This window comes from Dorea sp. MB18-49 (genome assembly GCF_023669465.1).
Classification (GTDB): Bacteria; Bacillota; Clostridia; order Lachnospirales; family Lachnospiraceae; genus Dorea_A; species Dorea_A longicatena.
On the sequence record NZ_JAMOYX010000004.1, the window covers coordinates 1 to 57,671 of the forward strand.

The window sequence follows — 57,671 nt, forward strand, 5'->3', positions numbered from 1 at the left end:
ATATTATACTGTTGTTGTAGAAAGAATACTTTCTACAACCCCTTATTAATTATTTATACTCCCCTCAAAAGACCGATGGCTCCCCCATCGGTCTTTTATTTTTGCATATATCAAATTTTCAAAAAATCAACGAGTCTTTCCGCCCTCTCACCTTCTGAAACCCTTCACCAGCTTTAAGATCAGACACAGGATCAACAGCGGAACAAATATCGGTGCCAGAATACTGATGATTCCTCCAATTACAGCCACAACTAATACGATAACACCAATGATTCCAAGAAGAAGCACCAGTTTCTTCCACCATGTATCAAGTCCGAAGACATGCACTCCTCTGTGTCCTGATTCCTCGTCATAGCCCTGTTCATACGTCCGGCTTCTCTGTCTTTCCGGCTCATAGCTGTCATATGTTTCCCCCGTATTTCCCTTGATTTCTTCCGAGGTAATGATATTCTTCGCAATTGCCCATGGATCGCCAAGCTCTTCTATTACTTCTGACTCTTTTCTGCCTTTTCGCACTTCTTCTGTAATATAATCATTATAATAATCCACATTATCCCGAATTACATTTCCCGAAAGGTCATTCGCAAGCGCTTTTTTTAATTTATCTAAAAATTCCCGTTTTGTCATGATTGCCCTCCTTACAGGATTTTACATACTTTGGTATAAAAAACCCTGAACTTAGAATAGCACAATCATGTGTCCATTCCAAGTCCAGGGTTCTTAAATTTTTCTAATGTATTTCTAAAATAATTTCTTCGTCTAACGAATGACCTGCTCTTTTTTGTTTATACTTCAAATATCAGATCTCCGTAAGAAGGCATCGGCCATGCTTCTTTATCAACAATCATTTCCAGTTTATCAACCGGTGCACGGAGTGCTTCCATAGCAGGTACTACATCGAAGTGATAGAATCTTGCCTGATCTTCTCCCTCTTCCATAGCTGCTGCCTGATCTGTTACAACCTTCAGTGCTTCCAACGCTTTCTTAGACTCTGCTAATAATCCGGATACTTCTGTCAGAAGTTCTGCCTGAACAGATGCATCTGCGCCGGCTTCTTTTACTGCAACTACTGTATCTGCAAGTTCTTTCGTATATTTAATAATTGCAGGAATAATCTGTTTGCTTGCCATATCGATCATAGTACGTGCTTCAATATTGATTGCCTTTGCATAGCTTTCAAATTTGATCTCTGCACGGGATTCCAGCTCAGCTTTTGTAAATACTTTGAATTTTTCAAACATATTGATAGCCTTGTCTGTAGTCAGGGCAGGTATTGCTTCTACCATAGATCTGATATTTGGAAGTCCACGTCTTTCAGCTTCCTCTACCCATGCATCTGAGTATCCATTACCGTCGAATACCACTCTCTGATGCTCTGTCGCATATTTCTTGATCAGGTCATGAACTGCTTCATCAAAGTTATCTGCTTTTTCAAGGACATCACAAGCCTCTGAGAATGCTTCTGCAACGATTGTATTCAGTACTACGTTTGGTCCTGCGATTGAATCACGGGAACCTACCATACGGAATTCGAATTTGTTACCTGTGAATGCAAATGGTGATGTTCTGTTACGGTCTGTTGCATCTTTTGCAAGATCCGGAAGTGTGTCAACTCCTGTCTGAAGTTTTCCACCTTTCAGACTGTGTGTAGCTTCTCCTGTACTGATCAGCTGTTCCAGCACATCCCCTAACTGTTCTCCAAGGAATACAGAAATGATTGCCGGTGGTGCCTCATTGGCTCCAAGTCTATGATCATTTCCCGGGTCTGCAGCAGATTCACGAAGAAGATCTGCATGTGTATCTACAGCTTTCAGGATACATGTAAGTACCAGTAAGAACTGAATATTTTCATGAGGAGTTTTTCCTGGCTCTAACAGATTCTTTCCGTCGTCTGTTGTAAGAGACCAGTTATCATGTTTACCAGAACCATTGACTCCTGCAAATGGTTTCTCATGAAGTAAGCACTTCATACCATGCTGGCATGCAACTCTCTTCAGAGTCTGCATTACGATATGGTTATGATCCAGTGCTACGTTACACTCTGCATAGATTGGTGCAAGTTCATGCTGAGCAGGTGCAACTTCGTTGTGCTGTGTCTTAGATGTTACACCAACTTTCCAGAGTTCTTCGTTAACATCTTTCATGAATCCTGCGATTCTCTGGCGGATGGTTCCGAAGTAGTGGTCATCTAATTCCTGTCCTTTTGGAGGCATTGCTCCGAACAGTGTACGTCCTGTATAGATCAAGTCTTTTCTCTGTAAGAATTTATCTGCATCTACAAGGAAATATTCCTGCTCTGGTCCTACAGAAGGAGTTACTTTCTTAGATGTTGTATTTCCAAACAATCTTAACAGTCTCAGCGACTGCTCATTGATTGCCTGCATAGAACGAAGAAGTGGAGTTTTCTGATCAAGTGCCTCTCCTTTGTATGAACAGAATGCTGTCGGGATACAAAGTGTTGCGCCTGCTGCATCATGTCTTACGAATGCTGGTGATGTACAATCCCATGCTGTATATCCTCTTGCTTCGAATGTTGCACGAAGTCCGCCTGATGGGAATGAAGATGCATCCGGCTCACCTTTGATCAGTTCTTTTCCTGAAAAGCTCATCAGTACTTTTCCATTTGGAAGTGGTGCTGAAATAAATGAATCATGTTTTTCAGCAGTTACACCTGTCAGAGGCTGAAACCAGTGAGTATAATGTGTAGCCCCTTTCTCAATTGCCCATTCTTTCATCTCATGTGCAATTACATCTGCTGTAGCAAGGTCTAATTCCTTACCTTCTTCAATTGTTTTCTTCAGATCCTTATAGACTTTCTTTGGAAGACGTTCCTGCATTACAGTATCATTGAATACGTCTTCGCCAAATATCTTGGCTACGTTAATTGCTTCACTCATGTCTCCTCGTTTCCTTTCTCATTGTTATTTATAGTATAAGTTTCACACTATGGTATACATAAAATCTGTTGTATGTACTTTCTGTGCATACCATGATATGAAAAAAGGCACTCCAACTTCCGTTGGAACGCCTTTGTTCTTCCTATGCCAGTTAGTATAACTCAACCAGTCAAAAAAGGCAAGTGAAAATTTTTAATTATTCAGCTTTTCCTACTGAACCAAATAATTCCATCTTCTCTTTAACTGTTGCCTGGATAGCTTCAGCACCTGGTTTCAGGAGTTTACGAGGATCGTATCCTTTTCCTTCCAGATCTTTTCCTGCTTCAATATATTTACGTGTAGCATCAGCGAATGACAGCTGGCACTCTGTATTAACATTAATCTTAGCAACTCCGAGACTGATTGCTTTCTTAATCATATCGTCCGGAATTCCTGTACCACCGTGAAGAACTAATGGCATTTTTCCTGTCAGCTGCTGAACAGCATCCAGAGTCTCAAAGCTTAATCCTTCCCAGTTAGCCGGGTATTTTCCATGAATATTACCGATACCAGCTGCAAGCATGTCAACACCGAGATCAGCAATCATCTTACACTCGTTAGGATCAGCACATTCACCTTTACCGATAACTCCGTCTTCTTCTCCACCAATAGATCCTACTTCGGCTTCGATAGACATTCCTTTTTCTCTGCAGATAGCGATAAGTTCTCTTGTCTTCTCTACGTTCTCTTCAATTGGATATTTAGATCCGTCGAACATGATTGAAGAAAATCCTGCATCAATACATTTTTTACATCCTTCGTATGTTCCGTGGTCAAGGTGTAATGCTACAGGAACTGTGATGTTAAGTTCTTCCATCATAGCTTTAACCATAGCTGCTACAGTCTTGAATCCTGTCATGTATTTTCCAGCCCCCTCAGATACACCTAAGATAACTGGTGACTTTAACTCTTCTGCTGTAAGGAGAATAGATTTTGTCCACTCTAAGTTGTTGATGTTAAACTGTCCTACTGCGTAATGACCTTCTACTGCCTTATCGAGCATTTCTTTTGCTGATACTAACATATGTTATTCCTCCAATTCTTGATGCCATAAGTATTACTACTTTCACTATGACAAATTTGTTTCACTTGCATTATATATCATAACTTCTAAAAAAACAAGAAACTTATCCGGCCAATTATGAAAACGGCAAGATATATCAAGATAACAATGTATCCTGCCCTGTCTTCTTTTTTATATGTCAACGGATACATTCTTGAAGTTTCTGTGCTTCCGGTATATCCCCGCGCTTCCATCGCCATAGCCAGATCCGATGATCTCCTGACCGTCATCAGAAACAGCGGAAACAATAACGTCATAACCCCTTTACATTTTTCGACAACATTTCCCTCTTCAAACCTTGCACCTCTTGCCGCCTGTGCATCCATCAACACATTTAACTCTTCCAGCATAATCGGGATAAAACGAAATGCTATCATCACGATCACTGCCATCTCATGTACCGGGACTCCAATCTTCCCCAATCCCGAAAAAGCCTTCTCCAGACCATCTGCCAGTTCTTTCGGCGTTGAAGTGTAAGAAAGCAGAGACGCACCTGTGATCATCAAAGCTATCCTTGCTGTCATCTGCACTGCTTTCCATATTCCCTGTTTTGTTATGGTAAATATCCAAACAGATGCGACCGCATCTCCCGGTGTATACAGCATACGGAACAGAAAAGTAAAGCAAAGCAGAACAAGAATTCCTCTTAATCCTTTTAACAAATATCCCACTGGAACTCTTGCAAGCCTATAAAGAACCAGCATTACAATCAGACATCCGAGATACCACCAGACATTTTTTACAAGAAATAAAGAAATAATATAAACCAGAACTCCCATCAGTTTTGTTCTCGGATCCATCCGGTGAATCACAGATTCCGAATCATAATATCTTCCAATCGTAATATCCCGAATCATCTTTCCTTCTCTCCTTTAAATATTCTCACCAGCATCTCTTCAGCATCCGCTACATTGATTGCCGGCCTCGGCAAAGGCAGACCTTCCTGTATCAGCGAATATGTCAAATGCGTAATCTGCGGGATTCCTATATGCATTTCTTCTAACTCTTCCACTCTTCCATATACTTCTTCCGGAGTGCCATCCATTGCGATCTTTCCTTCATGCATCACCCATACCCGATTAGCAAATTGAGCTACATCTTCCATATGGTGCGAAACCAATACAATTGCATTATTTCGTTCTTTCCTTATCCTGCACAACAACTCGAATATTTCATTTTTTGTTTCAGGATCAAGTCCTGCTGCCGGTTCATCTAACACCAATATCTCCGGCTGCATCGCCAGTACTCCCGCAATCGCAACGCATCGTTTCTGACCTCCCGAAAGTTCCATCGGACTCAAATGATAATACTCTTTTGAGATTCCGACAAGCTCCAGACTTTCTACTGCAGACTTTTCAGCCTCTTCTTCACTCATTCCAAGATTCAGCGGCCCATACATAACATCTTTCAGAATCGTCCTGCCAAATAATTGCTGCTCCGGATACTGAAATACAAGACCAACTTCTTTTCTTAATTTTGAAATCGGATATTTTTTACTATATATATTTTCCCCATTGAAAAAGATCTCTCCCGATTCCGCCTTCAGCAGACCATTCAGATGCTTGATCAATGTTGTCTTTCCCGACCCGGATGTACCAATCAGTCCTATAAAATCATGTTCTCTAATCTCAAATGAGACATCTTTCAAAACATCTATCTTCCCTTTTGCCGAATCTGAATAAGAAAATGTGATATGTTTACCTTGCAGCATCCTTTTTGCCTCCACATTTACTTCTGTATAATTTCACGATTTTTTCGATCATTTCCTGTTCCTGTAAAACCGGACCCTCTAATCCAATTTGCTGTTTTTCTAATCTCATTCCCAACTCTACAACCGGCGGAATATCCATTTTTGCCTTTTTTAACAATTCGTAATCCGCAAATATTTTCTTCGGAATGTCATCCCCGATGATTTTCCCATCCTTCATCAATACAATACGGTCTGCATCTACTACTTCATCCGTGTGATGCGTAATCAGAATAATCGTCATTCCTTCTTTTCGATTCAATTCTTTTACGATATTTATTACTTCTTTTCTTGAATCCGGATCAAGCATAGCTGTCGGTTCATCTAACACCAGACATGCCGGAAGTCCTGCCAGCGCATCGGCCGTTGCCAGTCTCTGTTTTTGTCCGCCGGATAATATGGAAGGTGACGCCTTTCTCCGATCCCACAGCTTCACTTTTCGCAAAACAGTTTCTACAATTTTTCTTATTTTTTCCGGTTCTATATTTTTGTTTTCCGGACCAAATGCAACATCTTCTTCTACACTCGTCCCAATGATCTGGTTATCCGGATTCTGAAATACCATGCCAACCTGACTTCTGATTTCCCAGAGCCTTTCTTTTGCATGTGTATCTTTCCCGTCAATCCATACCGTTCCTTCATTCGGAAGCAGCAGTACATTTAAATGCTTTGCCAATGTAGACTTTCCGGAACCATTCGGTCCTAAAATTGCCACAAACTGACCAGACGGAATATCTAATGATATTCCGTCCAATACTGTCTTCTCACTTTTTGTATTTTCATCTTTCCATATCGTATACTTATGTACCAGATTTTCAATCTTTATCATATGAGATTTATGCCTCTTTCTTAAAATTATCCATGAATCTCATCGGCATCGCCTTAATGAGCAGGCATCCAATAATACATGTTCCGATCTTATCGATTAAGTTTGATGCAACATTTCTAAGGAATGAAGCCTGGAAAATTGTTTTTCCGCCCTGTACCAGTGACATTACCAGCATATCAGATACAGATCCATTCAGACCACCATATACATAGATTCCGATTGGTGTTCCAATTGCCGGGCAGATAAAGCTAAGCGCAATACCTGTAATCACTGCAGGTACGATTCCAAATTTCCATTTTTTTGCCACAAGACCTACGATCAGACCGACTGCCATATTTACCAGACAGAATGGGATATCTGACACACTGTAGATCAGCCCCGTAATAATATTACTCAATGCTCCTACAATGATTCCCGGTACCGGACCAAGAATTGCTGCGGAAAGCACAGTTCCCAGTGTATCCAGATATAACGGGATTCCAAGTGCCGATGTGATAATTCCAAGCACGATGTTCATTGCTACTGCAACACCGCAAAAAGTTGTTACATAGACTTTTCTGTTTTTCATTTTGTTCTCCTCTTTTCTCTCTAACCTTTAGTTGTTCAGCAGTTGCACTGCTTCTTTCATCGTCACAATAGGAATTTCCATATTTCTTTTTTGAAGTTCTTTTTCCAGTACTTCCATATACACACCCGGATTTTCTGTCATTTTCAGAGATTTCTGAATGTCCTGTATTCTTTTTTCATCCGTACCAATCTCACCTTTCCATTCTCCTTCACAGGTTAGATGATATCCACAGTTCGGACTGCCCTCTACAGAAACAATCCCCAGAACATGGAATTTTTCCACATGTTGTGCGTATTCCTGCAACTGAAGCAGAACCGGTTCAAGAATTTTACGGCATTGTTCCATGTAAAATGGATGTTGAAACTGGTTCTTCACATGTCCCCATCTCTGAGATCCATACATAATAAATTCCGGACAAGGCAGTTGAAGCAGCTGTACATCTTTTTTCAAAATAAGCTGCATCAGTTCTTCACGGATTTTATATTCTTCAGCCAGCTCAGCTTCATCCTGTTCTACTTTTGCCGCATTATTCAAAATACAATGAGATACTACCAAAAGATTTTTCATAATTCCTATTCCTTTCTGACTGCTTCAATAGTAGCATTTATTGTCTGCTTGTTGAAATTGTTTTTCTTTATATAAAGGGTATATTATAGATTTCATCTATAATATTAACAAATAAATTTTATTAGATTTTGCTTCGAGTATTTTAGTGATATACCGAGAACTTATCCTCAGCCTTTTCTCTTACATACTTAGATTAAAAAGAAAAAAAGATCTACAGAACATTCTGCAGATCTTCATCAGTGACTCCGAGGGGAATCGAACCCCTGATTCCAGCGTGAGAGGCTAGCGTCTTGACCGCTTGACCACGGAGCCATTTGTTTGGTACTTACCTAGTATAGCAAGGATTTTGCAAAAAGGCAAGTACTTTTTTTAATTTTTTTAAATTTTTTGGATTTTTCTACAATTCATGGATTTTTAGTCTTCTTCATGCGTTCCCGGAACCATGATCTGAAGCTCTTTATTCAAGTTCTCAATCACAACCTCATCATGTTCACCGCCGAATTCCCCATCCAGTGTCCACGGAATCTCCTCAATCGATTCAAACATGATCCGTCCGCTCTTGAACGTATACATATATTTGGAATCCATCTGCTGAATCATCAGTGCAGCAATGATCTCCTGTAATTCGATCGGATTCTTTGGTGTCTTGATCAATGTTACTTCAAACACGCCATCATCAAACCCCACCTGTTTTCCGATCAGATTACGGAATCCGCCGACTGATCTGGAATTCGTAACCATACCATATACGAATTCATCTTCGATCACTTCATCATCATGTGTTACTTTCACTTTGTAAGAAGGAATGTTGAACAGACGCTTCGCCCCTTCCAGAACATACGCCAAATGTCCCAATACATTTTTCATTGACTGTTTGGTCTGGTACGATACATCCGTAAAAAGTCCAAATGCCGCAATATACACAAAAATATCATCATTAAATCTTCCTGCGTCGCAGGAAAATACCTCTCCATTCACAGCATTATCTGCCGCTTCCAGCAAACCTCTCGGGATGTGAAGACTGCTTGCGAAGTCATTCGTTGTTCCGGTCGGGATATAGCCGATCGGATCCCTCTTATCCCTGTCTCGCTTCATCATACCGGTCACAACTTCATCAAGCGTTCCGTCTCCTCCGCTGCACACGACCAGATCATATTCGTTTGAGTCATATTTTTTAATCTTTTTATAGGCATCACGGTATGCCTGCGTCGGATATGCTACAACCTCATATCCCGCTTTCACAAAGATATCAATAACATCTGCAAGTTTCGGTTTTAAAAGTTCTTTTCCTGCATGTGGATTATAGATAAAAAGCAAACGCTTCATAAACATGCCTCCTCCTTATCTTTCTTAATAACGAAGAGGCTATTGCAACTTCCATCACAACGGCCCCTTTATTTTACATATCGTTTCTATATTATTCTCCCGTATTACTTCTGTGCTCCAAGAAATGTTGCCACACCACTTACGGCTGCATCTTCATCCTGGCCATCTGCTACGATCGTAACATCCTCACCTTTCTGAAGTTTCAGGCTCATCATCCCCATAATACTTTTTGCGTTAATCTTTTTGCTTCCCATCAGAATGTATACCTGGCTCGCGTACTGGCTTGCTTCCTGTACAAGATGAGCCACCGGACGGTCTTCCATGTCCATATTGTTTTGAATGGTAACAGGCTTTCTAATCATAACGACTTGCTCCTCCTTGCTGTTCCCTTAACCCTTGTGCTATTTCACTTAACTTCCTGAGTCGATGATTAACCCCTGATTTACCAAGCGGGCTTGCCATCAGTTGACCCAGTTCTTTCAAAGCTGCTTCCGGATACGCCAGACGCGTAAGGGCAACGTCTCTTAATCCCTCCGGCAGCTTATCAAAACCGATCTGATCTCTGATATATGTAATATCCTCCATCTGCCTTACTGCAGCAGATACGGTTTTATTAATATTAGCCGTCTCACAATTTACTTTACGGTTCACTGAATTGCGCATCTCTTTCACAATACGTACATTCTCCAGTTCCATCAGAGCCACATGTGCTTCCATCACATTCAGCATATCTACAATCTGTGACCCTTCTTTCAGATATACCACATATGTTCTTTTACGCTGAACGATCTTGGCATCCACGCCAAAACTGTTCATCATCTCTTTCAGATGTTCTGCCTGATTCTCATCATTGCAGACAATTTCAAAATGATAGGACTTACTTGGATCACTCATAGACCCCGATGCAATAAATGCCCCTCTTATATATGCCCTTTTACAGCAGACTGCCTGCACGATCGTGTCACGTATCGCCAGCAATTCTTCACCTTTTGCGTAAATATAATAGCTGTAGTTATCCTTTCCCGTATTTCTGCGGACTACGACATCAGTTTTTATATTAAACGTTTTTACCAATAATGTAAAGCATTTTCTCGCAACTCCAAGATTTTCCGTATGCACCTTAAGGCAGCATACACCTCCGTGTCCCACCTTAAATTCTCCCGCCATGTGAACAATTGCCGATAATTCCGCAATATCACAATGTCTCGCACGGGCATAATGCTCTAACAATTCTTCTTTAACTTTTCCAGAAAATGACATCTGATCTTCTACCTCGCTTTGGTAATAGCATCCTTTCCTATATCTCGGTGTTCTATCCGGATACCATAATTATCATTCTTCTGAAGCGCCTCGTACAGCTCATTCGCGAGCGTAACCGAGCGGTGTTTTCCTCCCGTACATCCGATGCCGATCACAAGCTGTGTCTTTCCTTCCTGTACATAATTAGGAATCAGAAATTCTATCATATCCGTCAATTTTGCAAGGAACTCCCTTGCTTTGTCATTATTCATAACATATTCTCTGACTTCTCTGTCATTACCACTCTTTGGACGAAGTTCATCTATGTAATAAGGATTAGGAAGAAATCTTACATCAAATACCAGATCTGCATCTGCCGGGATTCCATATTTGAACCCAAACGACAGCACAGATATATACAGATTCTTATATTCCTTATTTTCCACAAAAATCTTCGACAGCTCTGCACGCAGTTCTCTGGTCAGCATATGACTGCTGTCAATCAGATAATCTGCCCGTTCTCTTAAGAACTTCAGGCGTTTTCTCTCTTCCCTGATTCCTTCTTCCACCCTGCCGCCTTTTCCGGACAACGGATGAAAACGTCTCGTTTCTTTATATCTTTTGATCAGAACATCATCACGGGATTCCAGATAAAGGATCTCAAATCTGGTTCCTGACTGGTCCAGATCTTTTAAAATCTTTTCAAGTTCAGAAAAATTCTGTCCGCTTCGAATGTCAACTCCAAGTGCCGCTTTATTAATCTCTGTGCCCGGAACACTTAACAGCTCCGCCATCTTCGGTATCAACGGCACCGGCAGATTATCTACACAGAAATATCCCATATCTTCCAGCATCTTAAGTGCTGTACTTTTTCCAGCTCCGGACATTCCGGTAACAATCACACATCTCATCTTAGAATTCTCCCAGTCTCTTTACTTCCGGCTGAAGCCGTACTCCAAACTCTTCATATACCTTATCAGACACCTGGTTCATCAGATTCATCACATCTGATGCTGTAGCCTGATCTTTATTGATCACAAATCCACAATGCTTTTCAGACACCTGTGCTCCTCCTACCTGGAAACCACGAAGCCCTGCATCCTGGATCAGTTTTCCTGCAAAATACCCTTCCGGACGCTTGAATGTACTTCCTGCACTTGGATACTCCAGTGGCTGCTTTGTCACACGTCTTTCCTTCAGATCATCCATCACTGCCTGGATCTTTTCTTTCTCGCCTTTTTGAAGTTCGAGCACTGCCTCTAATACGATATATCCTTTTTTCGCGATCACACTGGTACGGTATCCCAGTTCCAGTTCTTCTTTGGCAAGCGTCTTCACTTCTCCTTTACCTGTCAGTACTGTTACAGACTTAAGGACGTCTTTCATCTCTCCACCGTATGCTCCTGCATTCATTACACAGGCTCCGCCGAGCGTTCCTGGAATTCCTGCCGCGAATTCAAATCCGGTAAGTTCTGCATCCAACGCTCTCTTTGCGATCATCGAAAGCAGCGCACCAGCCTGTGCATGGATCTGTGCACCTTCCACTTTTACCTGATTCATCTGCTTATAGATCTGGATAATCACGCCCTCATATCCTTTATCCGATACCAGAAGATTGCTTCCATTTCCCACTATATAATAAGGAACTTTTTCCTGTGTACATGCTTCTATCACCTTCGCAACTTCTTCTGCTGTCTGCGGTGTCACAAAATAATCTGCCGGACCTCCCACACGAAATGTCGTGTGACTTTTCATCGGTTCGTCTTTTTTTACCTGTTCCTCTTTTAAAATACTTAATAATTTCTTTCCTAATTCCTGATTCATTCTCATCTCCACCCTTTTCATCAGCAGGTTGCTTTTTTCCAACCATTATTATATCATACAGAATTTTCAGTCCAAAAAATTCCCACCCTCAAACAATAACTACATCTTACACTAAACGTATCGCAAATTCAACGTACACTTGCAAATTTGGCGTAAATGCTGTATATTAATGCCAAGTATTTATTTTTTAAAGGAGTGGATTTTACAATTGGACACGAGTGTCGCGATACAGCTCATTATTCTATTGATTTTACTGATACTTTCAGGATTTTTTTCATCTGCGGAGACAGCTCTTACGACGGTCAACCGGATGCGTATCCGTGGTCTTGCCGACGAGGGAAATAAAAAAGCGAAGACTGTCATGCACATCACAGATGACACCAGTAAAATGTTAAGTGCGATCCTGATCGGTAATAATGTGGTGAATCTTTCCGCCGCTTCCCTTACCACAACCCTTGCTTACAACCTTGGCGGTTCTATGGTAGCAGTGGCAAGTGCTGTTTTATCTGTACTTATTATTATCTTTGGGGAGATCACACCAAAGACGATGGCTACACTGCATGCAGAGAAGATGTCTCTTCGTTATGCTCCGGTCATCAATCTGTACATCAAGGTCATGACACCATTTGTATTTATTATCAACAAGCTTTCTGATATCATTCTGCGTGTCCTCCACATTGATCCAAATGCGAAGAATAACCAGATGACAGAATCTGAGCTTCGTACGATCGTAGACGTCAGCCATGAAAGCGGTGTCATCGAATCCGATGAAAAAGAGATGATCTATAACGTGTTCGATCTCGGCGACGCAAAAGCGAAAGATGTCATGGTACCGAGAGTCCATGTTACATTCGCCGATGTAAATGCTACTTACGAAGAATTGATCGACATTTTCCGCGAGGACAAATTCACACGTCTTCCGATTTTTGAAGATACAACAGACAACGTTGTCGGTACGATCAATATGAAAGACCTTCTCTTATATGATAAGGAAAAAGAGTTTCATATCCGCGACTTTATGCGTGAGGCCTATTTCACTTACGAATACAAGAACATTTCCGAATTACTTGTGGAGATGCGTCAGGCTTCTTTTAACATTGCCATCGTTCTGGATGAATACGGTGAGACTTCCGGTCTGATCACACTGGAGGATATTCTGGAAGAGATTGTCGGAGAAATTCATGATGAATATGATGAGAATGAAGAAGACTTCATAAAGCAGATCGGAGAGCGGGAATACATCGTAGAAGGCTCCACGAATCTGGATGACTTAAACGACAGGCTCGATCTTGACCTGACCTCAGAAGAGTATGATTCCGTCGGTGGATTCATTATCGAGCATCTGGACCGTCTTCCTGAGATCGGCGACGGCGTCACCACCGAAGACGGCATCCATCTGGTTGTAGAAAAATTAGATAAAAACAGAATCGAAAGCGTACATTTATATCTGCCGGAACCGAAACCGGAAGATGAAGAAGGAGACGAGGATTAACCCCGTCTCCTTTTTCATATCTCATTATTCTTCGTCTTTTACCTCTTCTCCGGCAAGTTTCAGAATATCTTCGATCTCATCCTCACTGATTCCGAGACGTTCTGCCACTTCGTCTACACTGACTTTCCGTCCGTACTCTTCTTTCATACTCTTAATTGCTTCATCAAGTTCTGTCACTTTTTCAACCATCTTGTGATCTCTTCTTTTCACCTCTGTCTGCGACTCCAGGGAAGCCATCATTCCGGCACGCACCTGCTCCAGAATCTCTTCTTCGTCTTTTTCCTTCGGAATCTCTTTCAATGCGACCATCAATGCTATATTTCCCTCCTGGATCATGTCACCGATAAACACTTCCGGATGATGCAATCTGACCGCTTCTTCCACTACTTTCGGCAGATAATAAGCCATACGTACTTCTTCCTGTGTCTCTTCTTTCATATCCCCGAGTCCGCGCAGATATTCTTCCACGTATTTCTGTTCTTCTGCACTTAATGGCTGTTTTTCTTCTTTCTCAGCCTCTTTTACCGTCCCTCCGGTCTGTTTGTATCCGACTACCGCCATCTTCATCGATAACAGATAATCACAGACCAGATTCATCTGTTCCTGCGAAAGTCCGTCTTCTTCAAAGTATTTTTCCACTTCCTCTACTGTGATCTTTCCATTCTGTCCTTCTGCCAGCGCCAGAATTCCCGCCAGTTTTTCTTTAAATTCCAATCTATCCGCCATATTGATAATCCTCCGTCTCTCCTGATACTCTTATTTCTTCATCTTTTCTCAAAGTAATTCCATCATATTATGAAAATACTGCCATGTCAATCTGCTTTCCATTCCTCATCATACAGAAAACCTCTGTACACAAAAAGATCTACCCTACATTTTTTCTGTAAAGCAGATCTTTTTATTACATTATAATTATATATTTATTCTTATTATTCCATAGAATGATGTCTGTATAACTCATACAGATACAGGATTCCTCCGATTAATCCAACGATCAGACCGCCATAGATTCCCGCACACATAAGATTCGTCATGTTACCGCCAATCGAGAATCCAAGGAACTTACAAACCAGCATCCCTGCTCCCATTGTGATCAGCGTCCAGGCAATGATATTAATCACCAGAAATGCACTGACCGCTCCTTCTATTGTAAATTCTTTATTCAACATATTCCATAAACTTTTCATCTCAAAACGCCTCCCGTTTTCCTTGAATCTTCTCTCTATCTCATTTGCTGATTCAAGTATAAGAAGGCTATGTTAAATAGAATATCTCAGTAATGAAAAATCTATGTTAATTTTTTCATTGTACGATCAATGTCTGATATCCTGCCCGTTTCAGGCGCCGTTCCATCTGTACCGCATCATTCAGGTTGTCAAATTCACCCACATAGACTCTGTGATACGGACCGGACCGGTCAATGTACGCTGGATATTCCTGTTCCAGCAGCTCATTCAGCAGCCGGTTCGCATACCGCTGATTGCGAAACAGTCCCACCTGCACCCGGTACACCGGAACTTTTTCTTCCTGGATCAGGCCGTTACTTTCCAGTGTATCCAGAATTCCATCCGCGATTGCCTGTGCAATATCCTGGAAATTATCATCAAACAGCTGATTGTCTGTATCCGAATTGATGAATCCGACTTCTACCAGCACCGCCGGCATCTTTGTACGTTTCAAGACTACAAGATTCGGTCTTGCTTTCACCCCCAGATTCACAAACCCTACACCTTCCAGCTGCTCATTGATATTCTGTGCCATTTCATATTTTAACCCGGACAGATCATAGACCAGGCTTTCCACACCTTCCACTTCATTATCTACAGGAAACGAATTCCTGTGAATAGAAACAAAAAGATCAACTCCCGCATTATTTGCTTTCATCGCCTTCTCATAAGGTGTTTCATAGACATCTGTTGTCCGCGTATATTCTACATCCAGTCCTCTGTCCGACAGTATCTCTCCAATTGCCAGCACAAGTTTCAGGTTGTCATCTTTTTCCTGACGTCCTTCATAGACTGCTCCAGGATCTTTTGCACCGCCGTGTCCGGCATCCAACATGATCGAATACGCCATAGTTCCATTCCTTTCCTATTATAGATATGCAAAATAATAGCAGACAGGATATACTCCCATCTGCTATAAAATATGAAATTATATGTCAAAAGTTCTTCTATCTGACAGTAATTTATAACTGTGCAACTTTGTGTGGATTCAAAATATTCTTCGGATCAAACACCCTCTTAATTCCGTTCATCAATTCCAGGTTTTCTGTCGGAAGGGATTCTCTGAGATATGGCTTCTTGGCAAAGCCTCTTTCCTTTTATGCTCCCTATATTTTTCTATTTTCCCGCTCTTCCAGAATCTCATTGATCAGCATAAAGTGGCGTTTTAATGCTTCCTGACCTTTCTTTTCATCTTTCTCTTTCAGTGCTTCTATCAATTTTTTATGACATTCATTTAACAATTTTTTCCGTTCTTCCGTGCGCAGAATCGCTGCACGCATATCATGAATAAACGAATCTATAACGCCGGAACACGCTTCCAGAAAATCCAGTACCAGAATATTCCCCGAACTTTGTGCAAGCATAAAATGAAGCTTCTTATCCAGAGCCGCATTCTTTACATCATCGGTACTTTTATCCAGCTCTTTTACCAATGATTCCATTTCTTTTATCTGTTCGTCCGATGCATGTTCTATGGCAAGCGAAAATGCCAGGCATTCCAGTGCCTGACGAATCTGGCTGATCTGCTTATAATCGATCTGATCCATAGCGAACATCATTGTCATGGTCTCCGCAAGGCTCTTCTGGAACTCACATGTAATGTAATTTCCTGATCCCTGCTGTGAAGAGATCACTCCTGTCATATCCATGATACGAATTGCTTCCCGCACCGAATTACGACTCACATTCAGTCGTTCTGCAATGTCTCTCTCCGGCGGCAATTTTTCTCCCGGACGCAATTCTCCGTCCATGATCTTCTTTTTAAAATAATCTATGACACCTTTATAGGCTTTCTGCTGTCTTTCCATCCGTACCTCTCCTGTTACGCGATAACCAACGGTACATCCAGTTCTTTTGCCTTCTGGATATCCTCTTTTGATACTCCATCATCTGTAATAATCTTATCCACTTCATTCGTTGGACAGATTACAGACAAATAGCCTCCGCCAAACTTACTGCTGTCTGCCAGTACATATACTTTCTCTGCCGCCTTCATGATCGCCTTTTTCACTTCCATCTGTGGTGTGGCAATCGATAATTCCACATGTCCGACTCCCGCAAGTTCATTTCCCGCAATCAGAGAATTGGTTACAACTGCGATCCGCTTCTTCTGTGTAACATTCCGGTAGATCGTCTCTGCCGAATACTTCCGTTCCGTCTCTGTCTCGACCTTTACTGCTCCGCCATGGGTACGTTTCAACAACCCTTCTATATCCATCGCTTTGATGTCATTTCTTATCGTTACCTCTGAGCAGCCGAATTCTTTGCTCAGATCTGTAACTTTTACTCTTCCTTTTCTGTCAAGTTCTTTTAATATCTCATTTCTACGTTCTTCCATGGCAGCCTCCCCGCAACTATCCTCTTAATAAATCAGTTTACACTTTTTATATCAATTGTCAAGCATACAGACAGCTCCTTTTTGAGAACATTTGTTATCTCATTCTTACCTTACTCTGTCCTAACTGTGTTGCAATTGTTGTAAAAATCGGTACAAACTGATCTCCGAAATCTTCTTTTGGAAGTATCATCGCACATTCCGGTGCATAATAGATTCCAATTGTCTTTGGTGTAACTACCGCACGTTCGATCTGTTCCCACTCGTATGTCTTACTTTCTCCATTCTGCTCGAGTGTGATTCCTTTTTCGGAAAATGTATATTCTACCGGCGCGTTATATTCTCTGTTTACAACAACCTGTTTTTTTGCTCTCATCTTAAGCTGGAACGGTGTGCCGCCAAGGAATATTGCCGCTGCCACCAGATAAAGCACCGCTCCTATGCCACTCACTCTTCCGGTTGTATACGAGAAGATTCCCATAAATGCAACTGCAAGTCCCAGTATATTTACCAGAAATCCGCTGAATTTGGAATATGCGTGGAATAAAAGGAAGTCATACAATGCTTCTTTTGTCATATTCACCGTCATCTTATTCTCATTCACTACTTTTGTCTCTTTTTCTACCATGCTCATTTAACATTACCTCCTGTTGATTTTTATTTATCTCTTTTTTAGAAGCAGGTGTCATAGCTGAGTTCAACATCGCATGTATGGGAGCTTTCACAATCGGTAACAAATTAAGAGAAGAATTAACAGACGCTTTCCTGACAAACGAATTCGTTCCGGGATGCTCTTCTCAGCCAAAGGTAGATGCTTTCAGAGAGTACGAAGCAGCTCACCAGAAATAAGTTATAAAAGGTAATTTTAAAACAGATATTATCATTTTTTTCATTTCTCCAATATAATATGATATAAAAGGCGGCATGCAGATCACACAACCTCTGCGTGTCGTTTTTTGTCCTAAAAAAAGAGACCACCGTCAGCAGTCTCTTCCTCCATATCCATAATATATCTATATCTCAAAAATGTATTCTATAAATTATGATTTCTCTTTTCCACGTCCATGATCATGTCCACTCTTGTGGCATGTCTTCCGCCTTCAAACTTAGCATTCAGCCACTCATCCACGATGCATTTCGCAGTCTCGATACCGATCACACGTGCCCCGAATGCGATCACGTTCGCATCGTTGTGCTCTTTCGCCATTCTTGCTGTATATGGATCGCTGCACACTACTGCACGGATTCCATTTACTTTATTCGCTGCCAGTGAGATTCCGGCACCGGTTCCGCAGATTGCGATCCCCTGCTCTACTTCGCCGCTTGCCACTGCATTCCCGATCTTCTCACCGAATTCCGGATAATTACAGCTTTCATAAGAATCTGTTCCATAGTTCACGACTTCATGTCCCAGACTTTCCAGATATTCTACAATCTCATTTTTCATGTCTACTGCAGAATGATCATTTGCAATTCCAATCTTCATATTCCTGTTCCTACCTTTGTCTTTCATATTTTACTCATTTATATTATAATTAGTAGCGAAATAAATATCAATGTTTTCAGAAATGTTTTATATAAGGAGTTATTTATGGTTAAATTAATCGCCAGCGACCTTGATGGCACACTACTTCAAAATGGCGCACACGATGTCAATCCAATTGTGTTCGACCAGATCCGTACACTGAAAGAACATGGGATCATGTTCGCCGCTGCCAGCGGACGCCAGTACCTGAATCTTCGCAGACTGTTCACTCCGGTTCAGGACGATATTGCATACATCGCCGAAAACGGTTCTCTCTGTATATACAACGAAGAGACTATTTCCAAAGGAGTTATTGAGCAGGATCTTGCTTACCGTATCCTGGATGAAGTTGCAAAATATCCACAATACAACTGCATCATCTCCGGCGAACGTGTCTGCTACAGCACCTCGAAAAATCCGGAGTTCTATAATCACATGGTAAATGTCATCCAGAATAATATGAAATTCATCGATGACCCAAGAACTGAGATCCCGGAACCGATCCTTAAGATTGCAGTCTGCGATTACAGCGGAACCGATGCGTGTGAAAAACATCTAAAAGAAATGTTTTCATCTGACATCAAGGTTGTTACTTCCGGCAATCTCTGGGTAGACTTCATCTGCCCGACCGCCAACAAGGGAAGTGCATTAAAAGATCTGATCGATCATTTACATATTGAAGCAAAAGACTGTGTCGTATTCGGAGATCAGTATAACGATGTCGAAATGCTGCAGACCGCCGGTACAAGCTATGCCATGGCGAATGCTGCTCCCGGTATCGATAAATACGCAACCAATGTTACCGATTCTGTAGAAAAAATCCTGCAGCAGATTATTGACGAATTACCAGCCGTATAACACCACAGAACCGGACAGCTCTGCCGGAAGATTCGCAAGGAACCGCCCCTGACAGTTCCTGCAGGCGGCAACTTATCCTGCATACTTTGATCTCTGCAGAAAATGGGCAATATTACATACAAGCGGCAGCTTTGAATGAAGCAAATATAGCCGTATGTATATAATATTGCCCATTTTCCGTCCTCTTTCCGAGGATCTTATTGGAACACTACTAATACAATTTACTTTTCATATTTTTCAAAAATCCTGCACAGGAGAAACGCCTGTACATATGCCAGTACCGCAAATCCAAAGAACACCCATATAATACTTGCGATCACAAAGGATCTGGATGTGAACAATGTTAAGATGAGCGATCCGACACTTAAGCCTACGATCACGATCGTAGATGGAATATGCGCCGCCGCAAGAAGCAGTGCATTGCGCAGTGTTGCAAAGATTCCATTTTCAAATCTTGCAATATATGGAAACAGATACTGGAACATCAGCATCCACATTCCAAGGATCACTGCAAGTACAATACGCATAATACTGTACATACTTTCGCTGCCTCTTTTCAGAACTCCGATGATCCGGAAATCCACAAACAGCAGTATGGCAATGACAGCCATGACCAGCCAACAGATGGTTGCCGGTCTGAAGTTCCTCTTATAGGCTTTCCAGAATTCCTTCCACACCGACGGATCTTCACCTCTTGCCATCTTCATCGCCACCGCATACAGAGCACTTAAGGAAGTTCCGATGGTGATTACCGGAATACATCCGACCACAAAGATCATGTTCAGTATAATAATATCCCCCAGTCGTCCAAGCACTCTCATTACCGGACTGTCAATTGCCCAAAATTTCATATCTTAACCGCCTCTACTTACTTAATCTGATTACATTCCAAGATGCTTTTCCAAGAAGAGTTGTCATGATTCCACCATCCATCTTTGAACGATTTACTGTCTTTGGTACTACTTTTTCTTCGTAAGAACTATTTACCAGCTTCAGATCAGATTCTTCCATAACGATATGCTCTACCAGATGGAATCCTTCCATACCTCTTAAGTCTGTTGTCAGTTCAATATCATCTTCCAGTGTACGGTTAACAGCGAAGATTGTAAGCTCTTCTTTCTCTTCATTATACACTGCAACGCTTTCTACGTCAGTAACATTTTCATGTTTTGCTGTATCATGCTTTGTTGTCTGTACCAGAGGCATCAGTGCTACGCCACGGCCATACTTGGAAGCGTGAAGGAATGGATAGAAGATCGTCTGCTTCCATGCTGCTCCGCCGCCCTGATCTGTCATGATCGGTGCGATAACATTAACCAGCTGTGCCAGGCAGGCAATCTTTACTCTGTCTGCATGTTTTAACAATGTGATCAGCATCAGACCAACTGCCAGTGCATCCTCAAATGTGTAAATGTCTTCCAGCATCGGAGGTGCTACCTGCCATGGATGGTTCTGTGTGATGTCATCATCAGCTGCATTCGAATGGAACCATACATTCCACTCATCAAAACTGATATTGATATCTTTCTTACCACGTTTTTTCGCTTTTACATAATCACATGTTGCGACAACGGTACGGATGAATTCATCCATATCATCTGAGCATGCAAGGAAATCAGCAGTATCATTATCACGGTTTCCATAATACTGATGCATAGATACATAATCAACATAATCATATGTACTTTCCAGTGTTGTAGATTCCCATTTCGGGAATGTCGGCATATCAAGAGCAGAACTTCCGCAGGATACCAGCTCGATAGACGGATCGATCAGTTTCATTGCTTTTGCTGTCTCTTCTGCAAGACGTCCGTACTCTTCCATTGTCTTGTGTCCAAGCTGCCAAGGTCCATCCATCTCATTACCCAGGCACCATACTTTGATATTATGTGGATCTTTTACACCATGTTTGATACGAAGATCACTATATTTTGTTCCGCCCGGATGGTTGCAGTATTCCAGAAGATTGCAGGCATCTGCAATTCCTCTTGTACCAAGATTGACTGCCATCATCATGTTGGAATTTACTTTGTCTGTCCATTTTGCGAACTCATTTAATCCGATCTTATTCTCTTCCAGACTTCTCCATGCAAGTTCCAGACGTGCCGGACGCTCTTCTACAGGTCCAACACTGTCTTCCCAGAAGAAGTTAGATACAAAGTTTCCACCCGGATAACGGATGATCGGTACATCCAGTTCTTTTACCAAATCAATGACATCTTTACGGAATCCATCATCATCTGACAGAGGATTGCCCGGCTGATATAATCCATCATACACGGCACGTCCGAGATGCTCGATGAAAGAACCATAGATTCTTTCATCTACTTTGGAAATCTGGAAATCTTTATCAATAATCATCTTTGCTGTCTTACTCATTTTTCAACCTCCTATTATTACAATGATTACTCTTTTACCGCACCTGCTGTCATACCTTCGATGAAATACTGCTGGAAACATACAAACAGTATAAAGATAGGAATGATTGAGAAGAACGAACCTACAACCAGGAGTGAATAGTTATCTCCGTATGGGTTGATCAGGGTGTTCAGTCCAAGTGTCAGTGTGTATTTTTCTGAAGAACGGATTACCAGTAATGGCCACAGGTAGTTATTCCATGCATTCATACCATTTAAGATCGCCATAGCTGCAAATGCCGGTTTCATGATCGGCATGATCAGCTTGAAGAAGATACCATATTCTGTTGCTCCGTCGATTCGTCCTGCTTCCAGAAGTGACTTCGGAAGTCCCAGAAGATACTGTCTGAAGAAGAAGATTGTAGATGCATGTGCAACGAATGGTAATACAATTGCGATATAGTTATCCATCAGTCCCCATGTTGTCATCTGTTTGTACAGCGGAAGCATGATAACCTCCAGTGGAACAGATAAGATCAGGAGAACGATTACGAACATAAAGTTCTTCCCTTTGAATTCATAGGCTGCAAATCCGTATCCTACAAATGCACTTACAAGAAGTGTTGCCACTACTGTAACGACTGTAAGAGTGATACTGTTAAAGAACCATCTCCAGTAATCATGCTGGCCGGTAAACAGCAGTACATAGTTATCAAGACTCATACGGCTCCAGTCAATTCCAAGGTTCAGACCATACTGAAGAAGATCTCCGCCCGGTTTAAAGCTGGCAAGAAAGATTGTATAAATCGGAAGGATCACCAGGATAGCCAGGATCGAGAAGAAGACGATCATCAATATTGTACAAAGCCGGTCTTTATTTTTTCTCTTTTCGCCCATACTATCTTTCCTCCTTCTTGAATGTTCCTGTAGCTGCCAGCTGGATCATGTTGACGACCATAACGATGATCAGAAGTACAAGACCTACCGCGCAGGCATAACCCATCGCTCGTTTTTCAATTCCCTGCCTGTACAGATATCCGACGATCGTAAGTCCGATATTCTGCGGTGAGTTGTTACCTTTCCATAACATGTAACTTTCATTGAACATTGCAAGTCCTGCATAGATACTGATTGTTAACACATATACGGTTGTTGGTTTCAGAAGTGGAAGGGAAATCTTTGTAAACTGCTGCCACTTATTTGCTCCGTCGATAGAAGCCGCTTCATAAAGATCTGTTGAAATACTCTGTAATCCGGCAAGGAAGTACAGGATGTTAACACCTGTCCATCTCCAGCATGCCAGAAGTAACAGTGCAAAATAACCGGTCAGATCATTCTTTAACCATTTAATTGGTCCAAATCCGAACATTCCGATCACCTGGTTGGCAAGAGAAGTCTCCATCTCACCAAACATCAGACGGAAGATCGTACCTGCAACTACGACTGATGTAAGTGCCGGAAGGAAATAGATGGATTTGAAAAATCCAGGTTTCTTCATCAGCTTACTGTTCAGAAGTGTTGCAAAAAGCATCGGAAATGGGATCAGAAGTACCAGTGTTCCGATCATATAACGTGTACTGTTAAACAAAGCTTTTAAAAAGATCTTATCGGACAGAAGTCTCTTATAATTATCCAATCCAACCCATTTATCCTGTAATACATCCTGAAAACTTAAAAGGACTCCGTTCGCGATTGGAACTGCCCAGAAAAATATAACAGTGAGGACAAAAGGAAGGATAAACACATAAGGAGCTAATTTCTGAGAATAGAAAAATTTCTTCATGGTTTTATGTATCCTCCTTCTTAAAAAGAAGGGGATGCGGCAGTTTTTGCACGCAACCCCCTGATTATTACATTACTAATTTCTTATTTGCAAATCTTATTTGCCGCCGAATTCATTTTCAAGAGTTTCCTGAGACTGTTTCAGTGCATCTTTTACGTCCATTCCTTCTTCGAAAATGTTGTTCAGTGTTGTTGTGCAGAACTCGTTGTTGATAGATGGATATTTAGAACTTGTGTAAGAATTAAGTCCGCCAATGCTATCCTGGAGCTCTAACAGAGTGTCAAATGGTTTTGTCTTGAAGTATTTTACGAACTGGTTGTCCGGATTCTGTGTAAGGTCTGTGTCTGTCCATACAGATGTATTAACAGGGTCAAATCCTAATACATTCCAAACTTCTTTGTTAGCGTCTTCAGACAGTTTGATGTAAGCGAATACTTCAGCTGCAAGGTCTGCATTCTTAGAAGATTTTACAACTGCTGTACCGGTTCCACCACCACCGATTGTCTTAACTGCATCGTTGTCTCCAAATACCGGAGGAGCTGCGATTGCAATCTTTCCTTCAAGGTCAGACATGTAGTTTGTAAATCTTGATGTCTGCCAGAAAGGCATGATCTGTACTGCGAAGTTACCACTGTTGTATTCTGGATAAGCTTCTTCGTTATCCGGCTGTCCACCAGCTACTGTTGCAAGTGCGCCTGCATCCTGCATATCTTTGATGTACTGAAGTACTTCTACAACTTTATCATTTGTAAGGTCAAGGTTACCATCTTTGTCAATGTAATCAGTACCTTTCTGAGCTAACATAAGGTTAACCATCCACTGAGCTGTTGTCTCAGCACAAGCGAAGTTCTTACCTGTTTTCTCATGATATTTCACACCGGCTGCTTTGAAGTCATCCCATGTCTTAATTGTTGTGTAATCAATTCCTGCTTCTTTTAACAGATCATCATTGTAGAATGCAACTGTTGTACCAACGTGTGTTGGGAATCCGTAATATTTTCCATCTTTTCCGTAGATGTCAAGACGAGATTCAACTATGTTGTCTTTGTATGGTGCGATTGCATCTGTCAGATCCATAAGTCCGATCTTACCATTTGTGAATGAAGGGAATTTTCCAAGCTCGATATCAACTACATCCGGAGCTCCTTTTCCTGATTCCAGTGCAAGCGATAATTTGTTGTGCATATCATCGTACTGCATATTAGAAAGTACTAATTTAACCTTCTTATCCGGATGTTCCTCATTCCATTTCTTAGCCATCTCTGTGTAGAATTTCTGGTGTAACTCGATGAATGTCCAGACATTAATGGTTGTTGCATCCCCGTCAACCTTCATCTCTGTTGTTCCGCCCGACTCGCTCTTAGATGATTTCTTAGAATCACTCTTTTCACTTCCTGCGCTACATCCAAGCAGCATAGTTGCTGTCATAGCTACACAAAGAAGCACTGACACTACTTTCTTTTTCATAGATTTTCCTCCTTTTAGATATATATTTCTCTACAGGGTCTATGTTCCCTGACAGATTCAAAATAATTAAAACATTTCTTTCATCCATACCAGCATCTCACCTGTTTTACGGTTATCCCAGCAATGATATGGAATTGCTTTGAGTTCTATATCTTCGAATACCTGTTCTCTGGTATCATATAATGCACCATCCTGCCATGTATCCATGTTCAGTTTCTTTCCTGTGAACCGAATCGTCGTTACTCCTCCAAGAAGTTCGGATTCAAATGTTTCTTTCAGCTCCTGTTTCGTGTTAACGAAGATAGATGGAAGATTTTCCCCATTGTCTGTTTCTTCCAGACAATATACTAACGGTCCTTTTACCAGAGCAACTTTTCCTGCATCTTCTCTGACATTCGGATTCGCTCTTACGAATTTCGCGGGTACCTCAAAGTCAATCTCGATCTCTGTCTGTTCTTTGATGTCTTCTATTAAAAGATAAGACTGACTGATTCTGGCATTTCTTAGAATCTTACCATCTCTTTTGATCGTATAGGTCTTCACATAATCCGGTATTCTAAGTGCCAGTCTGTGTTCACCCTCTCCATCAGGAGTTATTGCCATCCGAATATGTCCTGTATTCGTCAGATCACTTTCTATCTGAATCTTTAATGCTCCTTCTTCCAGTTCGATCTGAGCTTCATTAGAAATGTATAAGTTCACATATGCTGTGTTCTTATCAGTGAAATATATGTACTGTCCCATGGACGCCAGTGTTCTCGCTATATTTGGCGGACAACACGCAACTCCAAACCATTTCTGTCTCACCGGTTTTACATGCTCTTTGGAAGTTCTGTCGATACAGTTATCCGGCCACACTTCCAAAGGATTTACATAGAAGAAACTCTTTCCATCCTGTGCTATTCCTGATAACAAGGTATTATAAAGCGCTCTTTCTACCACATCCATGTATGAAGCATCTTTTGTGATCTGTGCCATTCTTCTTCCGAAAAGAGCAAGTCCTATCGATGCACATGTTTCTGAATAATTACAGTTGTTCGGAAGATCATAGTCTGTTGTAAACCGTTCCAGAAGACCGGATGCTCCGATGCTTCCTGTAATATACATCTGACGTTTTGTCATGTCCTCCCATAATGTCTTGCAGGCATCTAACAATTCTTTATCCTTGTATTCATATGCCAGATCTGCCATTGCGCAATACATATATACGGCTCTTACTGCATGTCCTTCTGCCGTCTTCTGCTCTCTTACCGGCTCATGTGACTGTGAATATCTCGGATCATATCCGGCAAATTCCGGGAATATCTGTTTATATTCAGGTCTCTTTTCTTCTTCCAGGAAATAATTTTCTCCCACGCCTCTGGTATCAATAAAATACTTTGCTGTTTCCAGATATTTCTTTTCACCGGTTACATGATACAGACGGATAAGCGCAAGCTCGATTTCCTGATGTCCCGGATATCCATGGATCTGACCTTCATCCGGTCCGAATGTCTTGCAAATGAGATCTGCAAATTTCTTCATGATATCGAGAAACTCTGTTTTTCCGGTTGCTTTATAATACGCAACTGCTGCCTCCGTCATATGTCCTGCCGTATATAATTCATGTCCCTCTTTCAGATTTGTCCAACGTTTTGATGGATCCTTAATCGTAAAATAAGTATTCAGATATCCATCTTCACATTGGGCACGTCCTATAAGGTTAATCGTTTTATCCGCAAGATATGACAAATGTTCATCCGGCTCTGCTGCCAGTGAATAAGCTACCGCTTCCAGCCATTTCGCCACATCTGTATCCTGGAATACTGCCCCTTCAAAATCTCCGTCAGTTTCTCCCGCCGCAATCTTAAAGTTTTCAATACAATGACTTGTCTCCACATCCGGAAGTCTGTCATTTAAAATGTCCCACTGATACGGGATCAGTACATCTTTTACCAGATGTATATATCTGTTCCAGAACTGATCCGATATCTTGATCTTATTCAATGGTACTGTTTTCAGTTTCTTGTCATCCATAACCTTTTCCTCAGAACATTAACTCCGATTTCTTTTCCTTAATCGTTTAATATCCTTTTTTTACAATTTTCCTTTTTTCCCAATATACAATGCAAATTTCTTTTTACAGGTTTATATTTTTTTATCTTATTTACCTGTTTCTTTGTTTGATTAGATTATACGCTCACTTTTATGATAAGTGCAAGTAGAACTTAAACGTTTTATTTTGTGCAATATGCACAAACCTATTATAAAATAAGCAGTTACAGACATTTTTTTCTTCTGTAAGTGCTTATTTTTTTCTGATTTTCATTATTTATTGTTTTGATTATGAATTTTCTTTAAGATTTCTGACCGAACTACGCTCCAGCATATGACATCCTACACGATATATACCATCCGGTTCTTTCAGCTCTTTCTCCTCTACCATACGCATAATTACCTCGCTTGCCGTATAACCTATATCATGAAGTGGAAGAGATATCGTAGTAAGCGGCGGCTTATAATATCCTGAAAGTTCACGGTTATCATATCCGGTTACCGAGACCTCTTTTCCCGGAAGCATTCCTCTTTCTTCCATTCTGTCATACACTCCACCGGCCATAAGATCATTCATGCAGCAAATCGCTGTAACCCCCTGTTCCAACAGCTGATCCGTACCATTATAACCACTTTGTCTGGTCCAGTCCCCGTAATATACACTTTCGGGATTATACAGAATCTGATTCTCATAAAACGCCCTCTGCATACCCAGAAGTCTTTCCTGTGTATGAATACTATCCGGTTTTCCTGTTATAATTCCTATCTTCCTGTGGCCATTGTCGACCAGATGTTTGACAATCTGATGTGCCCCGTCTTCATCATTTACTACAATGGACGGGATATTTTTGTTTTGTGTATATCCGTATGCCATAACGGCCGGTACCGGAAGTTTTTCCAGAATACACTTCATTACACGTTCATGAGCAGTTACATATATAACTCCCTCAACCTGCCTTGCGATTAATTTATCAATTTCCTGCTCAACCCGGTCGTAATAATCATCTCTGTGATAATAAAAATCATTGTATTTTTTAAATAATCTCAGATTGATCAAAAGTATCTGATAATTATTTTCCTCACAATGTTCCGTAATTCCGTCTACAATATCCGGAATACTGAAGATCGTCATATCCTCGACAATTACCCCTATTGTCCTGGTATTCTTAGTCTTCAGATTTCTCGCCACAGTATTGGGCTTATAATTCAGCTCTTTTATCTTGGCCATCACAATTCTTCTGGTCTCATCACTGGCGCCAGGCTTGTGATTCAAGATATTTGATACTGTTGCGACAGAGACATTGCATTCTTTTGCAATCTCTTTAATCGTAACCATCTTTTTATTTCCCCTTTGCACATTTTTTTGGCTTAAAGCCACATATTCGTTACCCTTTCCTACTATCTTAGACTACTTTTTTCTGTCTTGTCAATCAATTAATTCTATGCTAAAATGAATCAAACCTTATTTTTCTAATAAATACAATGCCCAAGGAGGATTTATGAATCAATCACTTACACTTCCTATGGCAGATAAATTCTATCATGATAAGCAGACATCTGCTTTCATACGATCCGTGAATGTCTCATGGGAAAAACCAGAAAAAGACCATTATTATCTTGAATACAGCTATAATCAGAAGGACTGGTATGCACTTAACGGCGGGTTTCCGATTGTACTTCCCTGCGATGAACTTTCTGTTACTGACGCACTCAAAACCCAGGATTCTAATGGGGAAACAATCTCTGTTGCAGCCCTTAGTTCTTTACAGAATAAATATGGAAAGCCAGAACCAGTATGTATTCAGTTTGTAGAAAGATGCGAATCAGACCCGGAGACCGTACAGGTTACGTATACAAACGGAATGAAAGAAATCCGTAACATCATCCGAAGTGAAGATGGCATCGGACACATTCAGGATAATGATTATGCGGCACCGATCATCAGTCACCGCGCCGATCCTTACATTTATAAACATACCGACGGAAAGTATTATTTTCTTGGCTCTCATACAGATGCCGGGCACAACTTAAATGGTACCTATCAGTATCTTTACATCATTCTCCGCTGTGCCGATACACTCGAAGATCTGACTGATAATTCCGGACGTTACACAGAAAAAGTCATTTATGAAAGAGAGCCCATCGGTCCTGACCGTGTCAGTCCACACCTCTGGGCTCCTGAAATCCACTATATCCAGGGTGGCTGGTATGTATATTACACCACAACCGTTTCCGACCATTCTTCATGGCGGATCCGTCCACACTGCCTTGCCTGCACCGGCGACGATCCGATGAACGATCCTTGGATCACCAAGGGACCAATCCAGACAACTGTGGAAAATGATATTGCTTTTACCGACTTCTCTCTGGACCATACTTTCTTCCATCATAAAGGGGAGGATTATTTTGTATGGGCACAGAAAACGAATAATATTTCTGATATTTTTATTGCAAAATTATCCAATCCGTGGACGATTTGTACTCCATCTGTTCTTCTGACCCATCCTGAGTACAACTGGGAACTTCATGGATTTGCGGTAAATGAAGGACCTGCCGTTATCAAACATGGCGGCCGCATCTTCCTTACATTCTCTGCAAGTGGTACAGATGCACTTTATAATATGGGACTTTTATATGCAGATGAAGACTCTGATCTTCTGGATTCTTCTTCCTGGACCAAACTTCCTTATCCCGTATTCCAAAGCAGCCGTGCTACCGGATTCTTCGGACCAGGACACAACAGCTTTACCCGCTCCACTGACGACACAGAAGATCTTATGGTCTATCATGCACGTCAGGAAGAGCGTTACTTAGGTGAGGGTGATTATCAGCCGCTCTACGATGCCGGAAGAAATGCCTATATAGGAAAAGTCTTCTGGGACGAAGACGGCATGCCGAACTTCTCCGTTCCGGGCGCTTCACTCGCCATGAGAAAAGAAGACCTTACACTTCCCGATCATTGGTAAGCTTTAATTTATCTAAGATATAGAATATCAGGCTAAGTGCCATGGCAACAACACATGCCAGAACCATTCCGGTTAATGACACGGTTCCGATATTCACAGATATTCCAGACAGACCGGTTACAAATACGATGGATGTTAACATCAGGTTTCTGGATCTTCCGTAATCTACTCTGGAGTCTACCAGAATACGTAAACCAGAAGCACCGATCATACCATACAGAAGGAATGAGATTCCTCCGATAACCGGTCCCGGAATTGTCTGAATCATCATCGACAATTTTCCGACAAACGAACATATAATAGACAATATTGCAGCTCCTCCGATAACACGGACGCTGTATACTTTTGTTACAGCCATAACCCCGATATTCTCTCCGTATGTAGTAGTCGGCACTGATCCGATCAGACCTGACACCATTGTAGAAAAATTATCCCCGAATAAAGATCTGTGAAGTCCGGGATCTGTCAGAAGATCTCTTCCTATGATCTTACTCGTTACAACCTGATGCCCGATATGTTCCGATGTAATAACCAGAAGTACCGGCAAAATCATTAAAATTGCCCCCATATCAAACTTCGGCGCCTGAAAATTCGGGATTGCAAACCATGAAGCCTCTACTACCTGTGTAAAATCCAGGATTCCACAGGCAAGCGCTGTCAGATATCCTGCAATTACTGCAATCAAAATCGGAATTACCGACAAAAATCCTCTAAATAAAATATTTCCAAATACAGCAACACCCAATGTCACAGCAAATACGATCACATTCTTTGGATCAATCTTATCATCCAAAAGCCCGGCATTACTTGCAGCCGAACCAGACAATTCCAGACCTATCAATGCAACAACCGGTCCCATAGCCGCCGGCGGGAGTACGATATCAATCCACTTTGTTCCGCATTTGTAAATAATAAAGGACAGAATACATCCGCATAAACCGACCGCAACAAATCCTCCCAGTGCATACGGATATCCCATCTTACTGATAACAACACCTGCCGGTGCAAGAAATGCGAAGCTCGACCCCAAATATGCCGGTGACTTTGCTTTTGTCACTGCAATAAAAATCAGCGTTCCTACGCCGTTCATAAAAAGTACGATTGCCGGATTGATTCCAAAAATAAACGGAACCAGTACAGATGCCCCAAACATCGCAAACATATGCTGGATACTAAGCGGCAGCAATAGTTTCAATGGTACTTTTTCTTCTACCTGGATAATCTTATGACTTTCCATGTTTCATTTTTCTCCTCTTTTCTTCATTCATTTTGTGATCCATCTCAGAACTCCTTCAAACCGGCTTCTATATGAATTGCCTGATTTTTTCCTGGCCATTTTATATTGCCGTTTTTCAAAAAAGAGGTATGAGAATTACACATCTCATACCTCTTTATCTAAGATTTCACTCTTTAAATTATTCTAACATATCCGGCTTATCTGCGGAAGTAAAATTCTTATTTTTCATATAAGCATTTCACAGTTGGATAGATTTTTCTGAACTGCTGATAACGTTCTTCATATTTTGCTGTCAGCTCTTCATCCGGCTCCACGGTGTCTACTACTTTTACAATCTTCGCTGCCGCCGTCTCTACATCCGGATATTCACCACAGCCAACTGCTGCCAGCATTGCTCCGCCAAGTGCCGGTCCTTCTTCATTTTCAACTACATCAACCTTCAGGTTCATGATATTGGCAATCATTTTCTTCCAAAGTGGACTCTTGGCTCCGCCACCACAGATCTTGGTTCTCTCGATCTTAATTCCAAGGCTCCTTGCAACTTCCAGAGAATCACGAAGTCCAAACGCTACACCTTCCAGCACCGCCTGAGTCATATCTTCACGGGTCGTATCCATTGACATTCCGATAAACATCGCTCTTGCATCCGGATTATTATGTGGTGATCTTTCCCCCATCAGATATGGAAGATAGAATACACGATTCTCGCCAAGATTTGTAATTCCGGCCTGTTCTGCAGCAAAATCCTTTGTCTTTAAAATCTCTTCATTCCACCATTTATTACATGATGCCGCACTTAACATACATCCCATCAGATGATAATGACCATCTGCATGTGCAAATGAATGCAGTGCATTATTCTCATCTACCCCAAACTTGTTGCTTGATATAAAGATAGTTCCGGATGTTCCGAGGGAAATGTTACACATTCCGTCTCCTACTGTCCCTGTTCCTACCGCTGCTGCTGCATTATCTCCAGCTCCTGCAATTACTTTTACATTCTCTGAAAATCCAAGTTCATCTGCAATTTCTTTTTTCAGAGTTCCAACTACTTCATAACTTTCATATAATTTTGGCAGTTTATCTTCTGTAATTCCACAGATAGCCATCATCTCTTTTGACCAACAGCGATTCTTCACATCCATAAGCAGCATTCCCGATGCATCCGATACATCAGTACAGAACGATCCTGAAAGTTTATATGCCAAATAATCTTTCGGCAGCATAATCTTTGCGATCTTTTCAAAATTCTCCGGCTCATGCTTTTTCATCCAGAGGATCTTCGGTGCAGTAAATCCTGCAAACGCAATATTTGCCGTATATTCTGATAACTTATCTTTTCCGATCACTTCATTCAGGTACTCTGTCTCTTCCCCTGTTCTTCCATCATTCCAGAGAATTGCCGGACGAATAACATTATCATCTTTATCCAGAGCAATCAGACCATGCATCTGGCCTCCAAAGCTGATTCCTGCTACCTGTGACTTATCACACTCGGCAGTCAGTTCTTTGATCCCTTCCATTGATTTTTCAAACCAATCTTCCGGTTTCTGCTCTGACCATCCCGGATGTGGGAAGAAGAGCGGATATTCTTTCGAAACAATCTTTTTAATATCTCCTGTCTCATCCATCACCAGAAGTTTTACTGCTGATGTTCCAAGATCTACGCCTATGTATAACATCATTTACCTCCATAATCACTTTTGGGACTGAAAAATTCAGTCCCATCTATTACTTATTACCTGTCCGTTATTATCCCCATGGATTCTCTGTCGGATATTTTACCCCTGCCGGCTGGTTATAACCAATCTCATCTACCGGAACTCCGATATATTTGAATACTTCAAACAGTTCTTTTCCGAAATGTCCAAATGCAACAGCTCCGTGATGTGGGAATCCTTTTTCTACCAGTACGTGACGATAGAATCTTCCCATCTCTGGAATTGCGAATACACCGATTGCACCGAATGATCTTGTCGCTACCGGAAGAACTTCTCCCTGTGCAACGTATGCACGGAGTTTGTTGTCTGCTGTGCTCTGCAGACGATAGAATGTAATATCTCCAGGCACGATATCTCCTTCCAGAGTTCCCTGTGTAACTTCTTCCGGAAGAGTTCTTGCCATGATCTTCTGGTATTTCATCTCGCAGAATGAAAGCTTGCTTGATGCAGTATTTCCACAGTGGAATCCCATGAATGTGTCTTTCTGTGTATAGTTGTATTTTCCTTCAATATCGTTCTTGTACATATCTTTAGGTACAGAGTTGTTGATGTCGAGTAATGTTACTGTATCCTGACTTACAACAGTTCCGATGAACTCACTTAATGTTCCGTAGATATCAACCTCGCAAGATACAGGAATTCCCTGTGCTGTCAGACGGCTGTTCACATAACATGGCACAAATCCGAACTGTGTCTGGAATGCAGGCCAGCATTTGCTTGTGAGTGCTACGTATTTGCGATATCCTTTGTGTTCTTCTACCCAGTCTTTTAATGTAATTTCATACTGTGCAAGTTTTGGAAGAATCTCCGGTTTCTTATTTCCGGCTCCAAGTTCTTCTTCCATTTCTTTTACGATTGCAGGAATTCTTTCATCTCCGGCATGCTTATTAAATGCCTCGAAAAGATCCAGCTCAGAGTTTTCTTCAATCTCTACTCCGATATTGTAAAGCTGCTTGATTGGTGCATTACATGCAAGGAAGTTCATCGGTCTTGGTCCGAAACTGATGATCTTCAAATTCTGAAGTCCTACAACAGCTCTTGCAATTGGAAGGAACTCATGGATCATATCTGCACACTCTTTGGCATCTCCAACCGGATATTCCGGGATATATGCTTTGATGTTACGAAGCTGTAAATTATAGCTTGCATTTAACATTCCGCAATATGCATCTCCACGTCCATCTAATAAGTTATCTCCGCTTTCTTCAGCTGCTGCTACGAACATCTTCGGTCCATCAAAATGTTTTGCAAGTAATGTCTCAGAAATCTCTGGTCCGAAGTTTCCAAGATATACGCAGAGTGCATTACATCCTGCTTTCTTGATATCTTCCAGTGCCTGTACCATGTGGATTTCGCTTTCTACAATACAAATCGGACATTCATAGATCCCTTCTGTTCCGTATTTTTCTGTGTATGCTTTCATCAGATTCTTTCTTCTGTTAACAGAAAGACTTTCCGGGAAACAATCTCTGCTGACTGCTACTACTCCAATTTTTACTTCTGGCATATTGTTCATTGTGTGATTCCTCCTAAATATTTTATTTATAATTATTCTAACGGGTTTTCGTCCCGCTTTATTTCATCTGTAATACTTTTGCCGTTACACTGTTACATTGACTCCGCAAAGGCCGTTAAATGCGCCTTCGATCTCAGCTTCCTCATGTGCGATCAGCCATTTATTCTTTGCGGTAAGTAATCCATCTTCCGGCATCTTTCCTTCTGCTTTTTTGGCTTCCTCAATTGTCTTTTTCTGCACTTCTGTCAGTTCTGTATTCGTATCTTTCGGAAGTACAGCATCCAAGCAAAAGAATCAGATCATCTACGGCAATATCAAGCTCTGAGGAGCGGTGATATTCTACTGCATTTAATTTTTTATTATTACCGTTGCAGTATCCGATCTGGATCTCCAGTCCGCCGTAAGCACGTTCTTTCATCTCATCTGCAATCTTCAGACCTTCCAGTTCTTCAATCGATAGTTCATAGATTACTTCATCCAGTGGAAGTGGTGCATGCTCCATTGCTTTCAGAAGATCGGTCATATCATATCCTTCCAGAACTTTTCCGTAGGTCTTAAATTCTGCATCTGTTACTTTCAGAATCTCCATTTGCTGTGCATTTGTCGTTCTCTTATTTACAATGTCATTATATCAACCTGATTTTGTACTTACCACCTATAAATTAACCTGATTATGGCGATTTCTTATCTTTTTTCTGTCATTACAACTTACACCACTAAAATACCTTTAATTCTTTTTCCGATATTCACTCGGCAATACTCCATACTGCTCCTTGAATACCCTCGCAAATGCCTTACTTCCCGCAAATCCATTTTTTTCCGCAACCATACCGATCGAAAGATCCGTATTCATCAGATCATTATACGCATGCCGGAGTCTCAGATCGTCCAGATAGGTTTTATAACTCATCTGTGCATATTTCCGGAACATACGTGATAAATACGTCGGAGAATAATTAAATGTCCTTGCAATGCTTTCCAGCGAAAGTTCCTTGCTATAATTTTGTTTCATATAATCCGTAATTGTTGACAACTTATTTAATTTTTTATTTGCACGTATCTTTTCCGCATCCAGATCCGTCTTGCGGTACTTACTTACCAACAGATACAGCAGACGGTAATACAGACTCTGAACCTTATATTCATATCCACTCTTCTTCTCCGCATATACATGATACATTTCTTCAAACAGACCCATCACCTCTTCATCCTGGATCCTGGAACTGTGAGAAAAATATATGAATCCGTCGTCTGTATAATATCTTTCGAATGTCGCAACCGGTATTTGTATGACCAGCGTTTTATTCTTTTTGGGCGCATAGATGGAATGCAATTCATTTGAATTCACAAGCATAAATTCTCCCGGGTGAAGCGGATATCTCTTGTCATTCAGATAAAATTCCATCTCCCCATCAAATACTGCAAATATTTCTATTGATCTGTGCCAGTGTTTCTGGCGGATATATCCTCCTTGACTTCCCTCAAATATGAACATTTTAAATGGGAGATCATCGTTGGGCACAATGATCTCATGTGAATATTCCATACCCTTTTACTCCATATCATCATTTATTCATTTCAATTCTCAGAGTCCACCATTCAGCCATGCAGTCGCTCCGATATGCTGAACCGCCTCTGCGCCATAACGGTTTCCCTCTTTCGCACATCTTTTCACACCTTTTCCATCCAACAGTGCATTCAGAAATCCCGCCGCAAAGCTGTCTCCGGCTCCAGTTGTATCAATACAATTTACATTCTCTTCCGCAGCTATCCAACACTTTTCCACATCTGTCCGAATGTAACATCCCCGCTTTCCACATTTTATGATCACATTTCCCACACCTGTGGATTTTATGCATTCTGCTGCTTCTTCGACCGATTCCGTTTCCGTCAGAAGCATCGCCTCTTCATCATTTGGAAACAGATAATCAATATACGAAAAAGCTTCCGCCATATCTTCCAGCGTCTCGCCCTTTTTACGCTTTGTCATATCCGCACAGACAATTTTCCCCTGCATTTTTGCCTGTGAGAATATTTGCACTAATTTATCAGGACCAATCTTCGGAAATACAAATATGCTTGCAAAGCATACGATCTTTACACTCTCAGGAAATGGCATCTGGATATGTTCTACTTTCAGGCTTCGAAGTGTACCATGCGGATTCGTCAAGAAACTTCTTGTTCCATCTTGCTCCACAAGAACAATATTCATACCTGTCTTTTCATCTTTTTTGATGCACGCATCCCGTACCATGATTCCTGCATCATCGCAATGAGCCTGTATGAATTTTCCTGCATCATCCTGACCTATCACTGTTTCCAACTGAACTCTCCGCCCTTTTTTGGCAAGTATAGTGGCTTCATTTAATGCATCTGCCCCTGTCGTCATATGTATATCTTCTGTCGAATACGATCCCGTTTCAAATACTTTCACGTTTACAGGATATGCCAGAACATCAATAATTGCTGCTCCTATAATTACTATTTCCGGATTTTGCATACTGCTCTCCTCTTAATTTAATTTTATTTTATATTTTTAAGTATACATAACTGGATTATTTTCTTCAAGATTATTATATCCATCTGTCGAACTTTCGCTGATCGTTTCTTTCTTAAGCCCAACAAGTTCTCTTGTATACTTTGGTATAACAAAAACCCCAGAGGTTTTAGCCTCTGGGGTATATATTTGAGTTAATATTCTGATAACAGATTATAATTACTCGATGATTGTAGCAACACGACCTGATCCTACAGTACGTCCACCTTCACGGATAGCGAAACGAAGTCCCTGCTCCATAGCAACTGGGTGAATCAGTTCGATTGTCATTTCTACGTTGTCACCAGGCATGCACATTTCAACACCTTCTGGAAGTTCGCAAACACCTGTAACGTCTGTTGTTCTGAAGTAGAACTGTGGACGATAGTTGTTGAAGAATGGAGTATGACGTCCACCTTCATCTTTTGTCAGAACGTAAACCTGAGCTGTGAATTTGTGATGGCATGTTACTGAACCTGGTTTACAAAGAACCTGTCCTCTTTCGATTTCTGTTCTCTGGATACCACGAAGAAGAGCACCGATGTTGTCACCAGCCTGAGCTTCATCAAGAAGTTTACGGAACATTTCAACACCTGTTACAACTGTCTTCTTAGTCTCTTCGTGAATACCAACGATTTCTACTTCGTCAGATACATGAAGAACACCACGCTCTACTCTACCTGTAGCAACTGTACCACGTCCTGTGATAGAGAATACGTCCTCTACTGGCATAAGGAATGGCTTATCTGTATCACGCTCTGGATCTGGGATATAAGAATCTACAGCATCCATGAGTTCCATGATCTTGTCTCCCCACTCTGAGTTAGGATCTTCAAGAGCTTTAAGAGCTGATCCCTGGATGATTGGAGTATCATCTCCTGGGAATTCATACTCGTCAAGGAGTTCACGGATTTCCATTTCTACTAATTCAAGAAGTTCGTCATCGTCAACCATATCACATTTGTTCATGAATACAACGATGTAAGGAACACCTACCTGACGAGAAAGCAGGATGTGCTCTCTTGTCTGAGCCATAACACCATCAGTAGCAGCTACAACAAGGATAGCTCCATCCATCTGAGCAGCTCCTGTGATCATGTTCTTTACGTAGTCAGCATGTCCTGGGCAGTCAACGTGTGCATAGTGACGTTTCTCTGTCTGGTACTCAACGTGAGCTGTAGAAATTGTGATACCACGTTCTCTCTCTTCTGGAGCTTTATCGATATCTTCAAAGTTCTCTGCTGTGTTTCCTGGTACTCTTGCTGCAAGTGTCTTTGTGATAGCAGCTGTAAGAGTTGTTTTACCGTGGTCAACGTGACCGATAGTACCGATATTACAATGCGGTTTTGTTCTTTCAAATTTAGCTTTAGCCATTTTGAATATCCTCCTTAATTTAGTGCCATATGGCATATTAACAAATTGTTCGTTTGCTCGGCTACATTTGATTATATTTCAAATGTAGCACTTTTTCAAGCATTTTATAAATAATTAGTCATTTTTGCTGGATAAAATCTTTTCCTGTACTGACTTCGGTACTGGCTCGTATTTCTCGAAGAACATTGAGTAGTTACCACGTCCCTGTGTTCTGGAACGTAAGTCTGTAGAGTATCCAAACATTTCTGACAATGGAACGAATCCACGAACGATCTTTCCGCCGCCGAGGTCATCCATACCTTCGATACGTCCACGACGTGAGTTAATGTCTCCAATAACGTCACCCATGTACTCTTCCGGCATAGTAACTTCTACTCTCATGATAGGCTCAAGAAGAACTGGAGATGCCTTCTTCATAGCGTCCTTAAATGCAAGAGAACCTGCAATATGGAAAGCCATTTCACTTGAATCGACTTCATGGTAAGATCCGTCATATACGTTAGCCTTAAGACCTACAACTGGGAATCCTCCAAGGATACCAGACTGCATAGCCTCTTCGATACCTTCACCTACAGCTGGGATGTATTCCTTCGGAATAGCTCCACCAACTACAGTAGATTCGAATTTGAATGTTTCCTCACCGTTAACATCCATTGGCTCAAATTTAACTTTACAGTGTCCGTACTGTCCACGTCCACCTGACTGTTTAGCATATTTGCTATCAATGTCAACTGGTTTTGTAAATGCTTCTTTGTAAGCAACCTGAGGAGCACCTACGTTAGCTTCTACCTTGAATTCACGAAGAAGTCTGTCTACGATGATTTCAAGATGGAGCTCTCCCATTCCGGCGATGATTGTCTGTCCAGTTTCCTGATCAGTATGAGCACGGAATGTAGGGTCTTCTTCAGCCAGTTTTGCAAGAGATTCACCAAGTTTACCCTGTGAAGCTTTTGTCTTAGGCTCGATAGCAAGCTCGATAACTGGTTCTGGGAATTCCATTGATTCCAGAATTACAGGATGCTGCTCGTCACAGATTGTGTCACCTGTTGAAGTGAACTTAAATCCGATTGCTGCTGCGATATCTCCTGAATATACTTTATCAAGCTCCTCACGCTTGTTGGCATGCATCTGAAGGATACGTCCAACACGCTCTTTTTTATTCTTTGTAGCATTCAGTACATAAGAACCAGAGTTCATTGTACCAGAGTAAACTCTGAAGTATGCCAGCTTACCAACGAATGGGTCTGTCATAATCTTGAATGCAAGTGCTGAGAATGGCTCTTCGTCTGAAGAATGTCTTACAACATCGTTTCCATCCTCATCCACACCTTCGATTGGTGGGATATCTGTTGGTGCAGGCATGTACTCAACGATTGCATCAAGGAGCTTCTGTACACCTTTGTTTCTGTAAGCTGATCCACAGCAAACAGGAACTGCTGTACACTCGCAAGTTGCTTTTCTGAGTGCTTTCTTCATATCATCGATAGATGGTTCTTCACCTTCGAGATACTGCATCATCAGATCATCATCAAGATCGCAGATCTTTTCTACCATTTCTGTATGGTAAAGTTCTGCGTCGTCTGCCATATCTTCCGGGATATCTGTAACTGTGATGTCATCTCCCTTATCATCGTTGTAGATGTAAGCTTTCATTTCCATCAGGTCAATGATTCCCTTGAAGTCGTCTTCTTTACCGATTGGTAACTGAAGACAAATAGCGTTCTTTCCAAGTCTGGTCTTAATCTGGTCTACTGCATTGTAGAAATCAGCACCCAGGATATCCATCTTATTGATGAATGCCATTCTTGGTACATTGTATGTGTCAGCCTGACGCCATACGTTTTCTGACTGAGGCTCAACACCACCCTTAGCACAGAAGACGCCGACAGCGCCGTCAAGTACACGGAGTGAACGCTCAACCTCTACGGTAAAGTCAACGTGTCCCGGAGTATCAATGATGTTGATACGGTGCTCAAGAGCTCCCTTTTTCGGTTTTGTGAACTCTTCAAGTGTCCAGTGGCATGTTGTAGCCGCAGAAGTAATTGTGATACCTCTTTCCTGCTCCTGTTCCATCCAGTCCATGGTAGCAGTACCTTCGTGAGTATCTCCAATCTTATAGTTAACACCGGTATAGTACAGGATACGCTCGGTAAGAGTTGTCTTACCAGCATCGATATGCGCCATAATACCGATATTTCTTGTTCTCTCTAATGGATATTCTCTTCCAGCCAAGATTTTTTCCTCCTATAATTAGAAACGATAATGAGCAAATGCTTTGTTTGCTTCTGCCATCTTGTGCATGTCTTCTTTCTTCTTTACAGATGCGCCTGTGTTATTTGCTGCATCCAGGATTTCGTTAGCCAGTCTTTCTTCCATTGTCTTCTCTCCTCTAGCACGAGAGTATACTGTCAGCCAACGAAGTGCAAGAGTCTGTCTTCTTTCAGGTCTAACCTCGATTGGTACCTGGTAGTTAGCTCCTCCGATACGTCTAGCCTTTACCTCAAGTACTGGCATGATGTTATTCATAGCCTCTTCAAATACTTCGATAGCTGGCTTTTCGGCTTTTGCTTCAACTCTTTCAAACGCTCCGTATACGATCTTCTGTGCAACACCCTTCTTACCATCAAGCATAATGTTGTTGACAAGCTTGGTTACCACTTTATTGTTGTATACTGGATCCGCTAATACGTCTCTTTTCTGAGTATGTCCTTTACGTGGCACGGTCCTTCCCTCCTTAAACATCTTAATTTAATTCATCGGTACTCACATGTGTCTTTCTAATGATACTGTGTAGTGCATAGGGCATACAATATATATACCTTGCAACTTACATAATCATAGTTCTGTTTGTGATTACATTTTTAATTGGTTCGAAATCTTATCTACGCTTTACGCAACAGATTTATTTCTTATCTTTTGGTCTCTTAGCGCCGTATTTAGAACGAGCCTGTCTTCTCTTAGCAACACCTGCTGTATCAAGTGTTCCTCTTACGATATGGTATCTTGTACCTGGAAGGTCTTTTACTCTTCCTCCACGGATCAAAACAACGCTATGCTCCTGAAGGTTGTGTCCTTCTCCTGGGATGTAGCTTGTTACTTCGATTCCGTTAGACAGACGTACTCTGGCGATCTTTCTAAGAGCTGAGTTAGGTTTCTTAGGTGTAGCAGTCTTAACAGCTGTACAAACACCTCTCTTCTGTGGAGCAGAAGTATCAGTGCTTCTCTTCTTTAAAGAGTTGTATCCTTTCTGAAGTGCCGGTGCTGTAGACTTCTTTACAGATGTCTGACGTCCTTTTTTTACTAACTGGTTAAATGTTGGCATTTCTTTCACCTCCTACGATTATAATAAGTTGCTTATTCATCTTGTGAATAGTCGTACATCAAAACAAAACGTTCCTATGCACGCTTGTTTAGTTTATTACGAATCATGATACTTGTCAAGGGATTTTCCTTGATTTTTTCACGTTTTCTGCCACTTTTTTCTTAGTTTTTACAAGATTTTTTCTTTTCCTTATATTTTACGATTTCATGCTTTATCAAGCTAAATACTAATACTCCCGCCAATACACCGGCACTATCGATGCATACATCTCTGAACTGACAGCTCCTGCCCGGCACAAACAACTGATGTAATTCGTCACTTGCCGCATATGCTGTACCTGCACACCAGCAGATCAGCATGGACCGTTTCCCGCTGTCTTCCGAAAAAGAATACGCCGTCCTCAGTATCAGCACACCAAGGACCGCGTACTCTGTTGCATGCGCACATTTGCGTACCGGGAAATCAATCATTTTCGCAAACTGCTCCTGCCGTTCTTCTGACCAGGATGTAAATTGCGGGACTATCAGCCTCCCGATCTCTTTTCCTACCGAATGGCTCATTCCCTCCGATTCTACCGCTTTTTTAGCCGAAAAAGAAAAAATCACTGACATCCAGATGATCGTAAAGATCAGCCAGATTATTCCTGTCTTTTTTCTCTTCATCCTGTTTTCTGTCATATTTTTTCCTGTCTTTTTGATTCTTTACTATGTCTCGGATATCTGACTCCGGATTTTATGCCTGCAGATCTGAGAACAGATCTTTTCGATATACGCCATCTGCGATCAATTTTGCAAATGACTCTACTACAACAGGTTTATCTTCTTTATAAGTAACACCAAACCATTTATCCTGTGTCTCCAGAAGTTTGACACTTACTTTTCCTTTTTTCAAAAGCTCGTCAATATAGATTGGAAGCAGGTATTCTCCTTTCAGTTCTTTTGCTTCGTCTCCCTTGATATTTTCAAAGAATTCTACAAAGCCTTCTTCCAAAAGTCCCACAAATTCCGGTGTCAATCCCCACATATTCATAGATACATGCGAATTCACATTTATTTTATTTCCCTGTGATTCTGCTCCATCCTCTGTTTTTTTGATTTCATAGGTTTCCATAACATCCGTCAGATAATCATTCTCATCCACTGCACAGATTCCTCTTGTAACAGTTCCATTATCACTTAAAGTATTACCAAGAATAAAACCTGCCATGCAGAGTTCTTTCGATCTTTCCGGAGTATAATTATTAATCAGAAATTCATGGATCTTTACAAATGCTTCTTTTCCATAATAATCATCTGCATTAATAACAACAAACGGTTCTTTGATGATGTCTTTACACACCAGAACTGCCTGTCCCGTTCCCCATGGTTTACTTCTATCCACAGGTTTTTTGATTTCTTCCGGAAGATCATCTAATTCCTGATAAGCGTAAGCGAATTCTACGTTCAACCTATTACAGATCCCTTCGATACGCTTTCCGATCGCGTCATGAAATGCTTCCTTAATATCCTTACGGATGATAAATACAACTTTATTAAATCCGGCTTCAATTGCATCATGGATAGAATAATCCATAATAATCTCTCCATTCGGGCCAACCGGTTCTAACTGCTTGATTCCACCACCGAAACGAGACCCCATTCCCGCAGCCATGATGACTAATGCTGTTTTCATAATCTTCTTTCTCCTTTATTCATTTGTCTTTTTCACGGTTAGGATTAGTATAGCACAATTTCGGGACCTATTCTACTGTTACACTCTTCGCAAGGTTTCTCGGCTTATCTACATCAAGCCCTTTTGCCACAGATACATAATATCCAAGTAACTGGAGCGGAATCACTGCAAGTGATGTTGCAAAGTGTGGATCTGTCTTTGGAATATATACAGAGAAATCTGCATTTTCTTCAATATTATAGTGTCCAAATGTCGTAAGACCCATCAGATATGCGCCACGGCTCTTACACTCTACCATGTTACTCAGTGTCTTTTCATATAATGCCGGCTGAGTCAGTACTCCGATAACGAGTGTACCGTCTTCAATCAGAGAAATCGTTCCATGTTTTAATTCTCCTGCTGCATATGCTTCAGAATGAATATAACTGATTTCTTTCATCTTAAGACTTCCCTCTAATGAAATTGCATAATCAATTCCACGTCCGATAAAGAAAATGTCTTTTGCATTCACCTGTTTGGATGCAAACCACTGAAGTCTTTCTTTGTCTTCAATGATTCTGCTGATCTTATCCGGAATCGCCTTCAGTTCTTCGATATATCCAGTATACTGTTCCTCTGTAATCTGACCTCTGATCTTAGCAAACTGAATTGCCAGTGTGTAAGTTGCGATCAGCTGTGTACTGTACGCTTTTGTTGTTGCAACCGCAATCTCCGGTCCTGCAAGTGTATAGAATACATTATCTGCTTCTCTCGCAATAGATGAGCCGATCACGTTCACAATTCCAAGTGTCTTTACACCCTGTTTCTTAGATTCTCTGAGGGCTGCAAGACTGTCGGCAGTCTCTCCTGACTGACTGATGATAATAACCAGTCCCTTAGGATCGAGGATCGGATTACGATATCTGAACTCTGATGCAAGTTCTACACGTACCGGGATTCTTGCCAGGTCTTCCATAACATACTGTGCTGCCACTCCGACATGATATGCAGATCCACACGCTACAATATAGATCTGGCTGATCTCTTTAATCTCTTCTTCTGAAAGTCCGACTTCTGAAAGATCGATCGCACCGTCTTTTACAACAGAATTCAGAGTATCTGAAACAGCCTTCGGCTGTTCATGGATCTCTTTGATCATAAAATGCTCATATCCAGCTTTTTCTGCTGCCTCTGCATCCCATTCAACTGTTTTTAATTCTTTTTCGATCTCATCGCCATCCAGATTATAGAATGTAATCTCTCCTTTGCGGACACGTGCCATCTCCTGGTTTCCAATATAATATACATCTCTTGTATATTTCAGGATCGCAGGAACATCTGAACCGATATAAGATTCTCCGTTTGCAACTCCTAAGATCATCGGGCTGTCTTTTCTTGCTACATAGATTTCTTCCGGATAATCTTTGAACATCATTGCAAGTGCATATGATCCACGGATACGCACAAGTGCATGATTAATTGCATCTACCGGTGTTCCTTCATATTTTTTATAATAGTAATCTACCAGTTTTACTGCTACTTCTGTATCTGTCTCTGAGTAAAATGTATATCCTTTTCGTACAAGTTTATCTTTTAATTCCTGATAATTTTCGATGATACCATTATGAACAGCTACTACATTTCCGTCATCACTTTTATGCGGATGTGCATTGTTCTCAGACGGTTCTCCATGAGTTGCCCATCTGGTATGTCCGATACCACAAGTTCCTTTTACAGTTTCTCCATCATTGGTCTTCTCTGCTAAAACTTTCAGTCTTCCTTTTGCCTTAATAACTTCTACATCTGCATCACCGTCACGTACAGCGATTCCTGCAGAGTCATATCCACGATATTCCAGTTTTGCCAGGCCATCTAACAAGATGGGTGCTGCCTGATGTTCACCTGTAAATCCTACAATTCCACACATATTATCTTTTCTCCCTGTAAAAATTCTTAATATAGTCTATTCTTCCAGTGTCATTCATGTATCTTTCTAACTTGCAATATGTCCTTTAGCCTTTACAACATCCACAACCTGGTCTACATATTTTCTACAGACTTCCTCTGTCTCGGCTTCAACCATTACACGAAGAAGCGGCTCTGTTCCTGATTCACGCACAAGAATACGACCGGTATCTCCAAGTGCTTCTGTAACAGCTTTTACTGCTGCCTGCACATCTGCGTCATCCTGAGCAGCCTTTTTATCTGTCACACGTACATTTTCAAGAACCTGTGGATAAATGGTAAGTCCATCCAGCAGTTCGCTCATCTTCTTCTTTCTTGCCATCATAACTTCCATCATCTTAAGACTTGTAAGGATACCGTCTCCTGTAGAAGCGTATTTTGAAAAAATAATATGACCTGACTGTTCTCCACCAAGGATACAGCCATTCTTTGTCATATATTCGTATACATATTTGTCTCCGACTGCAGTCTTCGCATAACCGATTCCAGCCTCATCAAATGCTTTGTATAATCCAAAATTAGACATAACCGTTGTAACAACTGTATTATTCTCCAGTTTGCCTCGCTCTTTCATATATTTTCCATAAATGTAAAGGATCGCATCTCCATCTACCAGATTTCCTTTTTCATCAACGCAAAGACATCTGTCTGCATCTCCGTCATAAGCGAATCCGACATCCAGACCATTCTCAACCACGAATTTCTGCAGGCCGCCAATATGTGTAGATCCTGCATTATTATTAATATTGGTTCCATCAGGTTCTGCATTGATAACATAAGTCTTTGCTCCCAGAGCATCAAATACGGATTTTGCGAGGTTCCATGAACTTCCGTTCGCACAGTCAAGTCCGACTTTCACTCCCTTGAAAGAATAAAGTCCCAGTGAGATCAGATAACCGATATAACGATTTCTTCCTGATACATAGTCTACCGTACGTCCGATCTTAGATGTATGTGCAAACGGAATCTCTTCATAATTTTCCCCAAATACTTCCAGCTTGCCATCCAGATAGTCTTCTACCAGTGCAATCGTTCCTTCATCCATCTTCTCTCCATTACCGTTGATCAGCTTGATTCCGTTATCATAATACGGATTATGGCTTGCCGAGATCATAATACCACAGTCAAACCCATCGGTTCTTGCCACATAAGCTACAGACGGTGTCGTCGTAACATGAAGCAGGTAAGCATCCGCTCCCGAAGCTACCAGACCGCCAACCAGTGTATATTCAAACATATAGCTTGAACGTCTTGTATCTTTTCCGATCACAATACGAGCTGGTGTATCATCACCGTTACGACGCTTTACTTCTCCGTAATACCATCCAAGAAATCTTCCGATCTTATATGCATGATCTGCTGTTAAATTATTATTGGCTTCTCCACGGAAGCCATCTGTTCCGAAATATCTTCCCATATGTATTCTCCTAAAATAAAAATTTTTAGTCATTCCGTTATCAAGTAACTGCCACCATTATAGTTGGTATCAAGATTAAGTTCAAGCAAAAGTGGCAAAAAAGTACGCATATGTGCAAAGACATCTTTCGTACATATGCATACTTTTTACTCAACAATCACTATTCTGCTTTCATTCCAAGTTCTTTTTCACACAGTTCCAGTGATGATGCAATCACTGCATCCATGTCATAATATTTGTATTCTCCAAGGCGTCCTCCAAAGATCACCTTTTCTTCTTTTTCTGCCATTTTTTTATATCTGGCATAAAGGGCACCATTCTTTTCATCATTAACCGGATAATATGGTTCATCCCCCAGTTTCCACTCCGAACTGTATTCCCGGCTGATTACAGTCTTTGGAATGTCATTTCCTTCTGAATCTTTTCCAAACTCAAACCATTTATGCTCAATAATACGAGTCCATGGTGTCTGACGGTCTGTATAATTGACTGCGGCATTCCCCTGATAATTTTCCTGATCCAGAAGTTCTGTCTCAAATCTTACTGATCTGTATTCCAGTGTTCCAAGTTCATATCCGAAATATGCATCGATCGGTCCGGTATAAATAACTTTCTCGGCCAGCGCATCTAACGCCTCTTTATTCTCCAGATACTCTGTATTCAGACGGACTTCGATTCCATCCAGAAGATTTTCAACCATCTTTGTATATCCTCCGACAGGAATTCCCTGATATAACGCATTAAAATAATTATTATCAAATGTCAGACGCACAGGAAGTCTTTTGATAATAAACGCCGGAAGTTCCCTGCAGTCACGTCCCCACTGCTTCTCCGTATATCCCTTGATCAGCTTTTCGTAAATGTCTCTTCCAACCAGGGAAATTGCCTGTTCTTCCAGATTCTCCGGCTCTTTTGTTATCTCTTTTCTCTGCTCTTCAATCTTCGCTTTTGCTTCCTCCGGAGTAACTACTCCCCACATCTTATTAAATGTATACATATTAAAAGGAAGTGAATACAATTCACCCTTATAATTAGCCACCGGCGAATTCGTAAAACGGTTAAACTCTGCGAACTGTGTAATATAATTCCATACTTTTTTGTTATTTGTATGGAATATATGTGCACCATATTTATGTACATGGATTTTTTCTATCTCTTCCGTATATACATTTCCGGCAATATTCGGGCGTTTATCGATCACCAGAACGGATTTTCCCGTTTTCCTGGCCTCATGTGCAAACACTGCTCCGTATAATCCGGAACCAACTACCAAATAGTCATATTTTTTCATGTTCAGTTCTTCCTCTTCTTTATTTATATTCTTTCAGGTAATAGGATTATTCTATCATATATCTTGGTTAACTGAAAGATGCTGTCTTATTTTTTGTATCATTTCGCTCTTTCACTTTATCACGTTACCAAACGATTGCATTTCTTTACCGAACATATTATACTATTTAAAAATGAAATAATTCAATTTGAGGTGAAATTATGCATAAAGAATTTTTAATGGGAAATGCTGCCATTGCCCTCGGTGCTGTTGCCGCCGGCGTCAATGTTGTGGCAGGCTATCCCGGAACACCATCTACCGAAGTGCTCGAAACAGTTGCCAAAAACCGGCCGGACGATGTCTACGTAGAATGGTCCGTGAATGAAAAAGCCGCAATGGAACTGGCTGCCGGAGCAGCTTATGCCGGAGCCCGGTCAATGGTAACTATGAAACAGGTCGGACTAAATGTGGCATCTGATCCTTTGATGAGCCTGGAATATGTTGGAATCAAAGGAGGAATGGTCATTCTTGTCGCAGATGATCCTGGCCCGATCTCTTCTCAGACCGAGCAGGATACCAGGCATTTTTCCAGATTTTCCAAACTCCCTTGCTTTGATCCATCATCCGCTCAGGAAGCGTATGAGATGATCCAGGAAGCTTTCGAGTATTCTGAAGAATATGGTACTCCTGTGTTCTTACGACCAACCACAAGAGTCTGTCATGGCTATGCCTCCGTCACAGTAAAGGACGAGAAAGAATTTACGCAGCATAAACCCGAAGGATTCATCAAAGATTCCAAACGCTGGGTCATCTTCCCAAGATTATCTTTCATGAATCACCAGAAGATCGAAGCGCGAAACAGAGAATTATCAGATGTCTTTTCTTCTTATGACAAGAATAAGATTCATCCGTCCTGCGAAACATTTAAAGATTCAAAGAAAGGGATTGCAACCGGAGGAATCAGTTATACCTATGCAATGGAAACATTAAAGAACACTGGTATGGTAAAAAACTTAAAAGTTGCAACTCCTCATCCATTTCCGGAAAAACTGGCCGTTGAATTTCTGACTGGTCTGGATGAAGTTCTTTGTCTGGAGGAATTAGATCCGGTCATCGAGCGGGAACTTACCTACATCTGTGGGAAATACCACCTTCCGGTAAAAATACGTGGAAAACTAAGCGGAGACACTGCCTGTGCCGGAGAAAATACCAGAGACAGCGTAACTTCCTATATTAATACTTTTCTCGGCCTTTCCGACCGGAAAGACGCCGGACTTCCTGTAGCGCCGGAACTTCCGGTCCGTCCGCCGGTACTCTGTGCCGGATGTCCGCACCGTGCTTCTTTCTACGCGGTCAAAAAAGCTATGAAGGGAAAGAAAACTATTTTCTGTGGGGATATTGGCTGTTACACACTTGGAAATGCCATGCCGCTCGACATGGTTGACACCTGTCTGTGTATGGGTGCCGGACTGAATATTGCACAAGGGGTAGAAAAAGTTGAACCCGATACAACTTGTTTCGCATTCGTCGGCGACTCTACCTTTTTTGCATCTGCAATCACAGGTGTTGTTAATGCCGTTTATAATCAGGCCAATATGGTACTCATTGTACTGGATAACTCCACAACTGCCATGACCGGTCATCAGCCTCATCCCGGAACCGGACACACTGTTATGGGAGAGATTGTCCAAAAAATCAATATCGAACAGGTACTTCACGGAATCGGTGTAACAGACGTTGAAACTGTTAATCCATTAGACCTGCATACATCTGTAGAATGCGTACAGAAGATGGCAGAGCGTTCCGGTGTGAAGGCAATCATTTTCAAATCACCTTGCATTGCAGTCACAAAACCGGCCGCACCTCTTCATGTTTCCTCTGACAAATGTATCGGCTGTAAAAAATGTATAAAAGAACTGGGATGCCCGGCTATCGTTCTTAATAACGGCAATGTCTGTATTGACAGTTCAATGTGTACAGGATGCGGCCTTTGCAGTCAGGTCTGCCCGGTAACTGCTATTACAGGAGGTGAAGATCATGAATAATCAGAAAAATATTGTCCTCTGTGGAGTTGGTGGTCAGGGAACTGTCCTCGCTTCCAAGCTGCTCGCAGCAGCAGCCATGAGTAAAGATATTCCGGTCATGAGTGCCGAAACGATCGGTATGGCACAACGAGGCGGAAGTGTATTCAGTCATCTTCGTATGGGAAATGATCTGTATTCTCCTATGATCGAAACAGGAACTGCTGATCTTATTATAGGATTTGAACCTGGTGAAACGGTCCGGATGCTTCCTTACCTGAAAACCGGTGGACACGTTGTTGTAAGCACCCGTGCAGTTAAACCTGTTACTGCTACTCTAAGTGGTTTTGACTACGATGCCCCCCAGATGCTCGATTACCTGAAAGCAAATGTTCCGAATCTCACCTTTGTAAATGCTGATCAGGCATGCAGCGATATTGGTTCCTCCAAGGTACTGAATATGGTACTTTTAGGAGCCGCCATCCGTACCGGAGTATTGGATTTTACCATCTCTGAAATCGAAAGCATTATGAAGCAGACACTTCCGGAGAAGTTCCACGAGATGAATCTCCGGGCACTGAATTACAATATATAACAATCAGATCTATCATTAACCAACCGCTCCTGCATTATTGATATATAGGAGCACACCAAAAGAAAGGCGAGGGCATACATATGCAAATTACTGAAACACAAATCGCACAAGTCAACAAACAGATCAAGGCACTTCTTTCCGCAGAAAGTTTCTATGGAAAGAAATTAGAAGAAGCCGGCGTTAACAGCATCCAGTCTGCTGAAGATTTTCAGAAGCTTCCGTTTTCCGAAAAAAATGATCTGAGAAATGCTTATCCTCTTGGACTTATGACTGCCCCGGAAGAAAAAATTGTCCGCATTCATTCATCTTCCGGTACAACAGGACTGCCTGTCATCATCCCATATACCCAGAAAGATGTTGATGACTGGGCTGTCATGTTCAAACGTTGTTATGAAATGGCCGGTATGACAAATATGGACCGCATCCAGATTACACCGGGATATGGTCTCTGGACCGCCGGAATCGGTTTCCAGGCAGGAGCAGAAAGATTAGGCAGCATGGTTATTCCAATGGGACCTGGTAACACGGACAAACAGTTACAGATGATGATGGATATGAAAACAACCGTTCTTGGTTCTACCTCATCTTATGCCCTTCTTCTTGCAGAAGAAATCCAAAAACGAGGGATTAAAGACAAGATTCATCTTAAAAAAGGTATCATTGGTTCCGAACGCTGGGGTGAAAAGATGCGGAAACGTATCACAGAGGAACTTGGTATAGAAATCTATGATATCTATGGCCTGACCGAGATCTACGGACCAGGAATTGGAATCAGTTGTTCCCATGACTGTGGTATGCACTACTGGGATGATTATATTTACATCGAAATTATTGATCCTGTTACAGGCGAAGTATTACCTGACGGTGAACTTGGAGAGATTGTCATTACTACATTAGTAAAAGAGGGGGCTCCTCTTATCCGTTACCGTACCCACGACCTTTCCCGTATCATTCCTGGAGACTGCCCTTGTGGAAGCAAATTCCCTCGTCTTGATACCATCATGGGACGTACAGACGATATGATGAAGATTAAAGGTGTCAACGTATTCCCTGCACAGATTGAGGAAATCCTGAAAGAATTTCCTGAGGTATCCAGTGAATACCAAATCCGTATCTCTCATCTGGAAGGAAAAGATACCATGCGTATCTATGTTGAGACAAACGGAACCGTAGACTTCCTGGATCTCGCAAAACGTATTGCTTCTAAAGTTAAAAGCCGTATTGGATTTACACCGCTTGTAAAAGTAGTAGAGATCGGCTTGTTGCCTCGAAGCGAGAAAAAGACCAAACGTGTCATCGACGAACGTTACGAATAATAATATAATATAAAAAGAAATACATCATTGAAGCTGATTCTTCGTTTTTTGAAGTAACCTGCGAAATGATGTATTTCTTTTTATATTATATTGTTTTCGTTTATAAACCAAGTTCATCGGATATAGCGCACATTTCTTCCAGACCTATATCAATCAGATCTTCCAGCATCAAACCTGTAAACTCAATACTTTCCATGTAATCTCTGTTGGCTCCTTTTGCGAATCTTGCTTCGTTAAAACGCTTTAATACGGATTTTCTTTTTACACTTGCGATCTTTTTATCCGGATAAATCTGTGCAACCGCTTTTAAAAATCCACTCATCGGATCTGCTGCAAGAAGTGCATACTGAATCTTAGTTCTAGCTTTTACACCGCTTTTTGGATTATGTGCACAAATGGCTCCGAAAAGGATCGGATCATCAATTCCTTCTTTCTTTAGGATTTCTACAGATGTCGGTCCATGTACGCTAAGATCATGCTGCCAGTCACACTGCTCCTCATCAAGATCATGCAAAAGTCCTGCAATTCCCCAATATTCTACATCATCCGGTGCAAGACGTTTGGCAAGTCCCCTCATAATTGCCTCCACAGCCAGAGAATGTGTGATATAATGTTCTCCTTTCATATATTTGGTTAAGATTTCATACGCCTGATCTCTTGTCATCTTTGTTCCCTCCTGTAATATTTTCTCGATAATATTGTTTACCGCCATTTTAACACACTAACAGAGTAATGTAAACAAGTGTAAAATCTGCCGATAATACATACAGAGAAAAAGAGCAGTGAAACATTTTTTGTTCCTCTGCTCTTGCATTACGCTGTTACTGACTTATCTGCAATTGTCCCCGAAGGCATACAATACTGTTCTTCTACTCTTCTGGTACAACAATCAGTTCTTTTGTATAGTCATTCAGGACTTCGCATCCATCTTCTGTAATAAGTACAAGGTCTTCGATACGAACACCGATGTTCTCATCTGGAAGGTAGATTCCCGGCTCTACTGAGAAGCACTGTCCAACTTTGATGATATCTGTGTTAACAGATGATACATCACCGAACTCGTGATCTTCCAGTCCGATAGAATGTCCTGTTCTGTGTGTGAAGTATTCTCCGAATCCTTTTTCTTCGATGTAGTTTCTTGCTGCAAGGTCAACATCGCACATTCTGTTACCTGGTTTTGCAGCTGCAATACCACGTAAGTTAGCCTCTAATACTACATTGTATACTTCTCTTGCACGGTCAGATACTTCCCCAATGAATACAGTTCTTGTCATATCTGATGCATAATTGTCTTTGAATCCACCGATGTCAAGGATTACACAGTCTCCGCGTTTTCCTTTTGAATCATCTGTTACATGATGTGGATCTGCAGCACCGTGTCCATATGCTGTAATTGGATCGAATGATACGTCTTCGCATCCGAGTTCTTTGTAGATCTCACGCATCTTTGCATTTAATTCTTTCTCTGTTAATCCTTTTGCTACCCATGGAATGATCTTGTCCATAGCAATATCATTTATCTTAGAAGACTTTCTCATGAGATCCTGTTCTTTCTCATCTTTTACCATACGGATGTAATCGATGATCGGAGATCCGTTCACGAATTTGCTTCCTCCGCCCAGTTCCTGCAGACGAATAAGGAATTTAGAAGGCCATGTCTTGTCGATTCCCATAGTCTTATCTTTTTCCACATATTTGCTTAAGATCTCTACTCCGTCTTCGATATCATCATAGTAAATAATATCTACTCCGAGATCTGACTCCTGTGGGAATAATTTGTTGATCATCATCTTATGATTTCCGTTCACATTCAGATACAATGCCAGAAGTCTTTCTCCTGGAAAGATCCATTTTCCTGTCAGATAGAAAATCGCAACAGGATCAGAAATGATCATCTGTGGAATCTCATGCTCCTCCATTGATTTTAATACTCTTGTAAGTTTACCTTGATCCATAATAGAAACCCAACCTTTCTTAAATGTTGACAGAATCTGTTGCTTTTTTTCGCCGATTCTCACTGACAATTATTATAGACTTTCTGAATATAAAAGTCAATTTATTCTATTGTTCTTTGATAAATATCCATAAACTTCTTTTTTTTAAAAAGTCAGAAGATTAATAGATGTTATCTACAGGACCTGCCACCGGCAGCTCCTTACGAACGCATGGCAATAAAAAAGAAATCATTCACACTTTCGCATGTGAATGATTTCTCTTTATAAACTGTTCTATTTTATTCTTCGTCTTCAGATGTTGCAGTTACTGCTTCCTCATCAGAAGCACCTTCCTGCTTCACATCTTCTGCATCTCCGAATTCAAAATCAAAATCATCTTCAAAGTCCAGTTCGTCTTCCATTTCCATCTCTGTATTCAGCTTGATGTCACGGTATTTTCTCATACCTGTTCCGGCTGGGATATGTTTACCGATGATAACGTTCTCTTTCAGACCTACCAGCGGATCGACTTTACCTTTGATAGCAGCTTCTGTCAGGACTTTTGTTGTCTCCTGGAATGAAGCGGCTGACAGGAATGAATTTGTAGCAAGGGAAGCTTTTGTAATACCCATGATGATCTGCTCACCTGTTGCAGGTTCTTTACCTTCTGCTTCCAGAGCTTCATTTACATCCTCAAACTCAAGTCTGTCAACATTTGTTCCCGGAAGGAATTCTGTGTCTCCGGACTCTTCGATACGGATCTTCTTCAGCATCTGACGAACGATAACCTCGATATGCTTATCGTTGATTTCTACACCCTGCAGACGGTAAACTCTCTGAACTTCCTGGATCATGTAATCCTGTACGGCACGAAGTCCCTTGATTCTCAGGATATCGTGTGGGTTTACACTACCTTCTGTCAGTTCGTCACCGGCTTCAAGCTCAGCTCCGTCAGCTACTTTAATACGTGATCCATAAGGGATCAGATATGCTTTGGATTCGCCTGTTTCTCTATTTGTAACGATGATCTCACGTTTCTTCTTAGTGTCATTTAAGTTAGCAGTTCCTGCGATCTCTGTGATGATTGCAAGTCCCTTAGGCTTTCTTGCCTCGAAAAGCTCCTCGACACGAGGAAGACCCTGTGTGATATCTCCACCGGCTACACCACCACTATGGAATGTTCTCATAGTCAGCTGTGTACCAGGTTCTCCGATTGACTGTGCGGCGATGATTCCGACAGCTTCACCAACCTGTACCGGCTCACCAGTTGCCATGTTGGCTCCGTAACATTTTGCACATACACCGCTGTGTGAACGGCATGTAAGGATTGTACGGATCTTAATCTGTGTCAGCGGTTCACCCTTCTCGTCAACACCCTTCTTGCAGATCAGTTCTGCACGCTTAGGTGTTACCATATGGTTTGCTTTTACAAGGATATTTCCATCTTTGTCTACAATGTTCTCACAGATGTAACGTCCTGTGATACGTTCCTGTAAGCTTTCGATGACCTCGTTTCCATCCATGAATGCTTTTACATACATTCCCGGAATCGGCATTCCAGGTTTTGCACAGTCTACTTCGTGGATGATCAGCTCCTGCGATACGTCTACCAGACGTCTTGTCAGGTATCCGGAATCGGCTGTACGAAGAGCAGTATCTGACATACCTTTTCGAGCTCCATGTGCAGACATGAAGTACTCCAATACGTCCAGACCTTCACGGAAGTTAGACTTGATTGGCAGCTCGATCGTATGACCTGTTGTATCGGCCATCAGACCACGCATACCAGCAAGCTGTTTGATCTGTTTGTCAGATCCACGGGCTCCGGAATCGGCCATCATGAAGATGTTGTTATATTTATCAAGACCGTCAAGCAGTGCCTTTGTAAGGGCATCGTCAGTTGCTTTCCATGTCTCTACGACTTCTTTATATCTTTCTTCTTCTGTGATGAGACCACGCTTGAAGTTCTTTGTGATCTTATCTACAGTATCCTGAGCATTCTTGATCATCTCCGGTTTCTGCGGAGGTACCGTCATGTCAGAAATAGATACAGTCATGGCAGCTCTTGTTGAAAGCTTGTAACCCATAGCCTTTACATGGTCAAGTACTTCTGCTGTTGCAGTAGCACCATGTGTATTGATAACTTTCTCAAGGATCTGTTTCAGCTGTTTCTTTCCTACGTGGAAATCAACTTCCAGAAGGAGTTCATTTCCTTCTACTTCACGGTCTACAAATCCAAGATCCTGTGGGATGATTTCATTAAACATGAAACGTCCGACTGTAGATTCTACAGTTCCTGTCTTCACGGTTCCGTCCGGCATCTTCTTAGATACACGTACTTTTACACGTGAATGGAGTGTAACTGCTGCGTTCTCATAAGCAAGCAGTGCCTCGTTGAAGCTCTTGAAGATCATGCCCTCTCCCTTGGCACCAGGACGCTCCTGAGTCAGATAGTAGATACCAAGTACCATATCCTGTGAAGGAACGGCTACCGGACCACCATCAGACGGTTTCAGTAAGTTGTTTGGTGACAGAAGTAAGAAACGGCACTCTGCCTGGGCTTCTACTGACAGTGGCAGATGGACAGCCATCTGGTCTCCGTCGAAGTCGGCGTTGAACGCTGTACAAACCAGTGGATGAAGCTTGATAGCCTTACCCTCTACAAGGATTGGCTCGAATGCCTGGATACCAAGTCTGTGCAGTGTAGGAGCACGGTTCAACATAACCGGATGCTCTTTGATTACTTCTTCCAGAACGTCCCATACTTCTGGCTGAAGTCTTTCTACCATCTTCTTAGCATTTTTGATATTGTGTGCTGTTCCGTTCTGAACCAGTTCTTTCATAACGAATGGTTTGAACAGCTCGATTGCCATTTCTTTTGGCAGACCACACTGGTAGATCTTAAGTTCCGGTCCTACGACGATAACGGAACGTCCAGAGTAGTCAACACGCTTACCAAGCAGGTTCTGACGGAAACGTCCGGACTTACCTTTCAGCATGTCAGAAAGAGATTTCAGTGCTCTGTTACCAGGTCCTGTTACCGGACGGCCACGGCGGCCATTGTCGATCAGGGCATCTACAGCTTCCTGAAGCATTCTCTTTTCGTTTCTAACGATAATGTCCGGAGCGCCTAATTCAAGAAGACGTCTCAGACGGTTATTTCTGTTGATGATTCTTCTGTACAGATCATTCAGGTCAGATGTTGCAAAACGTCCACCATCCAGCTGTACCATTGGACGAAGATCCGGCGGGATAACCGGGATATTTGTCATGATCATCCATTCTGGTTTGTTACCAGACTCACGGAAAGCTTCTACTACTTCCAGACGTTTTACGATTCTTGCACGTTTCTGTCCGGTTGCACCCTTCAGGCCTTCTGTCAGTTCTGTATATTCTTTCTCAAGATCAATGTTCTCAAGAAGCTCTTTGATGGATTCTGCACCCATTCCTACACGGAATGCGCTTCCCCATTTTTCTCTTGCTTCCTGATATTCAGCCTCTGATAATACCTGTTTGTACATCAGGTCTGACTCGCCCTTATCCAGTACAATATAAGAAGCGAAGTACAGTACTTTTTCCAGAGTTCTTGGGGACAGATCCAAGATCAGTCCCATACGGCTTGGAATTCCCTTGAAGTACCAGATGTGTGATACCG

At 41.5% G+C, this 57,671-nt stretch carries 50 protein-coding genes, 1 tRNA gene and 3 pseudogenes (1 of these 54 running past the window's edge); 7 read left to right on the forward strand and 47 right to left on the reverse strand.

The annotated features are described in order from the left end of the window. Window positions 1-147: 147 nt before the first annotated feature. The 14 genes from NCY30_RS02710 to murB all read right to left on the reverse strand — a co-directional run bounded on the left by NCY30_RS02710 (window position 148) and on the right by murB (window position 12,099). Entirely contained in the window at window positions 148-627 is a 480-nt protein-coding gene (locus tag NCY30_RS02710) for a DUF1700 domain-containing protein (protein ID WP_055180685.1), read from the reverse strand. 158 nt (window positions 628-785) lie between these two features. Then, window positions 786-2,897 carry a glutamine synthetase III family protein gene (locus NCY30_RS02715; RefSeq protein WP_055180687.1) on the reverse strand — a complete coding sequence of 704 codons (2,112 nt, stop codon included), beginning with the start codon at window positions 2,895-2,897 and terminating at the stop codon, window positions 786-788. Between the two features lie 196 nt (window positions 2,898-3,093). Continuing rightward, window positions 3,094-3,960: a class II fructose-1,6-bisphosphate aldolase gene (gene fba / locus NCY30_RS02720; protein ID WP_022415728.1), complete on the reverse strand. Its 867-nt coding sequence runs from the start codon at window positions 3,958-3,960 to the stop codon at window positions 3,094-3,096. A gap of 86 nt (window positions 3,961-4,046) precedes the next feature. Next, window positions 4,047-4,856, reverse strand: a complete 810-nt coding sequence (locus NCY30_RS02725) for an energy-coupling factor transporter transmembrane component T family protein (protein ID WP_022415727.1) — start codon at window positions 4,854-4,856, stop codon at window positions 4,047-4,049. Then, complete coding sequence (locus NCY30_RS02730) at window positions 4,853-5,710, reverse strand: energy-coupling factor transporter ATPase (RefSeq protein WP_055180689.1); 858 nt, start codon at window positions 5,708-5,710, stop codon at window positions 4,853-4,855. The genes NCY30_RS02725 and NCY30_RS02730 overlap by 4 nt, the downstream gene beginning before the upstream one ends. Next, on the reverse strand, window positions 5,697-6,575 hold the full coding sequence (locus tag NCY30_RS02735) for an energy-coupling factor transporter ATPase (protein ID WP_055180690.1): 879 nt from the start codon (window positions 6,573-6,575) through the stop codon (window positions 5,697-5,699). The genes NCY30_RS02730 and NCY30_RS02735 overlap by 14 nt, the downstream gene beginning before the upstream one ends. Window positions 6,576-6,582: 7 nt before the next feature. Then, a complete protein-coding gene (locus NCY30_RS02740) occupies window positions 6,583-7,143 on the reverse strand; it encodes a CD3073 family putative ECF transporter S component (protein WP_006428184.1) in 561 nt (186 codons plus the stop codon). Between the two features lie 27 nt (window positions 7,144-7,170). Next, window positions 7,171-7,710: a CD3072 family TudS-related putative desulfidase gene (locus NCY30_RS02745; protein WP_055193533.1), complete on the reverse strand. Its 540-nt coding sequence runs from the start codon at window positions 7,708-7,710 to the stop codon at window positions 7,171-7,173. A 240-nt stretch (window positions 7,711-7,950) separates the two neighbouring features. Beyond that, window positions 7,951-8,022: transfer RNA gene (locus NCY30_RS02750), tRNA-Glu, on the reverse strand. Between the two features lie 102 nt (window positions 8,023-8,124). Next, window positions 8,125-9,036 (reverse strand): diacylglycerol/lipid kinase family protein, encoded by a 912-nt coding sequence (locus NCY30_RS02755; protein ID WP_055193536.1) that lies wholly within the window; start codon window positions 9,034-9,036, stop codon window positions 8,125-8,127. 104 nt (window positions 9,037-9,140) lie between these two features. Next, window positions 9,141-9,398, reverse strand: coding sequence for an HPr family phosphocarrier protein (locus NCY30_RS02760; RefSeq protein ID WP_055303864.1), 258 nt, complete (start codon window positions 9,396-9,398; stop codon window positions 9,141-9,143). After that, complete coding sequence (whiA, locus tag NCY30_RS02765) at window positions 9,391-10,296, reverse strand: DNA-binding protein WhiA (protein WP_006428179.1); 906 nt, start codon at window positions 10,294-10,296, stop codon at window positions 9,391-9,393. Before whiA ends, NCY30_RS02760 begins: the two co-directional genes overlap by 8 nt. Window positions 10,297-10,304: 8 nt before the next feature. Continuing rightward, entirely contained in the window at window positions 10,305-11,186 is an 882-nt protein-coding gene (gene rapZ / locus NCY30_RS02770) for an RNase adapter RapZ (RefSeq protein WP_006428178.1), read from the reverse strand. A 1-nt stretch (window position 11,187) separates the two neighbouring features. Beyond that, window positions 11,188-12,099, reverse strand: a complete 912-nt coding sequence (murB, locus tag NCY30_RS02775) for a UDP-N-acetylmuramate dehydrogenase (protein WP_044920325.1) — start codon at window positions 12,097-12,099, stop codon at window positions 11,188-11,190. A gap of 208 nt (window positions 12,100-12,307) precedes the next feature. Between murB and NCY30_RS02780 the strand changes: the two genes are divergently transcribed. Beyond that, window positions 12,308-13,591, forward strand: coding sequence for an HlyC/CorC family transporter (locus NCY30_RS02780; protein WP_055303863.1), 1,284 nt, complete (start codon window positions 12,308-12,310; stop codon window positions 13,589-13,591). A 24-nt stretch (window positions 13,592-13,615) separates the two neighbouring features. Here the strand turns inward: NCY30_RS02780 and NCY30_RS02785 are convergent, their stop codons facing one another. The 7 genes and pseudogenes from NCY30_RS02785 to NCY30_RS02815 form a co-directional block, all read right to left on the reverse strand. Further along, a complete protein-coding gene (locus NCY30_RS02785; RefSeq protein WP_055303862.1) occupies window positions 13,616-14,317 on the reverse strand; it encodes a sigma-70 domain-containing protein in 702 nt (233 codons plus the stop codon). A 203-nt stretch (window positions 14,318-14,520) separates the two neighbouring features. Then, on the reverse strand, window positions 14,521-14,778 hold the full coding sequence (locus NCY30_RS02790) for a hypothetical protein (RefSeq protein ID WP_173732837.1): 258 nt from the start codon (window positions 14,776-14,778) through the stop codon (window positions 14,521-14,523). Window positions 14,779-14,893: 115 nt separating this feature from the next. Further along, complete coding sequence (locus NCY30_RS02795) at window positions 14,894-15,667, reverse strand: N-acetylmuramoyl-L-alanine amidase (protein WP_006428173.1); 774 nt, start codon at window positions 15,665-15,667, stop codon at window positions 14,894-14,896. Window positions 15,668-15,779: 112 nt separating this feature from the next. Continuing rightward, window positions 15,780-15,893, reverse strand: a pseudogene (locus tag NCY30_RS15300) (FAD-linked oxidase C-terminal domain-containing protein); the annotation flags it as partial. 30 nt (window positions 15,894-15,923) lie between these two features. Next, entirely contained in the window at window positions 15,924-16,625 is a 702-nt protein-coding gene (locus NCY30_RS02805) for a FadR/GntR family transcriptional regulator (RefSeq protein ID WP_161170077.1), read from the reverse strand. A 14-nt stretch (window positions 16,626-16,639) separates the two neighbouring features. Beyond that, the gene (locus NCY30_RS02810) at window positions 16,640-17,155 is read right to left on the reverse strand and encodes a DeoR/GlpR family DNA-binding transcription regulator (RefSeq protein WP_161170076.1); all 516 of its coding nucleotides are present in this window, start codon (window positions 17,153-17,155) and stop codon (window positions 16,640-16,642) included. Between the two features lie 94 nt (window positions 17,156-17,249). Continuing rightward, window positions 17,250-17,786, reverse strand: coding sequence for a YcxB family protein (locus tag NCY30_RS02815; protein ID WP_173732838.1), 537 nt, complete (start codon window positions 17,784-17,786; stop codon window positions 17,250-17,252). 65 nt (window positions 17,787-17,851) lie between these two features. Between NCY30_RS02815 and NCY30_RS02820 the strand changes: the two are divergent. Next, window positions 17,852-18,001 (forward strand): annotated as a pseudogene (locus NCY30_RS02820) (RpiB/LacA/LacB family sugar-phosphate isomerase); the annotation flags it as partial. Window positions 18,002-18,185: 184 nt separating this feature from the next. Here NCY30_RS02820 and rpiB read toward each other — a convergent pair. After that, entirely contained in the window at window positions 18,186-18,638 is a 453-nt protein-coding gene (gene rpiB / locus NCY30_RS02825; protein ID WP_022415704.1) for a ribose 5-phosphate isomerase B, read from the reverse strand. Window positions 18,639-18,743: 105 nt separating this feature from the next. On the opposite strand from rpiB, the gene NCY30_RS02830 reads away from it, so the two are divergent. Further along, complete coding sequence (locus NCY30_RS02830; RefSeq protein ID WP_055303852.1) at window positions 18,744-19,535, forward strand: Cof-type HAD-IIB family hydrolase; 792 nt, start codon at window positions 18,744-18,746, stop codon at window positions 19,533-19,535. A gap of 221 nt (window positions 19,536-19,756) precedes the next feature. On the opposite strand, the gene NCY30_RS02835 is transcribed toward NCY30_RS02830, so the two are convergent. From NCY30_RS02835 to NCY30_RS02865, 7 genes are all read right to left on the reverse strand, one after another. Continuing rightward, window positions 19,757-20,386, reverse strand: coding sequence for a YesL family protein (locus tag NCY30_RS02835; RefSeq protein WP_006428162.1), 630 nt, complete (start codon window positions 20,384-20,386; stop codon window positions 19,757-19,759). 13 nt (window positions 20,387-20,399) lie between these two features. Further along, the gene (gene arfA, locus NCY30_RS02840) at window positions 20,400-21,914 is read right to left on the reverse strand and encodes an arabinosylfuranosidase ArfA (RefSeq protein ID WP_006428161.1); all 1,515 of its coding nucleotides are present in this window, start codon (window positions 21,912-21,914) and stop codon (window positions 20,400-20,402) included. Window positions 21,915-21,940: 26 nt separating this feature from the next. Next, window positions 21,941-22,789 carry a carbohydrate ABC transporter permease gene (locus tag NCY30_RS02845; protein ID WP_006428160.1) on the reverse strand — a complete coding sequence of 283 codons (849 nt, stop codon included), beginning with the start codon at window positions 22,787-22,789 and terminating at the stop codon, window positions 21,941-21,943. A gap of 1 nt (window position 22,790) precedes the next feature. Then, window positions 22,791-23,675 carry a carbohydrate ABC transporter permease gene (locus tag NCY30_RS02850; RefSeq protein WP_055303851.1) on the reverse strand — a complete coding sequence of 295 codons (885 nt, stop codon included), beginning with the start codon at window positions 23,673-23,675 and terminating at the stop codon, window positions 22,791-22,793. 96 nt (window positions 23,676-23,771) lie between these two features. Then, complete coding sequence (locus tag NCY30_RS02855) at window positions 23,772-25,142, reverse strand: ABC transporter substrate-binding protein (RefSeq protein WP_055303850.1); 1,371 nt, start codon at window positions 25,140-25,142, stop codon at window positions 23,772-23,774. A 66-nt stretch (window positions 25,143-25,208) separates the two neighbouring features. Then, window positions 25,209-27,158 (reverse strand): glycoside hydrolase family 127 protein, encoded by a 1,950-nt coding sequence (locus NCY30_RS02860; RefSeq protein ID WP_022415710.1) that lies wholly within the window; start codon window positions 27,156-27,158, stop codon window positions 25,209-25,211. Between the two features lie 307 nt (window positions 27,159-27,465). After that, entirely contained in the window at window positions 27,466-28,512 is a 1,047-nt protein-coding gene (locus NCY30_RS02865; protein ID WP_022415711.1) for a LacI family DNA-binding transcriptional regulator, read from the reverse strand. A gap of 163 nt (window positions 28,513-28,675) precedes the next feature. On the opposite strand from NCY30_RS02865, the gene NCY30_RS02870 reads away from it, so the two are divergent. After that, window positions 28,676-30,142, forward strand: coding sequence for a family 43 glycosylhydrolase (locus tag NCY30_RS02870; protein ID WP_022415712.1), 1,467 nt, complete (start codon window positions 28,676-28,678; stop codon window positions 30,140-30,142). Here the strand turns inward: NCY30_RS02870 and uraA are convergent. The 15 genes and pseudogenes from uraA to glf all read right to left on the reverse strand — a co-directional run bounded on the left by uraA (window position 30,120) and on the right by glf (window position 48,171). Next, window positions 30,120-31,379: a uracil permease gene (gene uraA / locus NCY30_RS02875; RefSeq protein ID WP_006428154.1), complete on the reverse strand. Its 1,260-nt coding sequence runs from the start codon at window positions 31,377-31,379 to the stop codon at window positions 30,120-30,122. The two genes, NCY30_RS02870 and uraA, sit on opposite strands and share 23 nt — an antisense overlap. 218 nt (window positions 31,380-31,597) lie before the next feature. Next, entirely contained in the window at window positions 31,598-33,061 is a 1,464-nt protein-coding gene (gene xylB, locus NCY30_RS02880) for a xylulokinase (RefSeq protein ID WP_173784518.1), read from the reverse strand. A 70-nt stretch (window positions 33,062-33,131) separates the two neighbouring features. Continuing rightward, complete coding sequence (locus NCY30_RS02885) at window positions 33,132-34,616, reverse strand: L-fucose/L-arabinose isomerase family protein (protein WP_022415714.1); 1,485 nt, start codon at window positions 34,614-34,616, stop codon at window positions 33,132-33,134. A gap of 84 nt (window positions 34,617-34,700) precedes the next feature. Continuing rightward, window positions 34,701-35,205 (reverse strand): annotated as a pseudogene (locus tag NCY30_RS02890) (DUF4867 family protein). Window positions 35,206-35,343: 138 nt separating this feature from the next. Then, complete coding sequence (locus tag NCY30_RS02895) at window positions 35,344-36,162, reverse strand: AraC family transcriptional regulator (RefSeq protein WP_173784498.1); 819 nt, start codon at window positions 36,160-36,162, stop codon at window positions 35,344-35,346. 39 nt (window positions 36,163-36,201) lie between these two features. Then, window positions 36,202-37,116 carry a carbohydrate kinase family protein gene (locus NCY30_RS02900; protein WP_173784499.1) on the reverse strand — a complete coding sequence of 305 codons (915 nt, stop codon included), beginning with the start codon at window positions 37,114-37,116 and terminating at the stop codon, window positions 36,202-36,204. 216 nt (window positions 37,117-37,332) lie between these two features. After that, the gene (tuf, locus tag NCY30_RS02905) at window positions 37,333-38,526 is read right to left on the reverse strand and encodes an elongation factor Tu (RefSeq protein WP_028087889.1); all 1,194 of its coding nucleotides are present in this window, start codon (window positions 38,524-38,526) and stop codon (window positions 37,333-37,335) included. A gap of 114 nt (window positions 38,527-38,640) precedes the next feature. Further along, window positions 38,641-40,758, reverse strand: a complete 2,118-nt coding sequence (gene fusA / locus NCY30_RS02910) for an elongation factor G (RefSeq protein WP_022415686.1) — start codon at window positions 40,756-40,758, stop codon at window positions 38,641-38,643. Between the two features lie 18 nt (window positions 40,759-40,776). Continuing rightward, window positions 40,777-41,247: a 30S ribosomal protein S7 gene (gene rpsG, locus NCY30_RS02915; RefSeq protein WP_022415687.1), complete on the reverse strand. Its 471-nt coding sequence runs from the start codon at window positions 41,245-41,247 to the stop codon at window positions 40,777-40,779. A gap of 181 nt (window positions 41,248-41,428) precedes the next feature. After that, the gene (gene rpsL, locus NCY30_RS02920) at window positions 41,429-41,848 is read right to left on the reverse strand and encodes a 30S ribosomal protein S12 (protein WP_006428144.1); all 420 of its coding nucleotides are present in this window, start codon (window positions 41,846-41,848) and stop codon (window positions 41,429-41,431) included. 161 nt (window positions 41,849-42,009) lie between these two features. Beyond that, window positions 42,010-42,525 carry a VanZ family protein gene (locus NCY30_RS02925; RefSeq protein WP_055303832.1) on the reverse strand — a complete coding sequence of 172 codons (516 nt, stop codon included), beginning with the start codon at window positions 42,523-42,525 and terminating at the stop codon, window positions 42,010-42,012. Between the two features lie 55 nt (window positions 42,526-42,580). Then, window positions 42,581-43,519, reverse strand: a complete 939-nt coding sequence (locus NCY30_RS02930) for a nucleotidyltransferase family protein (protein WP_006428142.1) — start codon at window positions 43,517-43,519, stop codon at window positions 42,581-42,583. A gap of 67 nt (window positions 43,520-43,586) precedes the next feature. Beyond that, window positions 43,587-45,425: a glutamine--fructose-6-phosphate transaminase (isomerizing) gene (glmS, locus tag NCY30_RS02935; protein ID WP_022415689.1), complete on the reverse strand. Its 1,839-nt coding sequence runs from the start codon at window positions 45,423-45,425 to the stop codon at window positions 43,587-43,589. Window positions 45,426-45,491: 66 nt separating this feature from the next. Next, a complete protein-coding gene (gene glmM, locus NCY30_RS02940) occupies window positions 45,492-46,880 on the reverse strand; it encodes a phosphoglucosamine mutase (RefSeq protein ID WP_022415690.1) in 1,389 nt (462 codons plus the stop codon). 160 nt (window positions 46,881-47,040) lie between these two features. Beyond that, complete coding sequence (gene glf, locus NCY30_RS02945) at window positions 47,041-48,171, reverse strand: UDP-galactopyranose mutase (RefSeq protein WP_022415691.1); 1,131 nt, start codon at window positions 48,169-48,171, stop codon at window positions 47,041-47,043. Between the two features lie 200 nt (window positions 48,172-48,371). On the opposite strand from glf, the gene iorA reads away from it, so the two are divergent. The 3 genes from iorA to NCY30_RS02960 all read left to right on the forward strand — a co-directional run bounded on the left by iorA (window position 48,372) and on the right by NCY30_RS02960 (window position 52,082). Next, window positions 48,372-50,195, forward strand: a complete 1,824-nt coding sequence (iorA, locus tag NCY30_RS02950; RefSeq protein ID WP_022415692.1) for an indolepyruvate ferredoxin oxidoreductase subunit alpha — start codon at window positions 48,372-48,374, stop codon at window positions 50,193-50,195. Continuing rightward, window positions 50,188-50,766: an indolepyruvate oxidoreductase subunit beta gene (locus NCY30_RS02955; RefSeq protein WP_006428137.1), complete on the forward strand. Its 579-nt coding sequence runs from the start codon at window positions 50,188-50,190 to the stop codon at window positions 50,764-50,766. Before iorA ends, NCY30_RS02955 begins: the two co-directional genes overlap by 8 nt. A gap of 80 nt (window positions 50,767-50,846) precedes the next feature. Then, on the forward strand, window positions 50,847-52,082 hold the full coding sequence (locus tag NCY30_RS02960; protein ID WP_022415693.1) for a phenylacetate--CoA ligase family protein: 1,236 nt from the start codon (window positions 50,847-50,849) through the stop codon (window positions 52,080-52,082). Between the two features lie 100 nt (window positions 52,083-52,182). On the opposite strand, the gene NCY30_RS02965 is transcribed toward NCY30_RS02960, so the two are convergent. The 3 genes from NCY30_RS02965 to rpoC all read right to left on the reverse strand — a co-directional run. Continuing rightward, window positions 52,183-52,746, reverse strand: a complete 564-nt coding sequence (locus tag NCY30_RS02965) for an HD domain-containing protein (protein WP_022415694.1) — start codon at window positions 52,744-52,746, stop codon at window positions 52,183-52,185. 205 nt (window positions 52,747-52,951) lie between these two features. Further along, window positions 52,952-54,037 (reverse strand): M24 family metallopeptidase, encoded by a 1,086-nt coding sequence (locus NCY30_RS02970; RefSeq protein ID WP_006428134.1) that lies wholly within the window; start codon window positions 54,035-54,037, stop codon window positions 52,952-52,954. A gap of 278 nt (window positions 54,038-54,315) precedes the next feature. After that, window positions 54,316-57,671 carry the 3' portion of a DNA-directed RNA polymerase subunit beta' gene (gene rpoC / locus NCY30_RS02975; RefSeq protein WP_006428133.1) on the reverse strand. It continues 322 nt past the right edge of the window, so 3,356 of the gene's 3,678 nt are visible here — the last part of the coding sequence; its start codon lies off the right edge, out of view — the gene reads right to left on this strand; it ends in the stop codon at window positions 54,316-54,318.

Excerpts from the sequence above, each read along its gene's own strand:
- NCY30_RS02710 (WP_055180685.1), bottom strand. The coding sequence starts at position 627 with ATGACAAAACGGGAATTTTTAGATAAATTAAAAAAAGCGCTTGCGAAT.
- NCY30_RS02715 (WP_055180687.1), bottom strand. The coding sequence starts at position 2,897 with ATGAGTGAAGCAATTAACGTAGCCAAGATATTTGGCGAAGACGTATTC.
- fba (WP_022415728.1), bottom strand. The coding sequence starts at position 3,960 with ATGTTAGTATCAGCAAAAGAAATGCTCGATAAGGCAGTAGAAGGTCAT.
- NCY30_RS02725 (WP_022415727.1), bottom strand. The coding sequence starts at position 4,856 with ATGATTCGGGATATTACGATTGGAAGATATTATGATTCGGAATCTGTG.
- NCY30_RS02730 (WP_055180689.1), bottom strand. The coding sequence starts at position 5,710 with ATGCTGCAAGGTAAACATATCACATTTTCTTATTCAGATTCGGCAAAA.
- NCY30_RS02735 (WP_055180690.1), bottom strand. The coding sequence starts at position 6,575 with ATGATAAAGATTGAAAATCTGGTACATAAGTATACGATATGGAAAGAT.
- NCY30_RS02740 (WP_006428184.1), bottom strand. The coding sequence starts at position 7,143 with ATGAAAAACAGAAAAGTCTATGTAACAACTTTTTGCGGTGTTGCAGTA.
- NCY30_RS02745 (WP_055193533.1), bottom strand. The coding sequence starts at position 7,710 with ATGAAAAATCTTTTGGTAGTATCTCATTGTATTTTGAATAATGCGGCA.
- NCY30_RS02755 (WP_055193536.1), bottom strand. The coding sequence starts at position 9,036 with ATGAAGCGTTTGCTTTTTATCTATAATCCACATGCAGGAAAAGAACTT.
- NCY30_RS02760 (WP_055303864.1), bottom strand. The coding sequence starts at position 9,398 with ATGATTAGAAAGCCTGTTACCATTCAAAACAATATGGACATGGAAGAC.
- whiA (WP_006428179.1), bottom strand. The coding sequence starts at position 10,296 with ATGTCATTTTCTGGAAAAGTTAAAGAAGAATTGTTAGAGCATTATGCC.
- rapZ (WP_006428178.1), bottom strand. The coding sequence starts at position 11,186 with ATGAGATGTGTGATTGTTACCGGAATGTCCGGAGCTGGAAAAAGTACA.
- murB (WP_044920325.1), bottom strand. The coding sequence starts at position 12,099 with ATGAATCAGGAATTAGGAAAGAAATTATTAAGTATTTTAAAAGAGGAA.
- NCY30_RS02785 (WP_055303862.1), bottom strand. The coding sequence starts at position 14,317 with ATGGCGGATAGATTGGAATTTAAAGAAAAACTGGCGGGAATTCTGGCG.
- NCY30_RS02790 (WP_173732837.1), bottom strand. The coding sequence starts at position 14,778 with ATGAAAAGTTTATGGAATATGTTGAATAAAGAATTTACAATAGAAGGA.
- NCY30_RS02795 (WP_006428173.1), bottom strand. The coding sequence starts at position 15,667 with ATGGCGTATTCGATCATGTTGGATGCCGGACACGGCGGTGCAAAAGAT.
- NCY30_RS02805 (WP_161170077.1), bottom strand. The coding sequence starts at position 16,625 with ATGGAAAGACAGCAGAAAGCCTATAAAGGTGTCATAGATTATTTTAAA.
- NCY30_RS02810 (WP_161170076.1), bottom strand. The coding sequence starts at position 17,155 with ATGGAAGAACGTAGAAATGAGATATTAAAAGAACTTGACAGAAAAGGA.
- NCY30_RS02815 (WP_173732838.1), bottom strand. The coding sequence starts at position 17,786 with ATGAGCATGGTAGAAAAAGAGACAAAAGTAGTGAATGAGAATAAGATG.
- rpiB (WP_022415704.1), bottom strand. The coding sequence starts at position 18,638 with ATGAAGATTGGAATTGCAAATGATCATTCTGCAGTAGACATGAAAAAT.
- NCY30_RS02830 (WP_055303852.1), top strand. The coding sequence starts at position 18,744 with ATGGTTAAATTAATCGCCAGCGACCTTGATGGCACACTACTTCAAAAT.
- NCY30_RS02835 (WP_006428162.1), bottom strand. The coding sequence starts at position 20,386 with ATGAAATTTTGGGCAATTGACAGTCCGGTAATGAGAGTGCTTGGACGA.
- arfA (WP_006428161.1), bottom strand. The coding sequence starts at position 21,914 with ATGAGTAAGACAGCAAAGATGATTATTGATAAAGATTTCCAGATTTCC.
- NCY30_RS02845 (WP_006428160.1), bottom strand. The coding sequence starts at position 22,789 with ATGGGCGAAAAGAGAAAAAATAAAGACCGGCTTTGTACAATATTGATG.
- NCY30_RS02850 (WP_055303851.1), bottom strand. The coding sequence starts at position 23,675 with ATGAAGAAATTTTTCTATTCTCAGAAATTAGCTCCTTATGTGTTTATC.
- NCY30_RS02855 (WP_055303850.1), bottom strand. The coding sequence starts at position 25,142 with ATGAAAAAGAAAGTAGTGTCAGTGCTTCTTTGTGTAGCTATGACAGCA.
- NCY30_RS02860 (WP_022415710.1), bottom strand. The coding sequence starts at position 27,158 with ATGGATGACAAGAAACTGAAAACAGTACCATTGAATAAGATCAAGATA.
- NCY30_RS02865 (WP_022415711.1), bottom strand. The coding sequence starts at position 28,512 with ATGGTTACGATTAAAGAGATTGCAAAAGAATGCAATGTCTCTGTCGCA.
- NCY30_RS02870 (WP_022415712.1), top strand. The coding sequence starts at position 28,676 with ATGAATCAATCACTTACACTTCCTATGGCAGATAAATTCTATCATGAT.
- uraA (WP_006428154.1), bottom strand. The coding sequence starts at position 31,379 with ATGGAAAGTCATAAGATTATCCAGGTAGAAGAAAAAGTACCATTGAAA.
- xylB (WP_173784518.1), bottom strand. The coding sequence starts at position 33,061 with ATGTTATACATAGGCGTAGATCTTGGAACATCAGCAGTAAAACTTCTG.
- NCY30_RS02885 (WP_022415714.1), bottom strand. The coding sequence starts at position 34,616 with ATGAACAATATGCCAGAAGTAAAAATTGGAGTAGTAGCAGTCAGCAGA.
- NCY30_RS02895 (WP_173784498.1), bottom strand. The coding sequence starts at position 36,162 with ATGGAATATTCACATGAGATCATTGTGCCCAACGATGATCTCCCATTT.
- NCY30_RS02900 (WP_173784499.1), bottom strand. The coding sequence starts at position 37,116 with ATGCAAAATCCGGAAATAGTAATTATAGGAGCAGCAATTATTGATGTT.
- tuf (WP_028087889.1), bottom strand. The coding sequence starts at position 38,526 with ATGGCTAAAGCTAAATTTGAAAGAACAAAACCGCATTGTAATATCGGT.
- rpsL (WP_006428144.1), bottom strand. The coding sequence starts at position 41,848 with ATGCCAACATTTAACCAGTTAGTAAAAAAAGGACGTCAGACATCTGTA.
- NCY30_RS02925 (WP_055303832.1), bottom strand. The coding sequence starts at position 42,525 with ATGACAGAAAACAGGATGAAGAGAAAAAAGACAGGAATAATCTGGCTG.
- NCY30_RS02930 (WP_006428142.1), bottom strand. The coding sequence starts at position 43,519 with ATGAAAACAGCATTAGTCATCATGGCTGCGGGAATGGGGTCTCGTTTC.
- glmS (WP_022415689.1), bottom strand. The coding sequence starts at position 45,425 with ATGTGTGGAATTGTAGGATTTACAGGTGAACATCAGGCAGCACCCATC.
- glmM (WP_022415690.1), bottom strand. The coding sequence starts at position 46,880 with ATGGGAAGATATTTCGGAACAGATGGCTTCCGTGGAGAAGCCAATAAT.
- glf (WP_022415691.1), bottom strand. The coding sequence starts at position 48,171 with ATGAAAAAATATGACTATTTGGTAGTTGGTTCCGGATTATACGGAGCA.
- iorA (WP_022415692.1), top strand. The coding sequence starts at position 48,372 with ATGCATAAAGAATTTTTAATGGGAAATGCTGCCATTGCCCTCGGTGCT.
- NCY30_RS02955 (WP_006428137.1), top strand. The coding sequence starts at position 50,188 with ATGAATAATCAGAAAAATATTGTCCTCTGTGGAGTTGGTGGTCAGGGA.
- NCY30_RS02960 (WP_022415693.1), top strand. The coding sequence starts at position 50,847 with ATGCAAATTACTGAAACACAAATCGCACAAGTCAACAAACAGATCAAG.
- NCY30_RS02965 (WP_022415694.1), bottom strand. The coding sequence starts at position 52,746 with ATGACAAGAGATCAGGCGTATGAAATCTTAACCAAATATATGAAAGGA.
- NCY30_RS02970 (WP_006428134.1), bottom strand. The coding sequence starts at position 54,037 with ATGGATCAAGGTAAACTTACAAGAGTATTAAAATCAATGGAGGAGCAT.